The 51,678-nt window shown below is 58.6% G+C and carries 43 protein-coding genes, 1 pseudogene and 1 riboswitch; of the genes and pseudogenes, 20 read left to right on the forward strand and 24 right to left on the reverse strand.

What is annotated here, in order from left to right:
- From CW267_RS18610 to citS, 3 genes and pseudogenes are all read right to left on the reverse strand, one after another.
- Positions 1 to 253: pseudogene (locus tag CW267_RS18610) on the reverse strand (oxaloacetate decarboxylase); the annotation flags it as partial.
- 15 nt (positions 254 to 268) lie between these two features.
- Entirely contained in the window at positions 269 to 514 is a 246-nt protein-coding gene (locus tag CW267_RS18615; protein ID WP_032736653.1) for an oxaloacetate decarboxylase subunit gamma, read from the reverse strand.
- Positions 515 to 669: 155 nt separating this feature from the next.
- Positions 670 to 2,010, reverse strand: coding sequence for a citrate/sodium symporter CitS (citS, locus tag CW267_RS18620; RefSeq protein ID WP_012968962.1), 1,341 nt, complete (start codon positions 2,008 to 2,010; stop codon positions 670 to 672).
- Between the two features lie 256 nt (positions 2,011 to 2,266).
- On the opposite strand from citS, the gene citC reads away from it, so the two are divergent.
- From citC to CW267_RS18670, 9 genes are all read left to right on the forward strand, one after another.
- Positions 2,267 to 3,295, forward strand: a complete 1,029-nt coding sequence (gene citC, locus CW267_RS18625) for a [citrate (pro-3S)-lyase] ligase (RefSeq protein WP_012542889.1) — start codon at positions 2,267 to 2,269, stop codon at positions 3,293 to 3,295.
- Between the two features lie 30 nt (positions 3,296 to 3,325).
- Entirely contained in the window at positions 3,326 to 3,619 is a 294-nt protein-coding gene (gene citD / locus CW267_RS18630) for a citrate lyase acyl carrier protein (protein ID WP_023297055.1), read from the forward strand.
- Positions 3,616 to 4,485 (forward strand): citrate (pro-3S)-lyase subunit beta, encoded by an 870-nt coding sequence (citE, locus tag CW267_RS18635; RefSeq protein WP_012968960.1) that lies wholly within the window; start codon positions 3,616 to 3,618, stop codon positions 4,483 to 4,485. The genes citD and citE overlap by 4 nt, the downstream gene beginning before the upstream one ends.
- A gap of 10 nt (positions 4,486 to 4,495) precedes the next feature.
- Complete coding sequence (gene citF / locus CW267_RS18640) at positions 4,496 to 6,022, forward strand: citrate lyase subunit alpha (RefSeq protein ID WP_023339578.1); 1,527 nt, start codon at positions 4,496 to 4,498, stop codon at positions 6,020 to 6,022.
- Positions 6,023 to 6,040: 18 nt separating this feature from the next.
- Positions 6,041 to 6,949 (forward strand): triphosphoribosyl-dephospho-CoA synthase CitG, encoded by a 909-nt coding sequence (citG, locus tag CW267_RS18645; protein ID WP_012968958.1) that lies wholly within the window; start codon positions 6,041 to 6,043, stop codon positions 6,947 to 6,949.
- Positions 6,950 to 7,177: 228 nt separating this feature from the next.
- The gene (gene dapB / locus CW267_RS18650) at positions 7,178 to 7,999 is read left to right on the forward strand and encodes a 4-hydroxy-tetrahydrodipicolinate reductase (protein ID WP_008807487.1); all 822 of its coding nucleotides are present in this window, start codon (positions 7,178 to 7,180) and stop codon (positions 7,997 to 7,999) included.
- A gap of 457 nt (positions 8,000 to 8,456) precedes the next feature.
- On the forward strand, positions 8,457 to 9,605 hold the full coding sequence (gene carA, locus CW267_RS18660; protein WP_012542883.1) for a glutamine-hydrolyzing carbamoyl-phosphate synthase small subunit: 1,149 nt from the start codon (positions 8,457 to 8,459) through the stop codon (positions 9,603 to 9,605).
- 17 nt (positions 9,606 to 9,622) lie between these two features.
- On the forward strand, positions 9,623 to 12,847 hold the full coding sequence (gene carB, locus CW267_RS18665; protein WP_008807485.1) for a carbamoyl-phosphate synthase large subunit: 3,225 nt from the start codon (positions 9,623 to 9,625) through the stop codon (positions 12,845 to 12,847).
- 168 nt (positions 12,848 to 13,015) lie between these two features.
- Positions 13,016 to 13,249: a YgdI/YgdR family lipoprotein gene (locus CW267_RS18670; RefSeq protein WP_002888059.1), complete on the forward strand. Its 234-nt coding sequence runs from the start codon at positions 13,016 to 13,018 to the stop codon at positions 13,247 to 13,249.
- A 47-nt stretch (positions 13,250 to 13,296) separates the two neighbouring features.
- Here the strand turns inward: CW267_RS18670 and CW267_RS18675 are convergent, their stop codons facing one another.
- From CW267_RS18675 to idnO, 3 genes are read right to left on the reverse strand one after another with little or no spacing between them, the layout of a single operon-like run.
- Entirely contained in the window at positions 13,297 to 13,764 is a 468-nt protein-coding gene (locus CW267_RS18675) for a YhcH/YjgK/YiaL family protein (protein ID WP_008807484.1), read from the reverse strand.
- A complete protein-coding gene (locus CW267_RS18680; RefSeq protein ID WP_016160279.1) occupies positions 13,761 to 14,291 on the reverse strand; it encodes a gluconokinase in 531 nt (176 codons plus the stop codon). The genes CW267_RS18675 and CW267_RS18680 overlap by 4 nt, the downstream gene beginning before the upstream one ends.
- A 15-nt stretch (positions 14,292 to 14,306) precedes the next feature.
- Entirely contained in the window at positions 14,307 to 15,071 is a 765-nt protein-coding gene (gene idnO / locus CW267_RS18685; protein WP_008807482.1) for a gluconate 5-dehydrogenase, read from the reverse strand.
- 236 nt (positions 15,072 to 15,307) lie between these two features.
- Here idnO and CW267_RS18690 point away from each other — a divergent pair, with 236 nt between their 5' ends.
- From CW267_RS18690 to folA, 6 genes are all read left to right on the forward strand, one after another.
- Positions 15,308 to 16,300: a LacI family DNA-binding transcriptional regulator gene (locus CW267_RS18690; RefSeq protein WP_012968956.1), complete on the forward strand. Its 993-nt coding sequence runs from the start codon at positions 15,308 to 15,310 to the stop codon at positions 16,298 to 16,300.
- Between the two features lie 210 nt (positions 16,301 to 16,510).
- Positions 16,511 to 17,461 carry a 2-hydroxyacid dehydrogenase gene (locus tag CW267_RS18695; protein ID WP_016160281.1) on the forward strand — a complete coding sequence of 317 codons (951 nt, stop codon included), beginning with the start codon at positions 16,511 to 16,513 and terminating at the stop codon, positions 17,459 to 17,461.
- 70 nt (positions 17,462 to 17,531) lie between these two features.
- Positions 17,532 to 18,836 carry an MFS transporter gene (locus tag CW267_RS18700; RefSeq protein WP_012968954.1) on the forward strand — a complete coding sequence of 435 codons (1,305 nt, stop codon included), beginning with the start codon at positions 17,532 to 17,534 and terminating at the stop codon, positions 18,834 to 18,836.
- A gap of 95 nt (positions 18,837 to 18,931) precedes the next feature.
- Positions 18,932 to 19,465, forward strand: coding sequence for a glutathione-regulated potassium-efflux system oxidoreductase KefF (kefF, locus tag CW267_RS18705; protein WP_008807478.1), 534 nt, complete (start codon positions 18,932 to 18,934; stop codon positions 19,463 to 19,465).
- Entirely contained in the window at positions 19,458 to 21,323 is a 1,866-nt protein-coding gene (kefC, locus tag CW267_RS18710) for a glutathione-regulated potassium-efflux system protein KefC (RefSeq protein ID WP_100781232.1), read from the forward strand. Before kefF ends, kefC begins: the two co-directional genes overlap by 8 nt.
- Before the next feature lie 174 nt (positions 21,324 to 21,497).
- Positions 21,498 to 21,977: a type 3 dihydrofolate reductase gene (gene folA, locus CW267_RS18720; RefSeq protein WP_008807476.1), complete on the forward strand. Its 480-nt coding sequence runs from the start codon at positions 21,498 to 21,500 to the stop codon at positions 21,975 to 21,977.
- Between the two features lie 292 nt (positions 21,978 to 22,269).
- Here folA and apaH read toward each other — a convergent pair whose 3' ends face one another.
- The 6 genes from apaH to lptD are packed head-to-tail and all read right to left on the reverse strand — an operon-like array spanning position 22,270 to position 29,005.
- Positions 22,270 to 23,118, reverse strand: a complete 849-nt coding sequence (gene apaH, locus CW267_RS18730) for a bis(5'-nucleosyl)-tetraphosphatase (symmetrical) ApaH (protein ID WP_008807475.1) — start codon at positions 23,116 to 23,118, stop codon at positions 22,270 to 22,272.
- A 4-nt stretch (positions 23,119 to 23,122) separates the two neighbouring features.
- Positions 23,123 to 23,500: a Co2+/Mg2+ efflux protein ApaG gene (apaG, locus tag CW267_RS18735; RefSeq protein ID WP_004204274.1), complete on the reverse strand. Its 378-nt coding sequence runs from the start codon at positions 23,498 to 23,500 to the stop codon at positions 23,123 to 23,125.
- 2 nt (positions 23,501 to 23,502) lie between these two features.
- Complete coding sequence (gene rsmA, locus CW267_RS18740) at positions 23,503 to 24,324, reverse strand: 16S rRNA (adenine(1518)-N(6)/adenine(1519)-N(6))-dimethyltransferase RsmA (RefSeq protein ID WP_008807474.1); 822 nt, start codon at positions 24,322 to 24,324, stop codon at positions 23,503 to 23,505.
- Positions 24,321 to 25,310 carry a 4-hydroxythreonine-4-phosphate dehydrogenase PdxA gene (pdxA, locus tag CW267_RS18745; protein WP_012968953.1) on the reverse strand — a complete coding sequence of 330 codons (990 nt, stop codon included), beginning with the start codon at positions 25,308 to 25,310 and terminating at the stop codon, positions 24,321 to 24,323. The genes rsmA and pdxA overlap by 4 nt, the downstream gene beginning before the upstream one ends.
- Before the next feature lie 5 nt (positions 25,311 to 25,315).
- Complete coding sequence (gene surA, locus CW267_RS18750; protein WP_008807472.1) at positions 25,316 to 26,602, reverse strand: peptidylprolyl isomerase SurA; 1,287 nt, start codon at positions 26,600 to 26,602, stop codon at positions 25,316 to 25,318.
- A gap of 54 nt (positions 26,603 to 26,656) precedes the next feature.
- Complete coding sequence (gene lptD, locus CW267_RS18755; RefSeq protein ID WP_008807471.1) at positions 26,657 to 29,005, reverse strand: LPS assembly protein LptD; 2,349 nt, start codon at positions 29,003 to 29,005, stop codon at positions 26,657 to 26,659.
- A 243-nt stretch (positions 29,006 to 29,248) separates the two neighbouring features.
- On the opposite strand from lptD, the gene djlA reads away from it, so the two are divergent.
- Complete coding sequence (djlA, locus tag CW267_RS18760) at positions 29,249 to 30,076, forward strand: co-chaperone DjlA (RefSeq protein ID WP_008807470.1); 828 nt, start codon at positions 29,249 to 29,251, stop codon at positions 30,074 to 30,076.
- 32 nt (positions 30,077 to 30,108) lie between these two features.
- On the opposite strand, the gene CW267_RS18765 is transcribed toward djlA, so the two are convergent.
- Both CW267_RS18765 and CW267_RS18770 read right to left on the reverse strand, forming a co-directional pair.
- Positions 30,109 to 30,807, reverse strand: coding sequence for a response regulator (locus tag CW267_RS18765; protein ID WP_008807469.1), 699 nt, complete (start codon positions 30,805 to 30,807; stop codon positions 30,109 to 30,111).
- Positions 30,797 to 32,422: a sensor histidine kinase gene (locus CW267_RS18770; protein ID WP_044612680.1), complete on the reverse strand. Its 1,626-nt coding sequence runs from the start codon at positions 32,420 to 32,422 to the stop codon at positions 30,797 to 30,799. The genes CW267_RS18765 and CW267_RS18770 overlap by 11 nt, the downstream gene beginning before the upstream one ends.
- Positions 32,423 to 32,745: 323 nt before the next feature.
- Between CW267_RS18770 and CW267_RS18775 the strand changes: the two genes are divergently transcribed.
- Together CW267_RS18775 and citX are read left to right on the forward strand one after the other, a co-directional pair.
- On the forward strand, positions 32,746 to 34,110 hold the full coding sequence (locus CW267_RS18775; protein ID WP_008807467.1) for a 2-hydroxycarboxylate transporter family protein: 1,365 nt from the start codon (positions 32,746 to 32,748) through the stop codon (positions 34,108 to 34,110).
- Between the two features lie 179 nt (positions 34,111 to 34,289).
- Positions 34,290 to 34,829: a citrate lyase holo-[acyl-carrier protein] synthase gene (gene citX / locus CW267_RS18785; protein ID WP_008807466.1), complete on the forward strand. Its 540-nt coding sequence runs from the start codon at positions 34,290 to 34,292 to the stop codon at positions 34,827 to 34,829.
- 42 nt (positions 34,830 to 34,871) lie between these two features.
- Here citX and rluA read toward each other — a convergent pair whose 3' ends face one another.
- The 6 genes from rluA to araB form a co-directional block, all read right to left on the reverse strand.
- The gene (gene rluA / locus CW267_RS18790) at positions 34,872 to 35,531 is read right to left on the reverse strand and encodes a bifunctional tRNA pseudouridine(32) synthase/23S rRNA pseudouridine(746) synthase RluA (protein ID WP_008807465.1); all 660 of its coding nucleotides are present in this window, start codon (positions 35,529 to 35,531) and stop codon (positions 34,872 to 34,874) included.
- 12 nt (positions 35,532 to 35,543) lie between these two features.
- Complete coding sequence (rapA, locus tag CW267_RS18795) at positions 35,544 to 38,450, reverse strand: RNA polymerase-associated protein RapA (protein WP_012542873.1); 2,907 nt, start codon at positions 38,448 to 38,450, stop codon at positions 35,544 to 35,546.
- 186 nt (positions 38,451 to 38,636) lie between these two features.
- Positions 38,637 to 40,994 (reverse strand): DNA polymerase II, encoded by a 2,358-nt coding sequence (gene polB, locus CW267_RS18805; protein WP_064171255.1) that lies wholly within the window; start codon positions 40,992 to 40,994, stop codon positions 38,637 to 38,639.
- 148 nt (positions 40,995 to 41,142) lie between these two features.
- The gene (araD, locus tag CW267_RS18810; protein WP_012968949.1) at positions 41,143 to 41,838 is read right to left on the reverse strand and encodes an L-ribulose-5-phosphate 4-epimerase; all 696 of its coding nucleotides are present in this window, start codon (positions 41,836 to 41,838) and stop codon (positions 41,143 to 41,145) included.
- A 137-nt stretch (positions 41,839 to 41,975) separates the two neighbouring features.
- Positions 41,976 to 43,478 carry an L-arabinose isomerase gene (araA, locus tag CW267_RS18815; RefSeq protein WP_008807461.1) on the reverse strand — a complete coding sequence of 501 codons (1,503 nt, stop codon included), beginning with the start codon at positions 43,476 to 43,478 and terminating at the stop codon, positions 41,976 to 41,978.
- A gap of 10 nt (positions 43,479 to 43,488) precedes the next feature.
- Positions 43,489 to 45,198, reverse strand: a complete 1,710-nt coding sequence (gene araB, locus CW267_RS18820) for a ribulokinase (RefSeq protein WP_012542869.1) — start codon at positions 45,196 to 45,198, stop codon at positions 43,489 to 43,491.
- A gap of 336 nt (positions 45,199 to 45,534) precedes the next feature.
- Between araB and araC the strand changes: the two genes are divergently transcribed.
- Positions 45,535 to 46,380: an arabinose operon transcriptional regulator AraC gene (gene araC / locus CW267_RS18825; RefSeq protein ID WP_004204301.1), complete on the forward strand. Its 846-nt coding sequence runs from the start codon at positions 45,535 to 45,537 to the stop codon at positions 46,378 to 46,380.
- A 128-nt stretch (positions 46,381 to 46,508) separates the two neighbouring features.
- Entirely contained in the window at positions 46,509 to 47,276 is a 768-nt protein-coding gene (locus CW267_RS18830) for a DedA family protein (protein WP_008807458.1), read from the forward strand.
- Here CW267_RS18830 and thiQ read toward each other — a convergent pair.
- The 4 genes from thiQ to sgrR form a co-directional block, all read right to left on the reverse strand.
- Entirely contained in the window at positions 47,263 to 47,964 is a 702-nt protein-coding gene (thiQ, locus tag CW267_RS18835; RefSeq protein ID WP_032756197.1) for a thiamine ABC transporter ATP-binding protein ThiQ, read from the reverse strand. The genes CW267_RS18830 and thiQ overlap by 14 nt on opposite strands.
- Positions 47,948 to 49,558, reverse strand: coding sequence for a thiamine/thiamine pyrophosphate ABC transporter permease ThiP (thiP, locus tag CW267_RS18840; protein WP_008807456.1), 1,611 nt, complete (start codon positions 49,556 to 49,558; stop codon positions 47,948 to 47,950). Before thiP ends, thiQ begins: the two co-directional genes overlap by 17 nt.
- Positions 49,534 to 50,517 carry a thiamine ABC transporter substrate binding subunit gene (gene thiB, locus CW267_RS18845; RefSeq protein ID WP_016160289.1) on the reverse strand — a complete coding sequence of 328 codons (984 nt, stop codon included), beginning with the start codon at positions 50,515 to 50,517 and terminating at the stop codon, positions 49,534 to 49,536. The genes thiP and thiB overlap by 25 nt, the downstream gene beginning before the upstream one ends.
- Before the next feature lie 32 nt (positions 50,518 to 50,549).
- A riboswitch (TPP riboswitch) is annotated at positions 50,550 to 50,769 on the reverse strand.
- A gap of 37 nt (positions 50,770 to 50,806) precedes the next feature.
- Positions 50,807 to 51,678: HTH-type transcriptional regulator SgrR (gene sgrR, locus CW267_RS18850; RefSeq protein ID WP_133124744.1), on the reverse strand; the 872-nt coding region annotated here is incomplete at its 5' end.

The raw sequence follows: 51,678 nt of genomic DNA on the forward strand, positions 1-51,678 counted from the left end.
TCTGGCCGCGGAGCAGCATCTGCAGCGGGGTCTTCGGCATCGCCTTTTTCAGCTCGCGCAGGCGGACCCACGGGTCCTCGCCGAGGAAGCGGATGCAGGCGTCAAAGGTGGCGCCGCCCCAGCACTCCAGCGAGCGGTAGCCGACGTCATCCAGCTGAGCGGCGACGGGGAGCATATCGTCGAGACGCAGACGGGTGGCGAACAGGGACTGGTGGGCGTCGCGCAGGACGACATCGGTAATGGCAACGGTCATAAATTCCTCCGTGAATTAAGGGTGAAGACGGCGATGGTGGTGAATGGCGGCGACAATCGCCGGCTTTAAGCGGGCGAAGTCGTCGGCGGGCGCGGCCGGGGCCGGTTTGGGGGCGGCAGGCGGCTCGGGAAACAGGCGGTTGACGGCGAGGGACATTCCCCGGATGGCAAAGATGAGCAGCAGCAGGAACACCAGCACAAAGCCCATGCCGAGAAACATCAGGGTGAAGCCTTCGCCTAACAGGACGGCATTGTCAGTCATTGGTACATCTCAAATAGAGGCACGATGGCGCGCTGCCTGACAAGGTTTCTGGCGTTTCCGGCTAAGGAGCAGGGTGGATTTCCCTCTGCCGCTCCCGGCATAGGACCCTGATACGTTCTTCACCTGTCAGTTCAACGTGCCATCGTGCAAATGGGTTAAACCATCATGCCGAACACGATGCTGGCGATGACCAACACAATACCCCCGCCCAAACGGGAGGAGATTTGCGCATAAGAGATAAGGTTCATACGGTTACAAGCAGAGAGAACTTCCAGGTCGCCGGAGCCGCCGCGGTTGGCCATACACAGGCCCGCCGTGATCGCCGATTCAATTGGGAAGAAGCCCATCAGCCAGCCGCCGATCGCCGCGCCGAGCACTGCGCCGATAACGATTACGGCGGCGATAACAACGTTATAGACAGTAATGGCATTGATGATTTCCTGCAGGTCGGTGTAGCAGACGCCGACGCCGACCATCAGTACCCACAGCAACTGTTTGGAGAAGAAATCAGACAGACGCTTGGCGCCGGCTTTGATTTCTGGTGAGCACAGGCCGGAGGCGTTTAGCGCCGCAACGATCAATACCATCCACGCGAAGTAGTGAATCGAAACGCCGCCAATGCTGGGCAGGATTTTCTTGGCGACGACGTAGGCCAGCAGGAAACAGGTAGTGGACAGCACCAGGCCAACGGCGGTTTCACGATGGGTGATTTGTCCCGCTTTTTCATCGTCTTCCACTTTGAATGAGGCTTTACGCACCAGTTCGCCTTCGCCGCTCAGCCAGGTGTGCTTTTTACCGATGATATCGAGTATCGCGGCAAAGACGATGGCGAAGATGTTGGCGATGGTCAGGATAGCGATGGCAGTAGAGTAATATTCTTCGCGAGAACGACCAGTGACGGAGTGGTAGATCTCCGACAGGGGGACTGCGCCCGCGCCGTTGCCGCCACCCATGATCGGCAGGACGTAGAGCATCATGATGCGATCCACCGGAATCCCGAACACCAGACCGATAGCGATGCCGAAAATCGACGCGCCGACAATGCCCATCAGGATGGTTGGAATATAGCCGAGCAGTGATTTCAGCAGCAGGCGGCGGTTTACCGACAGGATTGCACCGGTGATTAATACCGCGATAAATAAGTTAAGGAAGTTACTTTTATCCATCACGTTGCTGATAGCATCTATCTCTTTCTGCGTGAAAATACCGGCATAGACGAAATAAGCCGCCACCAGGAAAATCATCACCGGAGCGCCACCGATATATTTGTTGAATATTGGCAGGCGTTTGCCAATTTCACCGAATATGGCGCCGATAATAAACATGATGGCGAATCCGCCGACGATGTCGGTGGGTAAAGCGTTATAGAAATGTGAAAGTAATAGCGTAATTAACGCAAACGCATAAAGGGGTAGCGGCATGCCGAAGATTTTAAATCCCAGCAGGTCGTTAACGCCCTTCTTCTCCGCTGCCGGAGCCTGACTCATGTTAGTCATAAACGTTATCCTGTTTATTGATGGAGTAGTAAGACCGGCGCATAGTAATAAATAGACCCATGGGTAAGGTGTGATTATCTTCACTGAATACTCGTGTTTTTTATTAATTTAATTGTTTTTATGATTCTGAATTAATTAACAACATAAAAACCATAAAGCCAATTAAGCCACGAGAAAAACTGTGACTTGAATACAAGAATCCATAGCCGAACGCTGGCGAAATACAGTTCGTTTTGAAATGATGAAGCGCTAAAAAATGACACTGATATTAAAACGCGTTCAGCTATTAAAAGATAAACCGCGGCGAGAGGCGATCGATCGGTTTCTCCGCCAGCATCAACTGTCGTTAGAGGCCGACTGCGAAATGGCGATTATCGCCGAGTATCAGCAGCGGCTGGTCGGCTGCGGTGCTATCGCCGGCAATGTGCTGAAATGCATCGCCATCGATCCCTCGCTGCAGGGGGAGGGGCTGAGCCTTAAATTACTGACCGAGCTCCTGACGCTGGCCTATGAGCTGAGGCGCAGCGAGCTGTTTTTATTCACTAAACCCAGTAACGCTGCGCTATTTTCCGGGGCAGGCTTCTGGCCAATTGCCCAGGCGGGCGATCGCGCCGTATTAATGGAAAACAGCCGCGAACGGCTGACGCGCTATTGCCGACAGCTGGCGATGTACCGTCAGCCGGGGCGCAAAATCGGCGCCATTGTGATGAATGCCAATCCGTTTACCCTCGGCCACCGTTGGCTGGTGGAGCAGGCGGCACGCCAGTGCGACTGGTTACATCTGTTTGTCGTGAAGGAAGATGCCTCCTGCTTTTCCTATCACGATCGCTTTACGCTTATCGAAAAAGGTATCGCCGGCATCGACAAAGTGACGCTGCATCCCGGTTCGGCATACCTCATCTCGCGGGCGACGTTTCCCGGCTACTTCCTCAAAGAACAGGGCGTGGTCGATGACTGCCACAGCCAGATTGACCTGCAGATATTCCGTGAACGCCTGGCCCCGGCGCTGCAGATAACCCATCGCTTTGTCGGCACCGAGCCGCTGTGTTCGCTGACCCGTAGCTACAACCAGCGCATGAAGGCGTTGCTGGAAGCGCCCGGTGACGCTCCGCCTGTTGAAGTTGTGGAGCTGGCGCGCATCGAAAAAAACGGCGGGCCGATATCCGCTTCCCGCGTGCGCGAGCTGTACCGACAGCGCAACTGGCAAGCCGTCGCGGCGCTGGTGCCGCCGGGCACCCTCTCTTTTCTGATGCAACTGGCGGAGAGCGAACATCAAACCGCCTGATTTATACGCCCTAACTAAGGATTTTCCCCTATGGAAATGAAGATTGACGCCCTGGCCGGCACGCTGGAGTCCAGCGATGTGATGGTCAGGATTGGACCGGCGGCGCAGCCGGGCATTCAGATGGAAATCGACAGCATTGTGAAACAACAGTTTGGCGCTGCGATTGAGCAGGTGGTCAGAGAAACGCTGGCGCAGCTTGGCGTGAAGCAGGCCAACGTGGTGGTCGATGATAAAGGCGCCCTGGAGTGCGTACTGCGGGCCCGCGTACAGGCTGCGGCGCTGCGCGCGGCGCAACAGTCTCAATTGCAATGGAGCCAGTTATGAAACCACGTCGCAGTATGCTGTTCATCCCTGGCGCCAATGCCGCCATGTTAAGCACGTCATTCGTCTACGGCGCTGATGCGGTGATGTTCGACCTGGAAGATGCCGTTTCGCTGCGCGAGAAAGATACCGCTCGTCTGCTGGTGTATCAGGCGCTGCAGCATCCTCTGTATCAGGATATCGAAACCGTGGTGCGCATTAACCCACTGAATACGCCGTTTGGTCTTGCCGACCTTGAAGCGGTGGTACGCGCGGGTGTGGACATGGTACGTCTGCCGAAAACCGACAGCAAAGAAGATATCCATGAACTGGAAGCGCACGTTGAGCGGATTGAACGCGAATGCGGCCGGGAAGTGGGCAGCACCAAGTTAATGGCGGCGATCGAGTCGGCGCTGGGCGTGGTGAACGCGGTGGAGATCGCCCGCGCCAGCCCGCGTCTGGCAGCGATCGCGCTGGCGGCTTTCGATTACGTTATGGATATGGGCACTTCTCGCGGCGACGGCACTGAACTGTTCTACGCCCGCTGTGCGGTACTGCATGCCGCGCGCGTTGCCGGCATCGCCGCCTATGACGTGGTGTGGTCGGATATCAACAACGAAGAGGGGTTCCTCGCGGAAGCGAATCTGGCGAAAAACCTCGGCTTCAATGGCAAATCGCTGGTCAACCCACGACAAATTGAACTCCTGCATCAGGTCTATGCCCCGACGCGCAAAGAGGTCGACCATGCGCTGGAGGTGATTGCCGCCGCGGAAGAGGCAGAGTCGCGCGGTCTGGGCGTGGTGTCGCTCAACGGCAAGATGATCGATGGACCGATTATCGACCACGCTCGCAAAGTGGTGGCGCTCTCGGCTTCCGGGATTCGTGATTAAGGGGAACAAGATGAAAGAGACAGTAGCAATGCTTAATCAGCAGTACGTGATGCCGGAAGGACTGACCCCTTATGCGGGCGTGACGGCGAAAAGTCCGTGGCTGGCCAGTGAAACAGAAAAGCGCCAGCGTAAAATTTGCGACTCGCTGGAAACGGCAATCCGTCGCTCCGGCCTGCAAAACGGCATGACCATTTCGTTCCACCACGCGTTTCGCGGCGGTGACAAAGTGGTCAACATGGTCATGGCAACGCTGGCGGAAATGGGCTTTCGCGATCTGACCCTGGCATCCAGTTCGCTGATCGACGCCCACTGGCCGCTGATCGAGCATATTAAAAATGGCGTGATCCGCCAGATCTACACCTCCGGTCTGCGCGGCAAGCTGGGCGAGGAGATCTCCGCCGGCCTGATGGAAAACCCGGTGCAGATCCACTCCCACGGCGGTCGCGTACAGCTGATCCAAAGCGGCGAACTGTCGATTGATGTGGCGTTTCTCGGCGTCCCTTGCTGCGATGAGTTTGGCAATGCCAACGGCTTTAGCGGTAAGTCGCGCTGCGGTTCGCTGGGCTATGCGCGCGTTGATGCGGAACATGCCAAATGCGTAGTGCTGTTGACCGAAGCGTGGGTGGATTACCCAAACTATCCGGCCAGCATTGCCCAGGATCAGGTGGATCTGATCGTCCAGGTGGACGAAGTCGGCGATCCGCAAAAAATCACCGCTGGCGCGATCCGTCTGACCAGCAACCCGCGCGAACTGCTGATTGCCCGCCAGGCGGCGAAGGTGGTCGAGCATTCCGGTTACTTTAAAGACGGTTTCTCGCTGCAGACTGGCACCGGCGGCGCCTCGCTGGCGGTGAGCCGCTTCCTCGAAGACAAAATGCGCCGTAACGGCATTACCGCCAGCTTCGGCCTCGGCGGCATCACCGGCACGATGGTCGATCTGCACGAAAAGGGGCTGATCAAAACGCTGCTCGATACCCAGTCGTTCGATGGCGACGCCGCGCGTTCGCTGGCGCAGAACCCGAACCACGTCGAGATCTCCACCAATCAGTATGCCAGCCCAGGCTCTAAAGGCGCCTCCTGCGAGCGCTTAAACGTGGTAATGCTCAGCGCGCTGGAAATCGATACCGACTTTAACGTCAACGTGATGACCGGCTCTAACGGCGTGCTGCGCGGCGCATCCGGCGGACATAGCGATACCGCCGCCGGCGCGGATCTGACCATCATTACCGCGCCGTTAGTTCGCGGGCGAATTCCCTGCGTCGTGGAAAAAGTGCTGACCCGCGTGACGCCGGGAGCCAGCGTGGATGTGCTGGTCACTGACCACGGCATAGCGGTCAACCCGGCACGTCAGGACCTGATCGACAATTTGCGCAGCGCAGGCATTCCGCTGATGACCATTGAGGAGCTGCAGCAGCGTGCGGAACTGCTAACCGGCAAGCCGCAGCCGATCGAATTTACCGATCGGGTGGTGGCGGTCGTGCGCTATCGCGACGGTTCGGTCATCGATGTGATTCGTCAGGTGAAAAACAGCGACTAAACGCAGAGGGGAAAGGCCATGAGCGACGTGTTAATTAATCCGGCGCGTGTGCGGCGCGTGAAGCCACTGAGTGCCGAAGAGGTGGTCAGCGCGGTAGAGCGCGCGCTGTTGACCGAAGTTCGCCTGACCCCTAAGCCCGGGTTGGTGGATATTCGTAACGCTGGCGCGCACCGGGATATGGATCTGGCCTCGTTTGAGGCCAGCACCGCGGTGGTGGCGCCATGGATGGAGAAATTTTTCATCATGGGCCACGATACTGCGGCGGTCGCGCCGGAGCAGGTATTGATGATGCTGCGCCCGGTGGGGATGGCCTGTGAGAACGATATGCTGGAGGCCACCGGCGGGGTGAATACCCATCGCGGGGCGATCTTCGCTTTTGGCCTGCTCAGCGCGGCGGCGGGCAGGCTGGTGTCGAAAGGTGAGCCGATAGAGCAGCACCGGCTTTGCGACCAGGTGGCGCGCTTCTGTCGCGGCATGGTTATGCAGGAATTGTCTTCTGCTGGCGGGGAACGGCTAAGTAAAGGCGAGGCTCATTTTCTGCGTTATGGTCTCCCCGGGGCCCGCGGCGAGGCGGAGAGCGGTTTCCTGACGGTGCGTACCCAGGCCTTGCCAGTCTTTACCCGCATGATGGAAGAGACCGGCGACAGCAATCTGGCGCTGCTGCAAACCCTGCTGCATCTGATGGCGTGGAATGATGACACCAACCTGGTCTCGCGCGGCGGGCTTGCCGGGCTGAACTTTGTCCAGCAGGAGGCGCAGCGACTGCTGTGGCAGGGCGGCGTGCTGGCGGACGGCGGGCTGGAGGCGCTGCGCCAGTTTGACGATGAGCTGATTGCCCGCCATCTCAGCCCCGGCGGCAGCGCCGATCTGCTGGCGGTGACCTGGTTTTTATCCACGTTTCCCGCCGGCGCGCTTTTCCCGCTGTAACCCACTGCAACACCGCCTTCGCCCGCACTGTACGGGCGAAGGCGCCATCATTAGCCTTCCCGGTTGTCACTACGTAAACATGGAATTGCGGCACAATCGTATAGTTTTTACTGATATCGTCCGCCGTTTGTCATAAATTTCTAATTATCGGCGTTTTTGAGTAGCGGCCCGCTGACGGGCTGGTTACTCTGAAAACAATTTACGTAATGTTAACAAAAGAGAATAGCTATGCATGATGCACAAATCCGCGTGGCCATCGCCGGCGCGGGCGGCCGGATGGGACGCCAGTTAATTCAGGCTGCATTGCAGATGGAAGGCGTGGCGCTGGGCGCGGCGCTGGAGCGCGAAGGGTCAAGCCTGGTGGGCAGCGACGCCGGGGAGCTGGCGGGCGCCGGCAAAGCGGGCGTCGCGGTGCAGAGCAGCCTGACGGCGGTAAAAGATGATTTCGACGTGTTGATCGATTTTACCCGCCCGGAAGGCACGCTGAATCATCTGGCGTTTTGCCGCGAGCACGGCAAAGGGATGGTCATCGGCACCACCGGTTTTGACGACGCTGGCAAGCAGGCGATTCGCGACGCCGCGCAGGAGATTGCCATTGTCTTCGCCGCTAACTTTAGCGTCGGCGTCAACGTCCTGTTAAAGCTGCTGGAGAAGGCGGCAAAGGTGATGGGCGACTACACCGACATCGAAATTATCGAAGCGCACCACCGGCATAAAGTGGATGCGCCGTCAGGCACCGCGCTGGCGATGGGCGAAGCGATCGCCGGAGCATTGAACAAAGATCTGAAGGAATGCGCCGTCTACAGTCGTGAAGGTCATACCGGCGAACGCGTTCCGGGCACCATTGGCTTCGCCACCGTCCGTGCGGGCGATATCGTCGGCGAACATACGGCGATGTTTGCTGATATCGGTGAGCGTATTGAAATCACCCATAAAGCCTCCAGCCGGATGACCTTTGCTAATGGCGCGGTTCGCTCTGCATTATGGCTGAAAGACAAGAAAAATGGTCTGTTTGACATGCGTGATGTGCTGGATTTGAACAGTTTATAACGATTATTACCCATCGTGATGTGGTTATTGCAATCAATAAGTTATTGATGCAAGGGGCAATATATTGTTGCCCTTTTTTATTTTTATGGGTTTGGTGTGTGTTTTACGTTGTGATAGCTATAAATAATAATATTCATGCTGTTTTTGGTGAATGAAATGTAAATTTTGACCATTTGGTCCACTTTTTAGCGCTTCGTCGCCAGGTTTTACACTCTTTCCCGTCCGCAAGCGTTTTCTCAGCCAGGTTTGTTGATCTTTTTGGCGTAAAAATCACATGTTATGCGCCAGTGACGTAAAATGACATTAAAAATCTCCGCTTTAAGTTGACTTTTATCCGACATCTCTCCAGAATGCCGCCGTTTGCCAAAAATCTGCGGGCAACAGATTTGCATTGATTCAGATCGTGTTTATGAATTAATATGCAAATAAAGTGAGTGGATATTCTCTGGAGGGTGTTTTGATTAAGTCAGCGCTATTGGTTCTGGAAGACGGAACCCAGTTTCACGGTCGGGCCATCGGGGCAACCGGCACGGCGGTTGGGGAAGTCGTTTTCAATACTTCAATGACCGGTTATCAAGAAATCCTCACTGATCCTTCCTATTCCCGCCAAATCGTCACTCTTACTTATCCTCATATTGGTAATGTCGGCACCAACGCCGCCGATGAAGAATCTTCTCAGGTACATGCTCAGGGTCTGGTGATCCGCGATCTGCCGCTGATTGCCAGCAACTTCCGCAATACTGAAGATCTTTCTTCTTATCTGAAGCGCCATAACATCGTGGCGATTGCCGATATCGATACCCGCAAGCTGACGCGTCTGCTGCGTGAGAAAGGGGCGCAGAACGGCTGCATCATCGCGGGCGACAGCCCGGATGCTCAGCTGGCGCTGGAGAAAGCGAAAGCGTTCCCGGGTCTGAACGGCATGGATCTGGCGAAGGAAGTGACCACCGCAGAAACCTACAGCTGGACGCAGGGCAGCTGGACTCTGGCGGGCGACCTGCCGGAAGCGAAAGCGGAAAGCGAGCTGCCGTTCCATGTTGTGGCGTATGACTTCGGCGCGAAACGCAACATCCTGCGCATGCTGGTGGACCGCGGCTGCCGCCTGACGGTGGTGCCGGCGCAGACCTCTGCCGAAGACGTGCTGAAAATGAATCCGGACGGTATTTTCCTCTCTAACGGCCCAGGCGACCCGGCGCCGTGCGATTACGCTATCGACGCGATTGAAAAATTCCTTGAGACCGATATTCCGGTATTCGGTATCTGCCTTGGCCATCAGCTGCTGGCGCTGGCGAGCGGTGCGAAGACCATTAAGATGAAGTTCGGCCACCACGGCGGCAACCATCCGGTGAAAGATATTGATAACAATGTGGTGATGATCACCGCGCAGAACCACGGTTTTGCGGTTGACGAAGCCACCTTGCCGGCCAACCTGCGCGTGACCCACAAGTCGCTGTTCGACGGCACCCTGCAGGGCATTCATCGTACCGACAAACCGGCGTTTAGCTTCCAGGGGCACCCTGAAGCGAGCCCGGGGCCGCATGATGCCGCGCCGCTGTTCGACCACTTTATCGAGTTAATTGAGCTCTACCGTCAGTCCGCGAAATAATCAGGAGTAAAAGAGCAATGCCAAAACGTACAGACATAAAAAGTATCCTGATTCTGGGCGCGGGCCCGATTGTTATCGGTCAGGCGTGTGAGTTTGACTACTCCGGCGCGCAGGCCTGTAAAGCCCTGCGTGAAGAGGGCTACCGCGTTATTCTGGTGAACTCCAACCCAGCGACCATCATGACCGACCCGGAAATGGCTGATGCGACCTACATCGAGCCGATTCACTGGGAAGTGGTACGTAAAATTATCGAAAAAGAGCGCCCGGATGCCGTGCTGCCGACCATGGGCGGCCAGACCGCGCTGAACTGTGCGCTGGAGCTGGAACGTCAGGGCGTGCTGGCAGAGTTCGGCGTGACCATGATCGGCGCCACTGCGGACGCGATTGATAAAGCGGAAGACCGTCGTCGCTTCGACGTGGCGATGAAGAAAATCGGCCTCGACACCGCGCGCTCCGGCATCGCCCACACCATGGAAGAAGCGCTGGCGGTTGCCGCCGACGTTGGCTTCCCGTGCATTATCCGTCCGTCCTTTACGATGGGCGGCACCGGCGGCGGTATAGCCTATAACCGCGAAGAGTTCGAAGAAATCTGCGAACGCGGCCTGGATCTCTCTCCGACCAACGAACTGCTGATCGATGAATCGCTGATCGGCTGGAAAGAGTACGAGATGGAAGTGGTGCGCGATAAGAACGACAACTGCATCATCGTCTGCTCGATTGAAAACTTCGATGCCATGGGGATCCATACCGGCGACTCCATCACCGTTGCCCCGGCGCAGACCCTGACCGACAAAGAATACCAAATCATGCGTAACGCCTCGATGGCGGTCCTGCGTGAAATCGGTGTGGAAACCGGCGGCTCTAACGTGCAGTTCTCGGTGAACCCGAAAGACGGTCGCCTGATCGTTATCGAAATGAACCCGCGCGTCTCCCGCTCTTCGGCGCTGGCCTCGAAAGCCACCGGCTTCCCGATTGCTAAAGTGGCGGCCAAGCTGGCAGTGGGCTACACCCTTGACGAGCTGATGAACGACATCACCGGCGGCCGCACTCCGGCTTCCTTCGAGCCGTCCATCGACTACGTGGTCACCAAAATTCCACGCTTCAACTTCGAAAAATTCGCTGGCGCGAACGACCGTCTGACCACCCAGATGAAATCCGTCGGCGAAGTGATGGCCATTGGCCGCACCCAGCAGGAATCGCTGCAGAAAGCGCTGCGCGGCCTGGAAGTGGGCGCCACCGGCTTCGACCCGAAAGTGAGCCTCGACGACCCGGAAGCGCTGACTAAAATTCGCCGCGAGCTGAAAGACGCTGGCGCCGAGCGTATCTGGTACATCGCGGATGCCTTCCGCGCCGGCCTCTCGGTAGACGGCGTCTTCAACCTGACCAATATCGACCGCTGGTTCCTGGTGCAGATTGAAGAGCTGGTGCGTCTGGAAGAGAAAGTGGTGGAAGTGGGCATCAACGGCCTCGACGCCGACTTCCTGCGTACCCTGAAGCGTAAAGGCTTTGCCGATGCGCGTCTGGCGAAACTGGCGGGCGTGCGGGAAGCGGAAATTCGCAAGCTGCGCGACCAGTATGACCTGCATCCGGTCTACAAGCGCGTGGACACCTGCGCCGCCGAATTCGCCACCGATACCGCCTACATGTACTCCACTTATGAAGAAGAGTGTGAGTCCAACCCGTCCGTTGACCGCGATAAAATCATGGTCCTCGGCGGCGGCCCGAACCGTATCGGCCAGGGTATCGAATTTGACTACTGCTGCGTACACGCCTCTCTGGCGCTGCGCGAAGACGGTTACGAGACCATCATGGTCAACTGTAACCCGGAAACCGTGTCTACCGACTATGACACCTCCGACCGTCTGTACTTCGAGCCGGTGACCCTGGAAGACGTGCTGGAAATCGTGCGCATCGAGAAGCCGAAGGGCGTTATCGTGCAGTACGGCGGCCAGACGCCGCTGAAGCTGGCGCGCGCCCTGGAAGCCGCAGGCGTACCGGTTATCGGCACCAGCCCGGACGCTATCGACCGCGCGGAAGACCGTGAGCGCTTCCAGCATGCGGTTGACCGTCTGAAGCTGAAGCAGCCGGCGAACGCCACCGTCACTGCCATTGAGCAGGCGGTAGAGAGAGCGAAAGAGATTGGCTACCCGCTGGTGGTTCGGCCGTCTTACGTGCTCGGCGGCCGGGCGATGGAAATTGTTTACGACGAGCAGGATCTGCGCCGCTACTTCCAGACCGCGGTTAGCGTCTCCAACGATGCACCGGTACTGCTGGATCGCTTCCTCGATGACGCGATTGAAGTGGATGTCGACGCCATCTGCGATGGCGAGATGGTGCTGATTGGCGGCATCATGGAGCATATCGAGCAGGCGGGCGTACACTCCGGCGACTCAGCCTGTTCCCTGCCAGCGTATACGCTGAGCCAGGAAATTCAGGATGTGATGCGCGAGCAGGTGCAGAAGCTGGCTTTCGAGTTGCAGGTTCGCGGCCTGATGAACGTCCAGTTCGCGGTGAAAGATAACGAAGTTTATCTGATTGAAGTGAACCCGCGTGCGGCGCGTACCGTACCATTCGTCTCCAAAGCCACCGGCGTCCCGCTGGCGAAAGTCGCGGCGCGCGTAATGGCCGGTAAGACGCTGGCGCAGCAGGGCGTGACCAAAGAGATCATCCCGCCGTACTACTCGGTGAAAGAGGTGGTTCTGCCGTTCAACAAATTCCCGGGCGTTGACCCGCTGTTAGGGCCTGAAATGCGCTCTACCGGGGAAGTGATGGGCGTGGGTCGTACCTTCGCGGAAGCGTTCGCCAAAGCGCAGCTGGGCAGCAACTCAACCATGAAGAAACAGGGCCGCGCGCTGCTCTCCGTCCGCGAAGGCGATAAAGAGCGCGTGGTTGACCTGGCGGCGAAGCTGCTGAAGTTTGGCTTTGAGCTGGATGCGACCCACGGTACGGCGATTGTACTGGGCGAAGCCGGTATCAACCCGCGTCTGGTGAACAAGGTGCATGAAGGTCGTCCGCACATTCAGGACCGTATCAAGAATGGCGAATACACCTACATCATCAACACCACCGCAGGTCGCCAGGCGATTGAAGACTCCAAGCTGATTCGCCGCAGCGCGCTGCAGTACAAGGTGCATTACGACACCACCCTGAACGGCGGCTTTGCCACCGCGATGGCGCTGAACGCTGACGCCACCGAGAAGGTGATTTCGGTTCAGGAAATGCACGCGCAAATCACCAAATAAGCGCGCCGGCCTGGCCGGAGAGCAACAAACCAGGGCTGACGACATCGTCAGCCCTTTTTTTTGGCTGCAGTCATCTTCGGAGAGTTCTGCTTTTAACCACCTGTCGGGTCAGGCTAACTATAGTGAGTACCATAACGATACCTATTGATGAAAAGACAGGAGGATACAATGCGGAACAATATTCTGGTGGCATCCGCACTGGCAGCGACGGCAATCATGTTCGTGGCCGGCTGCTCATCGAATCAGTCGATCAAAACCACCGATGGCAAGACCATTGTCACCAGCGGCAAACCGCAGGTGGATGATGACACCGGCCTCGTCTCATACAAAAATGCCGAAACCGGCCGCGTGGAGCAGATTAACCGCGACCAGGTGAAGTCCATGGATGAGCTGGATAACTAATGGTTATCCCAGGCCCCGCGGGGAGTGTGCGGGGCCGAACGAGCGCGTTACAGTAGCGCGCGATCGATTTTAACCACGATTTTACGCAACGCTGCGCCTTGTTCGAGGCAGGCCATCGGGCGGTGTAATTCGCCAGGGAAGAGGATCGCCAGCTCTTCCGGGTAGAGATGAATCAGCGTTTCGCTGTCGATAGCCTGACAGAAACCGATATCCTGCGTCGTGTTGAAGTGACCATCTTCAACGACCGGCAGCCCTTTATTCCCGGCACCGATGATCTCTTCACCTTTCAGCACAATGTGAATGTCGAGATATTGACGATGATATTCCGGGCGTTGCTCGCTCAGCGGCCGGGTATGGCCTTCGACGACGGTAAAAAACACATTATCACTCTCGACGGTATATTTCCCCGGCGGCAGCGCGTGCGGTTGTTGCTGTAACACGGCCTGCAGCGCCTGGCGGATCACCGGCGGATAGAGCTCATTTTCGGCGGCGGCGGTTAAGGTATCGATAATCATGCCGGGATCCTCTGCGGTTGTTGCGAATGAAGTAACGTTAATGAGTGAGCGACAATACTGGCGATGTCGGGGGTAATATCGACGGCCAGAACATCGCTTTCACTGGCGTCTGGCGTCTCCAGGGCGGCAAACTGGCTACGCAGTAACGCTTCTGGCATAAAGTGGCCTTTACGCTGGCGCATTCGCTGCAAAATGCAGTCATAATCCCCGGTCAACCACAGGAAGCGTAGCTTCGCGTTCCCCTCACGCAGGCGGTCGCGATAGCGCTTTTTTAATGCGGAACAGACCAATACACCTGACTCGTTTTTCTGCTCAAGACTGAAAATGACGTCGGCGATACGCGTCAGCCACGGCTGACGATCCTCATCATTCAGCGGCTGGCTGGTGGCCATTTTGACGATATTGTTGCGTGGATGAAGGTCGTCGCCGTCGATAAATTTCGCTCCCAGCGCGTGGGCCAATGCCTGACCGACGGTGGATTTGCCGGTTCCGGAGACGCCCATCAAAATAATGCATTGTCCTGCCATCATGCGCTCCTTCTCTCAGACCGCGACCAGCATGCCGCCGTCAACGAACAGCAGATGGCCGTTGACGAAATTCGACGCGTTTGACGATAAAAAGACGGCAGCGCCGACCAGCTCCTGCGGATCGCCCCAGCGGGCGGCAGGGGTGCGTTTGCATAACCAGTCGGTAAACGCCTTATCCTCAACCAGCGTCCGGGTCATCGCCGTATTAAAGTAGCCCGGGGCAATGCCGTTGACCTGAATGTTGTGCCGCGCCAGCTCAACGCACATTCCGCGGGTTAGCATCTTCACCGCGCCTTTGGCGGCGGCGTAGGGGGTGATGGTGTCGCGCCCCAGCTCGCTCTGCATGGAGCAGATATTGATGATTTTTCCCTGCTGGCGGTCAACCATGCGCTTCGCGACGGCCTGAGAGACGAGAAATACCGCCGTCTGGTTAACTGAAATCACGTCATTCCATTCCTGCACCGGGAATTCGGTAAACGGGTGGCGGCGCTGGATCCCGGCGTTATTGAATAACACGTCAATCGGGCCAAGATGCGCTTCGATATTGGCAATGGCTTCTTCAACGGCCTCGGCATCGGTCACGTTAAATACCGCAGCATGGGCGGTGGCGCCTTCGTCGCGGAGCTTCATCACCGCATCGTCCGCTCGCGGGGCAGAAAGGTCATTAATAATGATTTCTGCGCCATATTGCGCCAGACCCTGAGCCATGACAAAACCGATCCCCTGTCCTGCGCCCGTAATTAAAATGCGTTTACCTTGTAAGCTGAAAAGATCGTTCATCTCGATATCCTGATTAGCGGCTGAAGAAAACCTGTGCCCTATCTCACGGATTTTTACCGGGGGAAACTGTGATGAAGATCACTCGGAACCGTGTTACAAAAAGGGGTTACTTTAAACGTGACGCTGCCGGTAAATCTCGCTGACTCAACAGGTTAACGGCTACGGACTGGCATTCTCTTTTGCCCCCCCGACAGGCATAATGGCCTGAAGCAGTCAGGTATTTGGCGGACACACAGATGAAAGCACAACGCATTACTCTCCATGATATTGCCGAGCTGGCTGGCGTAACCAAGATGACCGTTAGCCGCTATTTGCGCACCCCGGAAAAGGTGAAACCGGAGACGGCGGAGCGTATTGCCAGCGTGATAGCGGAGATCGGCTATCAGCCCGACCCGGATAATCCGGCGATGACCAGCGTCGCCGTGCCGCGGATTGGCGTACTCATTCCCTCCTTTCATAATCAAATTTTTGCCGATCTGCTGGCCGGCATCGAATCTGTCGCCGCCGGGCATGGTTACCAGACGCTGGTGGTGAATTACGACTACGATCGCCAGCGTGAAGAGGAGCAGATTGCCGCCGTGCTGGCATTTAATGTGAAAGGACTGCTGCTGACCGAGTCGGTGCACTCCCTGCGGGCGGACAAGTATCTGAATGCCGCGAAGATCCCGATCGCCGAAGTGATGGGGCTGGCGGAGAATCCAGGACGCATCAACGTCGGATTCGATAACTTCCAGGCCGGCTTCGATATGACCACCATGCTGCTGGCCAGCGGTAAACGACGGATCATCTACTTCGGCTCGATGTCCGACGTCCGCGACGAGCAGCGTTATCTGGGCTACTGTCGGGCGATGGAGAGTGCCGGGCTGGCGGTGGGGCGCATTGCGCCGAATAAAGTCTCGTCGGTTTCCATTGGCACCGGCATGATGACCCTGGCGCGGCAAATGTACGCCGATATGGACGGTATCCTGTGCACTAATGACGACCTGGCGGTGGGCGTGTTACAGGAGTGCCTGGCATCCGGTATCAGCGTGCCCCAGGAGCTGGCTATCGCGGGCTTTCATGGCCTGGAGATCGGCCAGATCGTCTCTCCCCGGCTGGCCAGCGTCCTGACGCCGCGCTTCGAGATGGGTAAGGTGGCGACAGAGATTTTAATAAAGAAAATCAAAGGACTGCCCACCATTGAAAAAGTGGACCTCCACTACCGCCTGTCGATGGGCGAAACGATTTAACGGCCACCAGCCAGCGCCTGTCGTGTGTTAGCGAAAGGTTAATGCGCGCGCGGTCCATCGCCTGTCTGGTCGCCGTTTTGTCTTCACGATCACGCGTCCGGTAACACGCATTTTTAACACGATTCGGCGTGATACAGATCGCAAAATCCCCCGATAAAAACCCGTTTGATAGTGGCTACCGTCGTAACCAAACGTCAAACAGGTGATCTGATGAAGAGTGTTATTCCCCGCGCCGTCCTTTTAGTGGCCCCCGTAATTGAAACCCTGCAGCGGCAGCTGGCGGAGCATTTCCCGCTGCTGCGTCTCTACGAGCAGGACGATCCGATCGCCTTTCTGCGTGAGCAAGGAGAGAACATTGCCGTCGTGGTCACTCGCGGCGACGTCGGCGTAGCAAACAGCGTCCTTGAGTTGCTGCCTCAGGCTGGGCTGATTGCCATCTTCGGCGTCGGTACCGATGCGGTGGATCTGGCGTATGCCCGCTCGCGGCAAATTGCCGTCACCATCACCTCCGGGGTGTTGACGAATGATGTCGCTGACCTGGCGATGGGGCTGCTGCTGGCCGGTTCCCGTCAGCTCTGTCAGGGCGATCGCTTTGTCCGCGAGGGACGCTGGCTGAGCGGTGGTATGCCGTTGGCGACTCAGGTCAGCGGGAAGCGTATCGGCCTGCTGGGTATGGGGAATATTGGCCAGGCGATCGCCCGCCGGGCGCGGGGTTTTGATATGCAGGTGCTGTATACCGACCGTAAAAAGATAGCGGGCCTCGATTATCAGTGGTGTGCCGACCTGCATACCCTGGCGCATGAGAGCGATTTTCTGGTGATTGCCGCATCCGGCGGCGAGGCGAACCGCGGCATCATCGACGCCTCGGTGTTTAACGTGATGCCGGCGCATGCCTGGCTTATCAATATTGCCCGCGGTTCGCTGGTGGATGAAAAGGCGTTGATCCACGCGTTACAAAACGGCGTTATCGCCGGGGCCGGGCTCGATGTTTTCGAACAGGAACCCCAGGTCCCGGCGGCGCTGATCGCCCTCAATAACGTGGTGCTGCAGCCGCATGTCGCCAGCGCCACGCAGGAAACACGACAGAAAATGAGCGAAGTGGTTTTTGCTAACGTCGCCGCCTGGTTTGCCGGCGCAGCGCTGCCAAACGCTATCGATTAATTAGCTTTTTATTTCTGTACCCGCGCGATCTCAATCAAAACAATAACCTCTGCATAGAGAGTGCAAATATATGAACGAGAAAATTCCCAGCACCCGTTGGCTGCGTATCATTGTGCCGGTGTTAATTGCCTGCATTATGTCATTTATGGACCGGGTTAATATTAGCTTTGCCCTGCCAGGCGGCATGGAGGCCGATTTAGGCATTACCAGCCAAATGGCCGGCGTGGCCAGTGGTATCTTTTTTATTGGTTATTTATTTTTGCAAATTCCCGGTGGGCGAATTGCGGTTAACGGCAGCGGTAAAAAATTTATTGCCTGGTCGCTGGTAGCCTGGGCTATCGTTTCCGTGGCGACAGGGTTTGTGACTCATCAATATCAACTGCTGGTGCTGCGATTTATTCTCGGGGTTTCGGAAGGGGGAATGCTGCCGGTAGTGCTGACCATGGTCAGCAATTGGTTTCCGGAAAAAGAGCTGGGTCGCGCGAACGCGTTTGTGATGATGTTTGCCCCGCTCGGCGGCATGCTCACCGCGCCGGTCTCCGGCGCCATTATTGCGGCGCTTGACTGGCGCTGGCTGTTTATCATCGAAGGGCTGTTGTCGCTGGTGGTGCTGGTCGTGTGGTGGTTTATGATCAGCGACCGTCCGCAAGAGGCCCACTGGTTGCCCGCCCGCGAGCGTGACTATCTGGTGACCACCCTGGCCGCCGAGCGTGCGGCGAAGCAGGCCGAAGCCCCAGTCAGCAAGGCCCCGGTGAAGGATGTGTTTGGTAATGCCGGACTGATGAAGCTGGTGATCCTCAATTTTTTCTACCAGACCGGGGATTATGGCTACACGTTGTGGCTGCCGACCATTCTGAAGGGGTTAACCGGCGGCAACATGGCCAGCGTTGGCTTCCTGGCGGTGCTGCCGTTTGTCGCCACGCTGGCCGGGATCTATGTGATTTCGTTGTTCAGCGACCACAGCGGTAAGCGTCGTCTGTGGGTTCGCTTCTCGCTCTACAGTTTTGCGGCAGCGCTGGTGGCGTCGGTAGTGCTCCGCGACCAGATGGTGGCGGCCTATATCGCACTGGTGATCTGCGGTTTCTTTCTCAAATCGGCTACCAGTCCGTTCTGGTCGATGCCGGGGCGTATCGCTTCGCCGGAGGTGGCGGGCAGCGCACGCGGGGTGATCAATGGTCTGGGCAATCTCGGCGGATTCTGTGGCCCCTATCTGGTGGGCGTGATGATGTATCTCTACGGCCAGAATGTGGCGGTCTGCGCCCTGGCCGGTTCGTTGATTATCGCCGGCACAATGACCTTTCTGCTACCGAAGCAATGCGATCTGGTCGACAGCGATTCTGATGTGGCGATCAAGAATCAACCCCGAAATGCGTAACCCACTGCGACATAAATCACAGTTATCATTGTAAGCGGTTGGCTTAACTGTCTACACTCTTGCTGATTACGACAAGAGCAAACGCAGGCCAATCAATGATTCTGATAATTTATGCGCATCCTTATCCGCAGCATTCTCATGCGAATAAGCGAATGCTTGAACAGGCAGGGACGCTTGAAGGCGTAGAGATACGCTCCCTCTATCAACTCTATCCCGACTTTAATATCGATGTCGCCGCCGAGCAGGCGGCGCTGGCCCGTGCCGATCTGGTTATCTGGCAGCACCCTATGCAATGGTATAGCGTACCGCCGCTGCTCAAGCTGTGGATGGACAAAGTGTTGGCGCACGGCTGGGCCTATGGTCACAACGGTATTGCCCTGCGCGGTAAATCGCTGATGTGGGCGGTGACCACCGGCGGCGGTGAAAGCCACTTCGACATCGGCTCATTCCCCGGTTTTCCGGTGCTGGCGCAGCCGTTGCAGGCAACCGCGCTTTACTGCGGAATGAAATGGCTGCCGCCGTTCGCCATGCACTGCACTTTTATCTGCGATGACGAAACGCTGCAGGCGCAGGCCCGCCATTATCGTCAACGCTTAATCGACTGGCAGGAGGCACACCAGAATGGATAGCCATACGCTGATACAAGCGCTGATTTACCTGGGCGCCGCGGCGCTGATTGTGCCCATCGCCGTCCGCCTGGGGCTGGGGTCGGTGCTGGGCTATCTGATCGCTGGCTGTATTATCGGCCCGTGGGGGCTGCGGCTGGTGACTGACGCCGAGGCGATTCTGCACTTTGCCGAGATCGGCGTGGTGCTGATGCTGTTCGTGATTGGTCTGGAGCTGGATCCGCAGCGGCTGTGGAAGCTACGCGCCTCGGTGTTCGGCGGCGGCGCGCTGCAGATGGTAGCCTGCGGGGTATTGATCGGTCTGTTCTGCATGCTGCTGGGCCTGCGCTGGCAGGTGGCCGAGCTGATAGGCATGACCCTGGCGCTCTCTTCCACAGCCATTGCGATGCAGGCGATGAATGAGCGCAATCTGACGGTGTCGCAGATGGGGCGGAGCGCCTTCGCGGTGCTGCTGTTCCAGGATATCGCGGCGATCCCATTGGTGGCGATGATCCCCCTGCTGGCGGCCAGCGGCGGCGCCACCTCGCTGGTGGCGTTTGCCCTCTCCGCGCTGAAGGTGGCCGCGGCGCTGGCGCTGGTGGTGGCCCTGGGGCGCTATCTGACCCGTCCGCTGCTGCGCTTTGTCGCCCGTTCCGGCCTGCGCGAAGTGTTCAGCGCCGTGGCGCTGTTCCTGGTCTTCGGCTTTGGATTGCTGCTGGAGGAAGTCGGGCTGTCGATGGCGATGGGGGCGTTTCTCGCCGGGGTGCTGCTGGCCAGCTCCGAGTATCGTCATGCGCTGGAGAGCGATATCGAGCCGTTTAAAGGGCTGCTGCTGGGGCTGTTCTTTATCGGCGTCGGCATGTCGATTGACTTCGGCACTCTCGTGACCCATCCGTTGCGTATCGTTATTTTGCTGGTCGGTTTCCTGGCGATAAAAATGCTGATGCTGTGGCTTATCGCCAGGCCGCTGGGCGTGCCGCGCGCCCAGCGCCGCTGGTTTGCGGTGCTGCTGGGGCAGGGAAGCGAGTTCGCGTTTGTGGTCTTTGGCGCCGCGCGGATGGCGGATGTGCTGGACGGCGAATGGGCTAAGGCGCTGACCCTGGCGGTGGCGCTGTCGATGGCGGCAACGCCGGTCTTGCTGGTCCTGCTGACCCGTCTGGAGAAATCGGCCAGCGGCCAGGCGCGGGATGCTGACGAGATTGATGAAGAGCAGCCGCGGGTGATTGTTGCCGGCTTTGGCCGCTTCGGGCAGATTGCCGGGCGACTGTTGCTCTCCAGCGGGGTGAAGATGGTTATCCTCGATCACGACCCGGATCATGTTGATACCTTGCGCAAATTTGATATGAAGGTTTTCTACGGCGATGCCACCCGGGTCGACCTGCTGGAATCGGCCGGCGCCGAAAAGGCGGAAGTACTGATCAATACCATAGACGATCCGCACGTCAGCCTTGAGCTGGTGGAAAGGGTAAAAGAGCATTTTCCGCATCTGCAGATCATCTCCCGCGCCCGCGATGTCGATCATTACATCAAGCTGCGCCAGGCTGGCGTCGAGGCGCCGGAGCGTGAAACCTTCGAGGCGGCGCTGAAGTCCGGCCGAATGACGCTGGAGGCGCTGGGACTCGGCGCCTATGAAGCCCGCGAGCGGGCCGATCTGTTCCGTCGCTTCAACCTGCAGATGGTCGAAGAGATGGTGGCGATGGCGGAAAACGACGCAGCGTCGCGGGTGGCGGTCTTCAAGCGGACCAGCGATATGCTCACCGGCATCATCAACGAAGATCGCCATCATCTGTCGCTGGTACAGCGTCACGGCTGGCAGGGGACGGAAGAGGGCAGGCACACCGGGGATATTGCCGATGAGCCGGAAAATAAGCCCTCAGCCTGACGCTCGTCAGTAACATTTTGTTTTCCGTTTAGAACCGGTTCTGGCGGCCCACGGTGTGAACGTGGGCTTGCCAGCAAATCAGAAAATTTTCTTATTCTTTACCTTCCGGCCAGTCGACGAAGTAGTACGCTTTCCGTATAGTGGCGACAATTTTTTGCACTCGGGAATGAATGAATGATCAGTCTGATTGCGGCGTTAGCGGTAGATCGCGTCATTGGTATGGAAAACGCCATGCCATGGAACCTGCCTGCCGATCTCGCCTGGTTCAAACGCAACACGTTAAATAAGCCGGTGGTGATGGGGCGTCTGACCTGGGAATCCATTGGGCGCCCGTTGCCGGGGCGTAAAAATATCGTGATCAGCAGCAAACCCGGCAGCGACGATCGCGTGCAGTGGGTCTCCTCAGTGGAGGAAGCGATTGCTGCCTGCGGCGATGTGGAAGAGATTATGGTGATTGGCGGCGGCCGCGTTTATGAGCAGTTCCTGCCGAAAGCGCATAAGCTCTATCTGACGCACATTGATGCGGAAGTGGAAGGCGATACCCATTTCCCGGATTACGACCCGGACGAGTGGGAGTCGGTGTTCAGCGAGTTTCATGACGCTGACGCGCAGAACTCCCACAGCTACTGCTTTGAGATCCTCGAACGCCGTTAAGCGGGAAGGATAGCAATGAAAAAACCCCGGTCGCGCCTGGCGTGACCGGGGTTTTCTTTTGCGTGAATTCCGCGACGAAGGCGCAATCAGTATCTCGTCATGTTCCCCGTCGCGGGCTTCGTCTTTCGGGAGCGCTGTCCGGGCGACAAATCGCAAGGAAATGTAGGTCGGGTAAGGCGTGAGCCGCCACCCGACACAAAAGTGGCTCCGCGCCCGCCGTTCTTGCCCGGGGCGACAAATCGCAAGGCAATGTAGCCCGGATAAGGCGCAACGGGCCGCCATCCGGGAAGACTCAGGACGCGACGGCTTCGCCTTCGTCGAGGCTTTTCTGGCGGTTCGACGGCTGGGTGAAGTACTGCTTATCTTCCCAGCGCAGGCAGGTGAGTTCCCCGCCCCAGCAGCAGCCCGTATCCAGGGCGTAAATCCCCTCCGGCGTACCGCGTCCCTCCAGTGAAGCCCAGTGGCCAAAGGCAATGCTGTAGGCATTGCTGACCGGGCCAGGAATGGCAAACCACGGCTTCAGCGGCGCTGGGGCGTCCTCGGGCGCCTCTTTCGAATACATATCCAGCTGGCCGTTGGGGAAGCAGTAGCGCATGCGGGTAAAAGCATTAGAGATAAAGCGCAGGCGCGCCAGACCGCTCAGCTCGTTGCTCCAGTGATTCGGCATATCGCCATACATGGCATCGAGGAAGAAAGGGTAGGAGTCGCTGGAGAGCACCGCTTCTACATCGCGCGCGCACTGCTGGGCGGTCTCCAGATCCCACTGCGGCGTGATGCCCGCGTGGGCCATCACCAGCTTTTTCTCTTCATCCACCTGCAGCAGCGGCTGGCGACGCAACCAGTTGAGCAGCTCGTCGGCATCCGGGGCTTCCAGCAGGGATTTCAGACGATCCTTCGGCTTGTTACGGCTGATACCGGCGAAGACGGCCAGCAGGTGGAGATCATGGTTGCCCAGCACCAGTCGCACACTGTCGCCCAGAGATTTGACATAGCGCAGGACCTCCAGCGACCCCGGGCCACGGGCCACCAGATCGCCGGTCAGCCATAGCGTATCGGTGCTCGGGTCGAATTCAACCTGCGCTAATAATGCGATCAGTTCATCGTAGCAACCGTGAACGTCGCCAATAAGGTATGTTGACATTGTTTTAATGAATGAGCGTTGGAACTGCGAGACGGAACACAGGGATCTCGATACGGAACGGCGCGCCGTCGATATCGATCATCTCATAATGACCCTGCATGGTTCCCAGCGGCGTTTCGATGACCGCGCCGCTGGTATATTGATATTCACCGCCAGCGGGAATATGCGGTTGCTCGCCGACCACCCCTTCACCCTGAACTTCAGTCTCACGACCGTGGCCGTTAGTGATGAGCCAGTAGCGGCCAAGCAGCTGAACCTGACTCCGCCCCAGATTGCGAATGGTGACGGTATAAGCGAAGACGTAACGCTCTTCTTCCGGAGAAGACTGCGATTCGATATAGACGCTTTGCACCTGAACGCAAACACGAGGCGAATTAATCATGGTTAGCTCTCCTTCGAAGGCAGATTGTTGGATAACCAGTTGGCCATCTTACAGTACTGCTCTACAGAAATATTTTCCGCACGCACTGCCGGGTCGACGCCCAGCTCGGTCAACACTTCAACGCTAAACAGATTGCCGAGACTATTGCGGATGGTCTTACGGCGCTGGTTGAAGGCTTCGGTGGTGATGCGGCTCAGTACCCGGACCTCTTTTACCGGATACGGCATGGTGCGGTGCGGCACCAGGCGAACCACCGCGGAGTCAACCTTAGGCGGCGGGGTAAACGCGCTCGGCGGCACTTCGAGTACCGGGATCACCTGGCAATAATATTGCGCCATCACGCTTAACCGACCATACGCCTTACTGTTCGGCCCGGCAACCAGACGATTGACCACTTCTTTCTGCAGCATAAAGTGCATATCGGCAATGGCATCAGTATAGCTGAACAGGTGGAACATTAGCGGCGTCGAGATATTGTACGGCAGGTTGCCGAAGACGCGCAGCGGCTGGCCCATTTTCTCCGCCAGTTCGCCGAAGTTCATGGTCATCGCATCCTGCTGATAGATGGTCAGCTTCGGTCCGAGGAACGGGTGCGTCTGCAGGCGAGCCGCCAGATCGCGGTCCAGTTCGATAACGGTCAGCTGGTCAAGACGTTCGCCGACCGGTTCGGTCAGCGCGGCGAGACCCGGGCCGATTTCAACCATCGCCTGGCCTTTCTGCGGATTAATCGCCGAGACGATGCTGTCGATCACAAACTGATCGTTGAGGAAGTTCTGCCCGAAGCGTTTACGGGCTAAATGGCCCTGATGGACTCGATTATTCATTGGGTATTAACAATCATTTTGATGGCGAGATTAAGCGCCGTGATAAAACTGCCGACGTCCGCTTTTCCCTGACCCGCTAATTCCAGTGCGGTGCCGTGGTCGACGGAGGTACGAATAAAAGGTAAACCGAGCGTAATGTTCACGCCGCGGCCAAAGCCCTGGTATTTTAGCACGGGCAGGCCCTGATCGTGGTACATCGCGAGTACCGCATCGGCATGGTCAAGGTATTTGGGCTGAAAGAGGGTGTCTGCCGGCAGCGGACCGCTGAGGTTCATCCCCTTCGCGCGCATCTCTTCCAGCACCGGAATAATGGTGTCTATCTCTTCCGTTCCCATATGGCCGCCTTCGCCAGCGTGCGGGTTAAGCCCGCAAACCAGCACATGCGGCTGGGCAATGCCAAATTTCGTGCGCAGATCGTGATCGAGAATGGTGATGATCTCGCGCAGCAGCTCGGGCGTTATTGCTTCGCTGATGGCTTTCAACGGCAGATGGGTCGTCACCAGCGCCACCCGCAGCTCCTCGGTCGCCAGCATCATCACCACTTTGCTGGCCTTCGCGCGCTCTTCGAAGAACTCGGTATGACCGGTGAAGGCGATGCCGGCGTCGTTGATGTTGCCTTTGTGCACCGGGCCGGTCACTAACGCCGCAAATTCGCCGCTAAGGCAGCCGTCGCAAGCGCGCGCCAGCGTTTCCACGACATAGGCGCCGTTTTGCACGCTCAGCACGCCGGGTTCCGCCGGAACGTTCAGCGGTACGTTAAGCAGCGTCAGCGTACCAGCGCGTTGCGGAACGGGCGGTTGCGCAGGATCGTATGGGAGGAGAGATAAAGGAAGACCGAGCCGCTGGGCTCGGTCAGTTAACAGGGCGCCGTCGGCGCAGATCACCAGCTCAACTGGCCAGTCGCGCTGGGCAAGCTGCACGACCAGGTCAGGGCCAATCCCGGCGGGTTCGCCGGGAGTGATGACAACTTTACGGATTTCAGGCATCGATATTAGTTGCTCAGAATTTTAACATACGCACTGGCGCGCTGTTCCTGCATCCAGGTTGCCGCTTCTTCAGAGAATTTGCGGTTCATCAGCATGCGGTATGCACGATCTTTCTGCGCGGCGTCGGTTCTGTCGACCTGACGGCTATCCAGCAGTTCGATCAGATGCCAGCCGAAGGAGGAGTGCACCGGTCCGCTGGTCTGCCCTTTGTTCAGACGCATCAGCGCATCGCGGAATGCCGGATCGAAGATGTCCGGCGTCGCCCAACCTAAATCACCGCCCTGGTTTGCTGAACCCGGATCTTCAGAGAACGCTTTCGCCGCTTTGGCGAAGGTGGTTTTCCCGCTCTTAATGTCAGCCGCGATCTGTTCCAGTTTGGCCTGGGCCTGGGCATCATTCATGATCGGCGACGGCTTAAGCAGAATATGACGGGCATGCACTTCGGTGACGGAGATGTTCTGAGTCCCGCCGCGCAGGTCGTTGACTTTCAGAATGTGGAAGCCGACGCCAGAGCGGATCGGGCCGACGATATCCCCTTTTTTGGCGGTGCTTAACGCCTGGGCGAAAATACCAGGCAGCTCCTGGATACGACCCCAGCCCATCTGGCCTCCCTTCAGCGCCTGTTGGTCAGCGGAGTAGGTGATGGCCAGTTTACCGAAGTTAGCGCCGTTGCGCGCTTGTTCAACGATGGCATTTGCTTGCTCCTGAGCTGCGGCAACTTCATCCGCGGTCGGGTTTTCCGCCAGCGGGATCAGGATGTGGCTCAGGTTAAGCTCGGTGCTGGCATCGTTCTGGTCGCCAATCTGTTTTGCCAGCGCTTCGACTTCCTGCGGCAGCACGGTGATACGGCGACGCACTTCATTGTTACGCACTTCCGAAATCAGCATCTCTTTGCGGATCTGGCTACGGTAGGTGTTGTAGTTGATGCCTTCATAGGCCAGACGGCTGCGCATCTGATCCATGGTCATGTTGTTTTGTTTGGCGATGTTGGCGATGGCCTGATCGAGCTGGTCGTCAGAGACCTTCACGCCCATCTTCTGCCCCAACTGCAATACGATCTGGTCCATGATCAGTCTTTCGAGGATTTGATGGCGCAGTGTCGCGTCATCCGGCAGCTGTTGGCCAGCCTGACCCGCATTGAGCTTAACTGATTGCATCAAACCATCGACGTCGCTTTCCAGCACGACGCCATTATTGACGACGGCCGCTACTTTATCGACCACCTGAGGGGCAGCGAAACTGGTATTCGCGATCATGGCGATACCGAGAAGCAGCGTTTTCCAGTTCTTCATACTTTTTCCATTTCAATTAACCGCAAATGCGGACGATGTTGTAAACCAGCCGCATCACAGGGAGCTCTGGTACGGTAAAATGTTCGAACGCAGCATCTGCTGGGTGCCGAGGCCGTAGTTAGAGCTCAGACCGCGCAATTCAATATTGATTCCGAAGGTGTTGTCGTATTTGCTCTCGCCGCCGTTGTTGTTGCTATCCCAGCCGTTGACTTTACGTTCGTAGCCAAGACGGATGGCGTAGCAGCAGGAGTTATACTGAACACCCAACATCTGGTTTGCTGCTTTCCGGGTATTGGTATCGAAGTAGTATGCCCCGACCACGGACCAGCGATCGACGATCGGCCAACTGGCGGTCATCCCCACCTGCGAAATACCCTGTTTATATTGTGCCGCCGTGGAATATGAAGGCAGTGTAGCCTGAATATATTCCGGGCTGGCGTAACGATAGTTAAGCTGGACTAAGCGGTTTTCATCGCGACGGTATTCAATGGTGCCGTTACCGGTGGCGACGTTATCCAGACGGGTATCGTACTGGATCCCTCCGCGTAAACCCCAGTCATCGGCGATGCGCCAGTAGGTATCGCCGGCCCATACCAGTGAACCCGTGGTGTCGTTGTTCTCCCAGTTGATGTTGTCATCACCGGTGCGTGACTCGGTGAAATAGTAGATTTGACCAACGGAAATATTAAAACGTTCCACGGCGGCGGCATCATACACGCGAGAGGTGATGCCGGTAGTGACCTGGTTGGCTGACGCGATGCGGTCCAGACCGCTATAGGTACGGTCGCGGAACAGGCCGGTGTAGTCCGACTGCAATAGCGTGGAGTCGTAGCTACCGATTTCACTCTGATCGCGGTACGGCACGTACAGATACTGCATGCGCGGTTCCAGCGTTTGGGTGAATCCCTCCTGCAGGTCGCGTTCAAAGACCATTTTACCGTCGATTTTAAACTGCGGCATTACGCGGCTGACAGACTCTTTGTAGTCAGTGCCGTTGGCGGCGTTGTACTTATCGAGGTTGCTCTGCTGGTAGTGGGTCGCCAGCAGCTTGGCTTCAGTATTCAGACTGCCCCAGGCGTTGGACAGCGGCAGGTTGATCGTCGGTTCGAGGTGAACGCGGGTCGCTTCCGGCATGTTGTTATTCGAGTTAACAAAATGGGCGACCTGACCGTACAGATGGGTATCGAACGGACCGACATCGTTCTGGTAGTAGTTGATGTCGAGCTGCGGCTCAGCCGAGTAGGAGTTGCTCGATTCCCGGTCAAAGACCTGGAACTGCTTGGTCGATACCGTCGCGTCAAAGTTCTGATTGACGTAACCGGCGCTGAATTTCTGCGTCGCATAGCCGTCGGTACTGGAACCATATTTCGAGCTGAAATCGTTGAAGTAGTCAGGATCGCTGACCTTGGTGTAGTCAGCGTTCAGACGCCATACCTGATCGATAACCCCGGAGTGGTTCCAGTAGAACAGCCAGCGGCGGCTGTTGCTGTCGCTCGAGTGATCGTCTTCGTAGACTTTATCCGATGGCAGGTAGTCGAATTCAGTTAAGCCGCTGCCGAGCTGGGTCAGGTAGCGGAATTCGTTTTCCCACATCACGCCGCCGCGTTTGTTCATATAGTGCGGGGTGATGGTGGCATCGAAATTCGGCGCAATGTTCCAGTAGTACGGCAGGGAGAATTCCACACCGTTTTTGGTACTGTATTTGGCGTTCGGGATCAGGAAACCGGAACGACGTTTGTCGCCCACCGGCAACTGCAGGTAAGGGCTGTAGAAAATCGGTACTGAGCCCAGCTTAAAGCGGGCGTTCCATATCTCGGCAACCTGCTCTTCACGGTCGTGGATGACTTCGCTGCCCACGACGCTCCAGGTGTCGGAGCCCGGCAGACAGGAGGTAAAGCTGCCGTTTTCCAGAATGGTATAGCGGTTTTCGCCGCGCTGTTTCATCAGGTCCGCCGTGCCGCGTCCCTGGCGTCCGACCATTTGATAATCGCCCTGCCAGACGTTGGTATCTTTGGTGTTCAGGTTTGACCAGGCTTTAGGCCCTTTAAGGATCACCTGGTTATCGTCGTAATGGACGTTGCCCAGCGCATCCACCGTTCGCACCGGTTGCGCCTGGCCCGCGGCCTGCTGCTGATGCAGCTGCACTTCGTCGGCACGCAGGCGGCTGTTCCCCTGGTTAATATCGACGTTGCCGGTGAAGACGGCATTATCCGGGTAGTTGCCCTTCGCATGATCGGCGTTAATCGTCACCGGCAGATCGCCAGGCCGCCCTTCCACGAGCGGACGATCAAAGCTTGGCACGCCAAGCATACATTGCGTTGCGAGATCGGCAGCGAGGCCTTGTTGGCTATACAAGGCGCTGGCAATCATCGTAGCCAGGAGGCTGGGAATACGTTTTTTCATACGTTGTATTTATTGTTCCATCATCTTGTGGCAGCGGCTTGCAAACGGTCAGAGCCTAACTTACTCAACATTATCACGCTAGTGTTAATCCTGCCCGTTTCGAGCCCGAGCGTTAGGCACCCTGTTGAATGACGAGTATGATAAAGCAAATTATAGGCTATGTCCCACAATTGACCGAGGCGCGAGTGCCGGGTAACGTGCGGTCATATTCGAGCTTAACGGCGATAAACAGTTGGGGAGTCTATGCAGTATTTGGGTAAAGTGATTGGCGTGGCAGTGGCTTTGCTGATGGGCGGTGGGTTTTGGGGTGTCGTGCTCGGCTTCCTGGTGGGCCATATGTTTGACCGGGCGCGCAGTCGCCGGTTGAATCTCTTCGCCAATCAACAGGAACGCCAGTCGCTCTTCTTTTCCACCACCTTTGAAGTGATGGGGCATCTGACCAAATCCAAGGGGCGCGTCACCGAAGCTGATATTCATGTCGCCAATGTGCTGATGGATCGCATGAACCTGCACGGCGCATCGCGTACGGCGGCGCAGCAGGCGTTTCGCGACGGCAAGGCCGACAACTATCCGCTGCGCGAGAAGATGCGTCAGCTGCGCAGCGTCTGCTTTGGGCGCTTCGATCTGATTCGGATGTTTCTGGAAATTCAGCTGCAGGCGGCGTTCGCTGACGGCGAATTGCACCCCAACGAACGTGAAGTGCTGTTCGTCATCGCTGACGAGCTTGGCATCTCGCGCGCCCAGTTCGATCAATTCCTGCGGATGATGCAGGGCGGCGCCCAGTTTGGCGGCGGTTCGCAGCAGCAATCGTATGGTCAGCACGGCGGCAATGCCGGCTGGCAGCAGGCGCAGCGCGGGCCAACCCTCGAAGATGCCTGCAATGTGCTGGGGGTGAAACCGACCGATGACGCGGCGACGGTGAAGCGCGCCTATCGTAAGCTGATGAACGAACATCATCCGGACAAGCTGGTGGCGAAAGGGCTGCCGCCGGAGATGATGGAGATGGCCAAACAGAAAGCTCAGGAGATCCAGAAGGCCTGGGAGCTGATCAAAGAGCAGCGCGGCTTCTGAGTTTTCCCGCCCCTCCCGTCCGGCGAGGGGTTTTAGTTTTTAGGCTGTGCGCGTCGGTACAGCCGCCGCGGATGGCCGATTTTTCCATACAGCATCTCCACTTCCAGAAAGCCGGTCTCGACACCGTGTTCCAGATAGCGCCGGGCGGTGGTTTTGCTGAGCCCGGCGGCGCTGACCACCTCATCGACGGAAAAACAGTGTGCTTCCCGGCCGCTAAACAATCCCTGCACCAGCGCCAGCGTCTTCTCTTCAATGCCCTTACTACCGCTATCCACGCGGAAGTTCTTCGCCTGCAGTTGGTAGAGAGAATCGACGTTCTGCTGATCGACGATTTTCCATTCCCGCTGCTGATCGTAAAACTGGATAAAGCGCTCAAGCGACTGGCTCAGCCGCTTCCATGAGACGGGCTTAAGGATATAGTCGAAGGCGCCGTTGCGGATGGCCAGGCTGCAGGTTTCCATATCGCTGGCGGCGGTGATAAAGATCACCGAGCAATGGGTGGTTGCCAGCACCGGGTCGGTCATCAGCGTGACGCCTTTGCCGTCCGGTAAATAATTATCCAGCAGCACCAGCTGCGGCGGACTGGCGTGGAGCAACTGCCGCGCCTGAGCGAGGGAGGCCGCCATGCCTGCCAGCCGCAGTCGCGGGTGTTTTTGCACAAGCTCGGCGTGCAGGCGCGCCAGCTCGCTCTCATCTTCAATGATCAGCACATCGACCAGGTCATGATGCATTGTGGGCCTCCGTTTGCGGACAGGCGGGGGCGTCGGCCGGGATAAACAGGGTGAAGATGGTTCCCCGCGGCGCGTTGTCGGCGACTTCGATGGTGCCGCCCGCCTGAGTGACATAATGTTCAATAAGATACAAACCAATGCCGTGATCGCCACGGGTTTTGGTGGTCACGCCGCGTTCAAAAATGCGGTCGCGAATATCGGGACGAATGCCGACGCCGCGGTCAGCCACTTCGATGATCAGTTCCCGGGCGTTGAGCTGAATCAGCACTTCCACCGGCTCGTGCGGCAGCTCGGCGCGCTGCGTGGCTTCGATGGCGTTATCCAGCAGGTTGCCGATGATGGAGATCAGTTCGGATTCCTTTAGCGACGGCAGCGGACGATCGATACGACAGGCCGGGTCGAAGCTCAGGACCACGCCTTTTTCGCGGGCGCGGGTCGCTTTGCCCAACAGCAGGCCGCACAGCGTCGGCGAGTGGAAGTGCGAGGAGATGAAGTCCAGCAGCTCCTGGGCATGCTCCGACTGGGCCTGAATATAGCGGATCGCTTCGTCATAGTGACCCATATGCAGCAGACCGGAGAGGGTGGTCATCCGGTTGAGCTGCTCGTGGCGCATGATGCGCAGGTTGTCGACATAGCGCTTCACCTGGCTGAGCTGGGCGGTGAGGGCATTGATTTCGTTGCGGTCGCGGAAGGTGATCACCCAGCCCTGCAGCGTATTCTCCAGCATAATGCGCACCCGGCTGGCGAGCACGGTCAGCTGGTTGAAGCGGCACAGCTCGTCATGAGTGTCACGCTCGAGCATGTCGCCGCTGGCGAAAAACGGCTGCGGCGAAATGACGCTGTCGATTGACTGGCCGCGCAGCTGACGGGCAGGCTGGCTGAGCCCCAGCAGGCTGCGGGCGGCATGGTTAATCACCTCAATGCGCCGCTGGTGATCGATGACGATCACCCCTTCAAAGATCGACTCCATCATTGCCTTTTGCTGACGTACCAGCAGGCCTATCTCCCGCGGCTCGAGCGAAAAAATCTGCTTCTTGATGCTGCGGGTAAAGTACCAGGAGAAGATAAACAGGGCGATGAGCAGCAGGATGGCGGCGATAAAAATATTGATCACTTTGGTCAGCGTGATGCTGTCGAGATAGCTGGTGAGGTAGCCAACGGAGACAATGCCGATCACCTGCCCCTCGTCATCGACGATGGGCGTTTTGCTGCGCAGTGAGACGCCGAGGCCGCCTTTGCGAATGGTGGTGATGGTGCGCCCCTCCAGCACCGCCTGATTGTCGCCGCCGACCAGCCGCGTGCCAACCCACTCCGGATGGACGGAGTGAAACAGATGCACGCCCTGCCGATCGCCGATGACGATAAAACTGGCGTCGCTATGGGCGGCGATTTGCTGCATAAACGCCCGGATCGCCTGCGGATCGTGCTGGCTGACCTGCTGACGCAAATTTGGCATCAGGGCTATCTCTTCAGCCTGAATTTTGGCCCGGCCACTCATCTCCTGATACAGCTGGCGGCTGGCGTCAAAATAATAATAAATGCCCAGCGCTATAAAGAGGACCGAGAAAAAGGCGACCAGCGAAATAAATAGCTTATATTGAAAAGAGAGCTTCATAGGTCCCGTACTGCGTATTCACCATATCGGCACTCTATCATTTTTCTGTCACGTGACGTAAATGTTAAGAAGAAGTTGTGATCGTCTGCGCAGGCGCTGGCTGTCGGCGGGGGACTCAGTGGAAATAACGCCTCAGAGAGAATAAAAACCATAAAAACCACAATAATAAATCAGAGATATATCACCCCTTAGCGGTTCCGTGAATAGAAACCATAAAAACCATAGTGACCATTAAAACTTCTTTTTTAATCTGGGGAGCTTCACATTAACGACGCCGCTGTCCCTTTACGCTGAAAATGAATAATAACGACAGGGCTGAATTTATGAGCACCACAGACAATGCATTCTCTGCAACCCTTGAACCGATCAATACGCCGAAAACCACGCTGAAGCAGCGCTGGTGGCACATCATGGATAACTGGAAGGTAGGGATCGTCCCGCTGCCGCTATTTTTGCTGGCCGGGGGGCTGATTGCCCTCGACTGCCTTGGCGGTAAACTGCCGAGCGATATCGTGGTGATGGTGGCCACCCTGGCTTTCTTTGGCTTCGCCTGCGGCGAGTTTGGTAAGCGCCTGCCGGTGCTGGGAAAACTCGGCGCGGCGGCGATCTGCGCCACTTTTATTCCTTCCGCGCTGGTCCACTACGGTCTGCTGCCGGATGTGGTCGTGGAATCCACCACCAAATTCTATAAATCCACCAATATCCTCTATCTCTACATCTGCTGCATCATCGTCGGCAGCATCATGAGTATGAACCGCACCACGCTGATTCAGGGCTTTCTGAAGATCTTCTTCCCGATGCTGTGTGGCGAAGTGGTTGGCATGCTGGTGGGCATCGGCGTCGGCACGCTGCTGGGCATGGAGCCGTTCCAGGTGTTCTTCTTTATCGTGCTGCCGATCATGGCCGGTGGCGTGGGGGAAGGGGCGATCCCGCTGTCAATGGGTTACGCCGCGCTGATGCATATGGAGCAGGGCGTGGCGCTGGGCCGGATATTGCCGATGGTGATGCTCGGCAGTCTGACGGCGATCGTTATCTCCGGCTGCCTCAACCAGCTCGGCAAGCGCTCCCCGCATCTCACCGGTGAAGGGCAACTGATGCCGAACCGCAGCAATGAAACCCGTAGCCTCGGCGAGAGCGAAGGCGTGAGCGGCAAAACCGACGTCGGGACCCTGGCCTCCGGCGCGCTGCTGGCGGTGCTGCTGTATATGATGGGGATGCTTGGCCACAAACTGATTGGCCTGCCGGCGCCGGTGGGCATGCTGTTCCTCGCGGTGCTGTTAAAGCTGGCTAACGTGGTTTCTCCACGCCTGCAGGAGGGATCGCAGATGGTGTATAAATTCTTCCGCACCGCGGTGACTTACCCGATCCTCTTTGCCGTCGGCGTGGCGATCACCCCGTGGCAGGAACTGGTAAACGCCTTCACGCTGACCAACCTGCTGGTGATTGTCAGTACCGTCTCGGCGCTGGTGGCGACCGGGTTCTTTGTGGGTAAAAAAATAGGGATGCACCCGATCGATGTGGCGATTGTCTCCTGCTGCCAGAGCGGGCAGGGCGGCACCGGCGATGTGGCGATCCTGACCGCCGGTAACCGCATGAGCCTGATGCCGTTCGCGCAGATCGCTACCCGCATCGGCGGGGCGATAAATGTCTCGCTGGGACTGCTGTTCCTCAGCCACTATCTGGCGTGATTAAACGCTGCGCTAAGCGATAAATCTGCCATTTTCCGCTACAGAACGCAGAAAATATCTGCGTTCTGTATCCTAAATGCTCCGCATTTAGCGTTACAATCAGCGCGCGATCGGCTATCGCATCCATCATCATGACAGCCCAGGCGCTGTCGCATTTATCATATGTAGGAGAGGAATTAATGTCAGTGGATACTCCCGCCCAGGCGGGCGTCAGCATCGATGCATTGCTGGCGGCGAAAGAGCAGCGTGCAGCCCGCCAGGCTGACTGGCTGGCCCATTATCAGCAGCCTGTTATTTCCCTGACCCTGGTGACCCCGGGGGCGGTGAAAGACAGCATTCGCTATCGCAACATGATGGGCGTTGCCCTCCAGGCCTGCGACCAGCTGCTGTGGAAGCACCGCTGGCAAGCGCTGGATCGTCAGGTGCTGTGGTTGCCGACCGGGCCCGAAGCGCTGTGGTGCGTGGCGCACCCGGCCAGCGAAATCAAAGCGATGTGCAGCACGCTGGAGCAGAGCCATCCGCTGGGACGCCTGTGGGATATCGATGTGATCTGTCCACAGAACGGGCAGGTGGGACGTCAGTCGCTGGGTGAGTCGCAGCGCCGCTGTCTGCTGTGTGATGAGCCGGCGCACGCCTGCGCGCGCAGCCGTCGCCACGACACCGATCTCGTCGTGGCGCGCGTTGAGCAGATGATTGATGCGTGGTTTGCCCGCGACTAACGGGTCAGTATTCCCCGGCGGCAAGGCGCTACCGGGGACATCCTAAAAGTCGACCGGCGCGCGAAAGGTCATCGCGTTGCCGTAGGCAGGGTGGGTGATGGTGAGCGTCTCGGCGTGCAGCAGCAGACGCGGGGCCATCGCCAGCGCCTCCGGCGTGGCGTAAAAGCGGTCGCCAAGGATCGGATGCCCCAGCGCCAGCATATGCACGCGCAGCTGATGCGAGCGCCCGGTAATCGGCTTCAGGCGCACGCGGGCGGTGTTGTCCTCCGCGTACTCCAGCACCTCATACTCGGTTTGCGCCGCTTTGCCGGTTTCGTAGCACACCTTCTGCTTTGGCCGGTTCGGCCAGTCGCAAATCAGCGGTAAATCCACCAGACCTTCCGCCGGCTGCGGATGGCCCCAGACGCGGGCAACGTACTGTTTTTTCGGCTCGCGCTCGCGGAACTGACGTTTCAGCTCACGCTCCGCGGCTTTATTCAGCGCCACCACAATCACGCCGCTGGTGGCCATATCCAGGCGATGCACCGATTCGGCCTGCGGGAAGTCGCGCTGAATGCGCGTCATCACGCTGTCTTTATGCTCCTCAAGACGACCGGGTACGGACAACAAGCCGCTCGGCTTGTTGACCACCATGATGTGCTCATCCTGATACAGGATCACCAGCCAGGGATCCTGCGGCGGATTGTAGTTTTCCATCGCCATGTTCGCGTTCCGTTACTGGTGGGTGACGACGATCAGACGCAGCGCGTCCAGACGCCATCCGGCCTGCGCCAGCGCATCCATCACCTGCTGACGGTTGCTTTCGATCGCCGCCAGTTCGTCGTCACGGATGTTCGGGTTCACCGCCTTCAGCGCTTCCAGACGCGACAGCTCCGCCGTCAGCTTTTCATCGGCTTCGTTACGCGCTGCGTCGATCAGCCCCAGCGCCGCTTTGGCGATCTGCGCTTCGCCCTGTTGCAGAATGGCGTGAACGTCCTGCTGCACCGCGTTGACCAGTTTGCTGCCGGTGTGGCGGTTAACCGCGCTCAGCTGGCGGTTGAAGCTTTCAAATTCCACCTGGCCGGCGAGGTTGTTGCCGTTTTTATCCAGCAGCAGGCGAACCGGGGTCGCCGGCAGGAAGCGGTTAAGCTGCAGCTGCTTCGGCGCCTGCGCTTCGACGACGTAGATCAGCTCCAGCAGCAGGGTGCCGACCGGCAGCGCCTTATTCTTCAGCAGGGAAATGGTGCTGCTGCCGGTATCGCCGGAGAGGATCAGATCCAGACCGTTGCGGATCAGCGGATGTTCCCAGGTGATGAACTGCGCATCTTCACGCGACAGCGCCACGTCACGCTCGAAGGTGATGGTGCAGCCGTCTTCCGGCAGGCCCGGGAAATCCGGGACCAGCATATGGTCGGACGGGGTGAGGACGATCAGGTTTTCACCGCGGTCGTCCTGGTTGATGCCGACGATATCGAACAGGTTCATCGAGAAGGCGATCAGACTGGTGTCGTCATCCTGCTCTTCGATGCTCTCCGCCAGCGCCTGCGCTTTCTCACCGCCGTTGGAGTGGATCTCCAGCAGACGGTCGCGGCCCTGCTCCAGCTGCGCCTTCAGGGCGTCATGCTGTTGGCGGCAGGATTTGATCAGATCGTCAAAGCCATCGGTGGATTCTGGCGCCGCAAGATAGTTGATCAGTTCATCATGGACGCTGTCGTAGACGGTGCGGCCGGTCGGGCAGGTATGTTCGAAGGCATCGAGCCCTTCGTGATACCAGCGCACCAGCACCGACTGCGCGGTCTTTTCCAGGTATGGAACGTGGATCTGGATATCGTGTGCCTGACCGATACGGTCGAGACGGCCGATACGCTGCTCCAGCAGATCCGGGTTAAATGGCAGGTCGAACATCACCAGGTTGCTGGCGAACTGGAAGTTACGTCCTTCGGAGCCGATTTCGGAGCACAGCAACACCTGCGCGCCGGTGTCTTCTTCGGCAAACCACGCCGCGGCGCGGTCGCGTTCGATAATCGACATCCCTTCATGGAACACCGCGGCGCGGATGCCTTCGCGCTCGCGCAGCACCTGCTCCAGCTGTAGCGCGGTGGCTGCTTTGGCGCAAATCACCAGGACCTTCTGCGAGCGATGGCTGGTCAGGTAGCCCATCAGCCACTCGACGCGCGGGTCGAAGTTCCACCAGGTGCCGGTATCGCCTTCAAATTCCTGATAGATCTGCTCCGGATAGAGCATGTCGCGCGCGCGCTCTTCCGCGGTTTTGCGCGCGCCCATGATGCCAGAGACCTTGATGGCCGTCTGGTACTGGGTCGGCAGCGGCAGACGAATGGTGTGCAGCTCGCGTTTCGGGAAGCCTTTCACGCCGTTACGGGTGTTCCGGAACAGCACGCGGCTGGTGCCGTGGCGGTCCATCAGCATCGAGACCAGCTCCTGGCGCGCGGCCTGAGCGTCTTCGCGATCGCTGTTGGCAGCCTGCAGCAGCGGCTCGATATCCTGCTCGCCGATCAGATCGCCAAGGGTATTGAGTTCGCTATCGCTCAGCGTGTTGCCCGCCAGCAGCAGGGCGACGGCATCGGCGACCGGGCGGTAGTTTTGTTGTTCTTCAACAAACTGGGCAAAATCGTGGAAGCGGTTTGGATCCAGCAGACGCAGGCGCGCAAAGTGGCTCTCCATCCCCAACTGTTCCGGCGTCGCGGTCAGCAGCAGGATGCCCGGCACGCGCTCGGCCAGCTGTTCAATGGCCTGATATTCGCGGCTCGGCGCCTCTTCGCTCCACACCAGGTGGTGCGCTTCGTCGACCACCATCAGGTCCCATTCGGCGTCGCACAGATGCTCCAGGCGCTGTTTGCTGCGGCGCACGAAGTCTAAAGAGCAGATCACCAGCTGTTCGGTTTCGAACGGGTTGTAGGCATCGTGCTGCGCTTCGGCGTAACGTTCGTCGTCGAACAGCGAGAAACGCAGGTTGAAACGGCGTAGCATTTCCACCAGCCACTGGTGCTGGAGGGTTTCCGGGACCACAATCAGCACGCGCTCGGCGGCGCCGGAGAGCAGCTGCTGGTGCAGGATCATCCCGGCTTCAATGGTTTTGCCTAAGCCCACTTCATCGGCCAGCAGGACGCGCGGCGCGTGACGACGGCCCACGTCATGGGCGATGTTCAGCTGATGCGGGATCAGGCTGGTGCGCTGGCCGCGCAGGCCGCTCCACGGCATGCGGTACTGCTCGCTCTGGAACTTACGCGCACGGTAGCGCAGGGCAAAGCGGTCCATACGGTCAATTTGACCGGCAAACAGGCGGTCCTGCGGCTTGCTGAACACCAGTTTGCTGTCGAGCAGCACTTCACGCAGAGTCACGTTCGCTTCCTGGGTGTCCAGGCGAGTACCGGTGTAGGACAGCAGCCCGTTCTCTTCATTCACTTTGTCAACGTGGAGCTGCCAGCCTTCATGGCTGGTAATGGTGTCGCCCGGGTTAAACATCACGCGGGTGATCGGGGAATCGTTGCGAGAGTACAGACGGTTTTCGCCGATGGCGGGGAAAAGGAGAGTGACCATGCGCGCATCCAGCGCTACCACCGTCCCTAATCCTAGTTCGCTCTCTGTGTCGCTAATCCAGCGTTGACCAAGTGTAAAAGGCATATGTGTTCGGCTCTTTGTTCTTTAATTGCAGGCAATAGTTGATCATCTCCATGAATAATCGGAGATGCGTCAAAATTGGGGCCAGGAATGGAAAGGGCGCTATATTACTGGATGGAGGAACGTTCGTCACCTCCTCCGCACCCTTCATTTTTCGGCTTTTGTGCCTGCGGAATGAGTGAGAAAAAATTAAAATAGCCCCAGCTGTCCTGTCACTATTGTAGCAAAGTCATCGTTGACGAAGGGCAGGATCCCTTCCGCCACCGGCTGCAACTGCTTTGTTAAATAGTGATCGTAATCGAGCGGCGACTGCTGGTAATCCACCGGCTCCGGGCCGCTGGTGGTCCAGACGTATTTGATGGTGCCGCGCTGCTGATACTGCTGCGCCCGCCCAAGCTTCACGTTGTGTTCATCCGCCAGCCTCGCGGCGCGCACGTGCGGCGGCACGTTACGTTGATACTCGGCCAGCGGTCGGCGCAGGCGCTTGCGATAAACCAGCTGCTTGTCGAGTTCGCCATTCATCAGCCTGGCGATAGTCTCCCGCACATAATCCTGATACGGCTGGTTGCGGAAGATGCGCAGGTATAACTCCTGTTGAAACTGCTGGGCTAGCGGCGTCCAGTCGGTGCGTACCGTCTCCAGCCCCTTGAACACCATGCGCTGGGCATCGCCCTCCTGAATCATCCCGGCATAGCGCTTCTTGCTGCCGGTATCGGCGCCGCGGATCGTCGGCATTAAAAAGCGGCAGAAGTGGGTTTCATACTCCAGCTCCAGGGCGCTGGTCAGCTGGCTTTTACCAAGCTCCTGCGCCCACCAGGCATTGACGTCGCTGACCAGCTCGCGGCCGATCTCCGCTGCCTGTGCTTCGCTATGCGGGCGTTTCAGCCAGACGAAGGTGGAATCGGTATCGCCGTAGATAACGTCGTAGCCTTTGGCTTCAATTAGCGCTTTGGTCTGGCGCATGATCGCGTGACCGCGCATGGTAATCGACGAGGCGAGACGCGGGTCGAAGAAGCGGCAGGCGCTGGTGCCCAGCACGCCGTAGAAGGCGTTCATGATAATCTTCAGCGCCTGGGAGAGCGGCTTATTATGCTGGCGTTTGGCTTCATCGCGGCCGTGCCAGATCTGGCTAACAATGCCGGGCAGGCAGTGTTTGTCGCGCGAAAAGCGGGCGCCAAGGAAGCCCTCGATGCTGTGCTGATCATCGGGCTGCGCCAGGCCTTCCACCAGGCCGACCGGATCGATTAGAAAGGTACGAATAATCGACGGATACAGGCTTTTATAGTCCAGCACCAGCACCGAGTCATACAGACCGGGGCGGGAGTCCATCACGTAGCCGCCGGGGCTGGCCTGCGGGGGGACGTCGCCGAGGTTCGGCGCCACGTAGCCCAGGCGGTGCATGCGTGGGAAATAGAGATGGCTGAAGGCGGCCACCGATCCGCCGTGGCGATCGGCGGGCAGACCGTTAACCGTCGCCCGTTCGAGCAGAAACGGCATGATCTCCGTTTTGTGGAAGATCCGCGTGACCAGCTCGCAATCCTGCAGGTTATAGATCGCCAGCGCCGGTTTGTCTTCATGGAAGCGGCGATCGATCTCGTCCATCCGATCCCACGGGTTGTCAATGGCTTTACCTTCACCCAGCAGTTCGCGGGCCACGGCCTCCAGTGAAAAGGAGGAGAAGTTCCAGAACGCGGATTTTAGCGCGTCGATGCCGTCGATAATTAGCCGCCCGTTGGCCTGGGCGAAAAAGACGCCGTTCTTAAAACCGTGCTCACGCCACTCCAGCTCGCTGTTGCCGCGGCCGAGACGCAGCGGGATACGATAGCGCTCGGCGTGCTTTTGCAGGACCCGCAGATCGAACTGCACCACGTTCCAGCCGATCAGCACGTCAGGGTCGTGTTCGGCAAACCAGGCGTTGAGCTTTTCCAGCAGCAGGGGACGACTGGCGATGAAGACCAGCTCGAAGTCGACGTCTGGCGGCGTTTCCGGTTCGGGGCCCAGCATGTAGACCACCCGCTGGCCGCAGCCTTCCAGACCGATGCAGTACAGCTCGCCGTGGCGGCTGGTTTCGATATCCAGCGACACCCATTTCAGCGGCGGGCGATAGTCAGGGTTCGGTTTCATGCGCGCGTTGACCAGCTGTGAGCCGCGCGTTTCGCCTTCCACCCACACCGGGGCGGTAATAAAGCGCTCCATCAGGTAGCGCTCCGGCGGACGGATATCACCCTCGTAGACGGTGACGCCACTGTCGCGGAGCATCTTCTCCAGACGCATCAATTGACGATGGGCGCGACAGTAAATGCCGACAACCGGCTGCCGGTGGAAATCTCTCAGGGTCAGTGGAGCGAAGCGGAAGCCTTTCTCCCCCTGCAGCAGCTGTTCAGCCTGCGCCTGCTGCGCTTCGGGGATAAAGGCAACGGACTCCTGCGGCGGCAGCGTGACCTGCAGCGGGCCGTCGTCGGTGGCCAGCCAGAAGGAGAGCTCGCTGCCCTGCGGGGTGTCCCGCCAGTGACGGGTGAGTAAAAAACCTGCTCGTGGCTGGGTCACGGGTATTCTCGCCGATAAAAAACCAGGCCTGATTATAGCCTGGTTTCATGATGGATGCTGGGGTTTTATACAGGTATTCGGCGCTAAGGTGGCCCCGGATTGCGGCTTGCGCCTTATCCGGGCTACCAGACGGTGGCGAGCAGGGTGATTATTGGCCGTAGTAGGCTTTGGCCCCGTGCTTACGCAGATAATGCTTATCTAGCAGCGTCTGCTGCATATCCGGCAGCTGCGGCGCCAGCTGGCGACAGAAGATGCCCATATAGGCGATCTCTTCCAGCACGATGGCGTTATGCACCGCGTCTTCGGCATTCTTACCCCAGGCAAACGGGCCGTGGGAGTGCACCAGCACGCCGGGCATCTGCGCCGGGTCGATTCCCTGCTGACGGAAAGTTTCGACAATCACGTTGCCGGTTTCCCACTCATATTCGCCGTTGATCTCCGCATCGGTCATCAACCGGGTGCAGGGAACCGGGCCATAGAAATAGTCAGCGTGGGTGGTGCCGGTCGCTGGAATGGATTGCCCGGCCTGCGCCCAGATGGTGGCGTGGCGCGAATGGGTATGCACAATACCGCCCAGCGTCGGGAAGGCCTGATACAGCAGGCGATGAGTAGGGGTATCCGACGAGGGCTTCTTGTTGCCTTCCACCACCTCGCCAGTCTCCAGACTGACGACCACCATATCGTCGGCGGTCATCACGCGGTAATCCACGCCGGAGGGTTTGATAACCAGAACGCCCTGGTCGCGGTCGACGGCGCTGACGTTGCCCCAGGTTAAGGTCACCAGATTATGCTGCGGCAGCGCTAAGTTGGCTTCCAGAACCTGGCGTTTAAGATCTTCTAACATAGTGTGCTCCGAATAGCAGGCGAGTCGGGTATCCCTCACCCCGACCCTCTCCCGGCGGGAGAGGGAAAAAGGCGGCATGGCGCCCTGACGGTATCCTCTCCCCAACGGGGAGAGGGAAAGGGTGAGGGGACGGCCTCTTAGCGTTTTGAACCGTAATACACTTCATTCCAGCGCAGCGCGTCCTTGAAGGACGGCAGACGGGTATCGTTGTCGATGACCGTCAGCTCGATATTGTGCAGCTCGGCGAACTGGCGCATATCGTCGAGGTTCAGCGCATGGCTGAAGACGGTATGGTGCGCGCCACCGGCGATGATCCAGGCTTCCGAAGCGGTACGCAGATCCGGCTGCGCTTTCCACAGGGCGTTGGCCACCGGCAGCTTCGGCAGATCGTGCGGCGTCGGGACGGTTTCAATGGTGTTGACCAGCAGACGGAAGCGATCTCCCAGATCGATCAGGCTGGCGACAATCGCCGGGCCGGTCTGGGTATTGAAGATCAAACGCGCCGGATCCGCTTTGCCGCCGATACCCAGCGGCTGGACGTCGAGGATCGGTTTCTCAGCGGTAGCGATCGTCGGGCACACTTCCAGCATATGCGAACCGAGCACCAGGTCGTTGCCGTTGTCGAAGTGGTAGGTGTAATCCTCCATAAAGGAGGTGCCGCCCTGCAGACCGGTTGACATCACCTTCATGATGCGGAGCAGAGCGGCGGTTTTCCAGTCGCCTTCACCGGCAAAGCCGTAGCCCTGCTGCATCAGGCGCTGCACGGCGAGACCCGGAAGCTGTTTCAGGCCGTGGAGATCTTCAAAGGTGGTGGTAAAGGCGTGGAACCCGCCCTGCTCGAGAAAGCGTTTCATCCCCAGCTCAATGCGCGCGGCGTCCAGCACGTTCTGGCGCTTCTCGCCGTGAACCTGCGCTGCCGGGGTCAGACGGTAGCTGCTTTCATATTCATCGACCAGCGCGCTGATATCGCCGTCGCTGATGCTGTTGACCACCTGCACCAGATCGCCGACCGCCCAGGTGTTCACTGAGAAGCCAAACTTGATCTGCGCCGCGACTTTATCGCCGTCGGTCACCGCCACTTCGCGCATGTTATCGCCGAAACGGCACACTTTCAGATGGCGAGTATCCTGTTTGGAGACCGCCTGGCGCATCCAGCCGCCGATGCGCTGGTGGGCTTCTTTATCCTGCCAGTGGCCGGTGACCACGCTGTGTTGCTGGCGCATACGGGCGCCGATGAAACCGAACTCTCGGCCGCCGTGCGCGGTCTGATTCAGGTTCATAAAGTCCATATCGATGCTGTCCCACGGCAGCGCGGCATTGTATTGCGTATGGAACTGCAGCAGCGGCTTGTTGAGGATGGTCAGGCCGTTGATCCACATTTTTGCCGGCGAGAAGGTATGCAACCAGACCACTAACCCGGCGCATTTGTCATCGTAGTTGGCGTCGCGGCAGATATGGGTGATCTCGTCCGGGGTGGTGCCCAGCGGCTTAAGGACCAGTTTGCACGGCAGTTTGGCTTCCGCATTCAGGCTGTTCACCACATGTTCGGCATGCTTCGTCACCTGGCGCAGGGCTTCCGGGCCGTACAGATGTTGACTGCCAATAACGAACCATACTTCATAGTTATCAAAAATCGTCATTTTCGTATCCTTAATGGGTGAGCGCTGCCTGAGATTGCGGGGCTTTTTCCGCCTTTGCAGCCGAAGGGAGATAGTGTTGTTCAGCGCTGATCGACCACTGCTGGTAGCGCTGATAGAGTTGTTCGAAACGTTGCGCCTGCGCCGGGCGTGGCTGCAGGGTGGTTTCCACCTGGCTTGCCATCCGCTGCTGGGCGGCGGGAATATCGTCATAGACGCCGGCGGCGACGGCGGCGAAGATAGCCGCCCCCAGCGCACAGCACTGATCGGAGGCGACAATCTGCAGCGGGCGGTTCAGCACATCGCAGCAGGCCTGCATGATGACCTGGTTTTTCCGTGCGATACCGCCGAGGGCCATCACGTTGTTAACCGGGATCCCCTGCTCGGTGAAGCACTCCATAATGGCGCGGGCGCCAAAGGCGGTGGCGGCGATGAGGCCACCGAACAGCGCCGGCGCGTCGGTCGCCAGGTTAAGATCGGTGATCACCCCTTTCAGACGCTGGTTGGCATTCGGCGTGCGGCGGCCGTTGAACCAGTCGAGCACCACCGGCAGGTGATCGAGGGACGGATTATTGGCCCAGGCTTCGGTGAGCGCCGGCAGTAACTGTTTTTGGCTGGCTTTGATTTGCTCGCGCAACGCCGGCTGCTGCTGAGCCAGTTGTTCCAGCGGCCAGCCGAGAATGCGGCCAAACCAGGCGTAAATATCGCCGAAGGCGGACTGGCCTGCCTCCATGCCGATAAAGTGCGGAACCACGCTGCCGTCAACCTGCCCGCAGATGCCTTTTACCGTGCGCTCGCCGACGCTCTCTTTATCGGCAATCAGGATGTCGCAGGTGGAGGTGCCGATGACTTTCACCAGCGCGTTAGGTTGCGCCCCGGCGCCAACGGCGCCCATATGGCAGTCGAAGGCGCCGCCGGAGATGGCCACGGTCTGCGACAGACCCAGACGCTGGGCCCACTCTGCGCTCAGCGTGCCGACCGGCACATCGGCCGTCCAGGTATCGGTGAACAGCGGCCAGGCCAGATGCTGGTTAATGATGGGATCAAGCTCATCGAAGAAGCTGGCCGGCGGCAGACCGCCCCAGCTTTCGTGCCACAGCGATTTATGTCCGGCGCTGCAGCGGCCGCGGCGCAGATCCTGCGGACGGGTGGTGCCGGAGAGCAGGGCGGGTACCCAGTCGCAAAGCTCTACCCACGAGGCGGCAGCCTGGGCGACGGCGCTATCTTCGCGGGTGACGTGAAGGATTTTGGCCCAGAACCATTCGCTGGAGTAGATACCGCCGATATAGCGCGAGTAATCCTCTTTGCCCGGCTGGTGACACAGGCGGGTGATCGCCTCGGCTTCCTCGACCGCGGTGTGATCCTTCCACAGGACAAACATGGCGTTAGGGTTGTCAGCGAATTCTTCGCGCAGCGCCAGCACGTTGCCCTCGGCATCAACGGGAGCCGGGGTTGAGCCGGTGCTGTCGACGCCAATGCCCACGACGTCGGCGCGCTGTTCGGCGCTCAGCGAAGCGAGCACGCTTTTCAGCGCTGCTTCCATGGACTCGATGTAATCTCGCGGGTGGTGGCGGAACCGGTTGTTAGCCCCATCGCAATACTGCCCTTCCCGCCAGCGCGGATACCACTCTACGCTTGCCGCCAGCTCTGCGCCGGACGCACATTCCACCGCCAGGGCGCGGACTGAGTCACTACCAAAGTCGAGGCCAATCGCAATTGCCATCTTGTTACTCCATGCAGAAATCATTCATGCAGCAACAGTAGATATCCCCGGCAAAATCCGTCAGGCCGGATTCGCTAATCTTATGGATTATTTTGCTGTCACCTCGCAAAGTGTGACGCCGTGCAAATATTCGATGTGGACTTTCCTGCCGTATTTATAGACACTTTTGTTACCCGGTATATCACGGTGGAATGCACGCTGCTGGCGCTTTTTCGCTTACCGTGCGGCTTTTTAGCGAAATTCCCACCGCCGTCGCAGTCGCGACAGGGCCGAGAGCGATAAAATGATGAATATGGACAATTGGTGTCACTAATACCTTCGGGGAGAACCACGCGTATGGCCGAAACGCAAAACGATCCGCTGCTGCCGGGCTACTCTTTTAACGCTCATCTGGTCACCGGCCTCACGCCGATTGAGGCGCAGGGATACCTGGATTTCTTTATCGACCGCCCGCTGGGCATGAAAGGCTATATTCTCAACCTGACGATCCGCGGCGAGGGTGTTATCAACAACCACGGCGAGCAGTTCGTCTGCCGGCCGGGTGATATGTTGCTGTTCCCGCCAGGGGAAATCCATCACTACGGCCGCCATCCCGACGCCAGCGAGTGGTATCACCAGTGGGTCTACTTCCGGCCACGCGCCTACTGGCACGAGTGGCTCAACTGGCCGACGATCTTCGCCCAGACCGGCTTTTTCCGTCCGGATGAACAGTGGCAGGCGCGCTTTGGCGAACTGTTCGGCCAGATCGTCGATGCCGGGCAGGGGGCGGGGCGCTATTCCGAACTGCTGGCGATAAATCTGCTGGAACAGCTGCTGCTGCGGCGCATGGAGGCGATCAACGAATCGCTGCATCCGCCGCTGGATAACCGGGTGCGCGACGCCTGCCAGTACATCAGCGACCATCTGGCGGACAGCCATTTTGATATTGCCAGCGTCGCCCAGCACGTCTGCCTGTCGCCCTCGCGTCTGTCGCACCTGTTCCGCCAGCAGTTGGGGATCAGCGTGCTCGGCTGGCGGGAAGATCAGCGCATCAGCCAGGCCAAACTGCTGCTGAGCACGACACGGATGCCGATCGCCACCGTCGGGCGCAACGTTGGCTTTGAAGATCAGCTCTATTTTTCGCGCGTATTTAAAAAATGCACCGGCGCCAGCCCGAGCGAATTCCGTGCAGGATGTGAATAAAAAGTAAAGAAAGTGAAATGATGACCCGCTTAAATATCACAGCCAGTAAACTATTAAGACAATTGGTGGCTTGACGAGGGCGCGATGGCTCCGGAGAATCCGGGCTTCGTTTTTTAACCGGGTACATTATGCAAGCATTGCTGGAACACTTTATCACCCAATCCACGGTCTACTCGTTGTTAGCCGTGATGCTGGTGGCCTTTCTCGAGTCGCTGGCGCTGGTGGGGCTTATCTTACCCGGAACGGTGATGATGGCCGGCCTTGGGGCGCTTATCGGCAGCGGTGAGGTTAACTTCTGGCAGGCGTGGCTGGCGGGGATTGTCGGCTGTCTGCTGGGCGACTGGATCTCATTCTGGCTCGGCTGGCGCTTTAAAAAGCCGCTGCACCGCTGGTCGTTTATGAAGAAAAACCGTGCCCTGCTGGAGAAGACCGAGCATGCGTTGCATCAGCACAGCATGATCACCATTCTGATCGGCCGCTTTGTTGGGCCGACGCGACCGCTGGTGCCGATGGTCGCCGGGATGCTCGATCTGCCGGTGGCGAAGTTTGTGCTACCGAATATTATCGGCTGCCTGCTCTGGCCGCCGCTCTATTTCCTGCCCGGCATTCTCGCCGGGGCGGCGATTGATATTCCGGCCGATGAAAACAGCGCCAGCTTTAAATGGCTGCTGTTGGGGGCGGCGCTGCTGGCCTGGCTGGCAGGGTGGCTGTGCTGGCGGCTGTGGCGGAGCGCGAAAACCTCAGGCGATCGCCTGACCCGCTGGCTGCCGCGCGGCCGACTACTGTGGCTGTCACCGCTGATGGTGGTGGTCGCCGCGACGGCGCTGACTCTGGTCTGCCGCCATCCGCTGATGCCGGTCTATCTGGCGATCCTGCACAAGGTTATTGCGCGCTGATGCCCATCAGATGCGAGGCGCTGCTGTTGCCGCTTAACAGCTCGGCGGTGGCGCCATCCCAGACAATCCGCCCTTCGGCGACCACTATCGAGCGCGGCGCGATGCGTGCGGCATCTTCCACGCTGTGGGAGACCATCAGCAGAGTGAGCTGCTGCTGCTCGCAGACATCGGCGACCAGGGACAGCATCTCCTGACGCAGCGCCGGGTCAAGCGCTGAGAAGGGTTCATCCAGTAACAGCACCGGCTGCTGGCGCACCAGACAGCGGGCCAGCGCCGCGCGCTGCCGCTGACCGCCGGAAAGCTCGCCCGGCAGGCGTTCCAGCAGCGCATCAATTCCCATCTGTCCGGCCATCGCCGCCACCTGCGCCTGCTGCTCGCGGTTCAGTTTCAGGCCCGGGTGGATCCCGAGGCTGATATTCTGCCGAACCGTGAGATGGTTAAACAGGTTATTCTCCTGGAACAGCATCGAGACCGGACGCTGCGCCGGCGGCGTCGCGTTATGCACCTCGCCATTGATCCGCAGGCTGCCGCTGGCGGGCGGTAGAAAACCGGCGATCAGATTCAGCAGGGTGCTCTTTCCGGCGCCGCTGGGGCCGAGCACCGCGATGCGCTCGCCGCGCGCGACGTCGAGGGTAAAACGCATCGGCAGATGCTGGTACAGCCAGGTCACATCATTGAGTTTTAGCATCACGCCCCGGAAGTTTTTCAATCAGCGTAAATAATAAGAAACAGAGCAGCAGCAGGAGCAGGGCGGTGACGGCGCCGTCCTGGCTGCGGTAGGCGCCTATCTGCTGGTACAAATAGAAAGGCAGGGTGCGGAACGCCTCGTTGCCGAACAGGGCCACCACGCCGAAGTCACCAATCGACAGCACGCAGGCGAAGGCTAACGCCTGGGCCAGCGGGCGCCGGAGGGCGCGAAGCTCAACCACCCGCAGCCGCGTGAAGCCTTCAATCCCCAACGACTGGCACAGCATACTGTAGCGAGCGGTCACGTCGCGCATCGGGTTTTCCAGCACTTTAAGCGCGTAGGGGATCGCCATCAGGGCATTGGTGAAGATGACGATGCCGTCGGCGGACTCCGGCAGTCCGACGCTGTTACTGAGCAGCAGAAAAAAGCCAGTGGCCAGCACAATCCCCGGCATGGCAAGGATTAACATGCCGCTCAGCTCCATCGCCTGCCCGGCCAGCGGCCGCTGGCGGGCGCGCAGCTCCCGGCTGCTCCACAGCAGCATCATCGTCAGGGTTACGCTCAACAGCCCGGCGGCGATGGCGATGCGCAGAGAGGTACTCAATGCCTGCCAGAGCGCCGGCTGCGCCAGCACGTTCAGCATGTTGCGGTTGATCCCGTCGACGATGACCGCCAGCAGCGGTGGGAGCAGCAGCAGCAGGGCGGCGCCGATCAAGAGTCCGTCGCTCAGGCGGCTGTGCAGACGATCGTCAGGGTCGCGCCAGCCGCGGACATGGCTGACGCCGATAGCCACTGCTTTACTCAGACGCTGGCTGAGCAGTACCAGCGCGAGGCAGCAAAGCATCTGGATCAGCGCCAGCATTGCCGCGCGCGCCGGATCGTAGTCAAAGCTCAGCGCCTGGTAGATAGCCAGCTCAATCGTGGTGGCCTTCGGGCCGCCGCCCAGCGACAGCACGGTGGCGAAGCTGGCGAAGCAGAGCATAAAAATCAGCGCAGCGACGGCGGGAATGTGCCGGCGCATCCACGGCCATTCGACGAGGCGGAAGAAGGCATAGCCGCGCATGCCAAGCTGGGCGGCAATTTGCCGCTGTTCACCAGGGATACTCTCCAGCGCCTGCAGCAGCAGGCGGGTGGCCATCGGCATATTGAAAAAGACGTGCGCCAGCAGGATGCCCTGCAGACCGTAGGGCGAGAAATCCCACTGCCAGCCGAGCGCGTGAAACAGCGAGGCCAGCCAGCCCTGGCGGCCATAGACGCTGAGGATGCCAAACACCGCCACCAGCACCGGCAGGATCAGGGTCATCGCGCACAGGCGCAGCAGCAGTGTGCGGCCCGGGAAGCGACGCCGGTAAAGGGCGCGGGCGAGAAAGATCGCCGGCCCCACCGAGAACAGCGCTGACAGCGACGCCTGCCAGAAGGAGAAGCGCACCACGTGCCACAGGTAGCTATCGCTGAAGACTGATTGCCAGCCCGCGCCGGGGGCGCTAAACCACAGCGCCAGAAACGCCGCCAGCGCGACGGCGCAGAGCAGGGTAGCGGCAAAAAGGCCCGGCAATAGCCCGCGAAGGTTTAGCGGCTGACGGCGCGTTGCCATGCGCTAATCCAGGTCTGACGCTCGCTGGCGACCTGCTGCGGGGTAAACGCCAGGGTGGTCTGCGGCTTCACCAGGGTATCAAACCCGGCCGGCAGCGCGACCTGAGTCACCGGATACATCCAGTTCCCGGTGGGGATGGCGTTCTGGAAGCCAGGCGAGACCATAAATTTGAGGAACTTCTCCGCCAGTTCCGGCTGCTTGCTGGCGGCGGTACGCGCGGCAACTTCGACCTGCAGATAATGGCCTTCGGCGAAGCTCGCCGCCGCATAGTTGTCTTTCTTCTCTTCAATAATGTGGTAAGCCGGCGAGGTGGTGTAGCTTAAGACCAGGTCGCTTTCCCCTTTCAGGAACAGACCGTAGGCTTCACTCCAGCCCTTGGTGACGGTGACCGTTTTCGCCGCCAGTTTCTGCCAGGCCTCGGGCGCTTTATCGCCATAGACCTTTTGCATCCACAGCAGCAGGCCCAGCCCCGGGGTGCTGGTGCGGGGATCTTCGTAGATGACGCGCCATTTCTGCGGGCTCTCAACCAGCTCTTTCAGGCTTTTCGGCGGGTTAGCCAGTTTATTTTTGTCATAGACGAAGGCGAAATAGCCGTAATCGTAGGGGACAAAGGTGTCATTATCCCAGCCGCCCGGCACGCTGACCGCGCTGGCAGGAACGTGGCTTTTGGCGAACAGTTTACTCTGCGCCGCGGCTTCCAGCAGGTTGTTATCCAGGCCAAGCACGATGTCGGCCTTGCTATTCTTGCCTTCCATGCGCAGGCGATTCAGTAGCGAAACGCCATCTTCCAGGGCGACGAACTTCAGTTCGCAGCCGCAGTCCGCTTCAAAGGCTTTTTTGACCGCCGGGCCGGGGCCCCAGTCGGCAGAGAAGGAGTCATAGGTATAGACGGTGAGGACAGGCTTAGCCAGAGCGGGCATGGCGACCAGCGCCAGCAGCGGGAGTAATTTTTTCAACACTTTGCACCTCACAAAAAAGGGGTGGCAAAGGATTTTGAGTGAGCCTCAAATCCCTTCGCCGGCGTTATCCGGATCAGGTTCGACGGGTATTTTCTCAGCCCATACGCTTCATCCTTCAAGCCGCATCTGCGTTAGCTTCGCGCGTTCACCCCAGTCACATAGTTATCTATGCTCCAGGGGATTCACCCGCTTGCTGCCTTGATGCAACTTGAATGATATTGCGTATGTTTATTAGCACCCCGTTGAGAACGGCCTTAGTGTAATGATTTTGTCAGATGACGGAAAGCGCTTACGGCTCCGGCGGCGCAAACCACGCGGATTTAAAGTCGAACCAGCCGAGGGTGTTCATCCGTACGCCGCGCATACTGCGCTGCCCCTGAATCATCAGCCAGTGGTGGATCAGCGGCACGATATGTTGCCCGGCCAGCAGCCGCTGGCTCCAGGTGGCCGGATTAAACTCTCCCGCGCGCCAGCGGCAGGCGTCTGCCTGCCAGTCAATGGGGATGCAGCGCTGAATGAGCGGGACTTCGTACAGATAGGCGAAGAGTGAGAATTCGATCGGTAAGGTGAAGTTAACGCTGTTGAGCCAGATATCGCTGACCACCTCGCCGCGATGCCAGGCATCGTACTCCAGCTCCTGGATCTCCAGCTTTACCTGATGCGCTGCCAGCAGGTCGCGCATGATCCCGCCGATCACCCGGTGTTCGACGTGATCGCGGTAATAGGTGAGGGTGACGGTCTCCAGCCCCGCCGGCTTCTCGCAGGCGTGGTTGCTGGCGTGATGCCAGCGCGGCAGCAGGCCGTAGGCGGGAAACCAGTTGCCCTGGTAGTGTTCGCCCGCATGGTAGAGCAGGTTGGCGGGCTGAAACAGATAGCTTAACCAGCGACGCACCGCGTCGTTGGCCCCCAGCGGGCTTCGCGAGTCGAACAGCAGGTAATAGCAGCCCTCTTCCAGGCGACTCTCCACCGCTTTTTCGCTTTCGGTATTGCCCTGCAGCGTCAGGCCGCCATTGGGCTCTTCACTAATTTCCGGCAGCACCCAGACGTTCACCTCATCGATCAGCGCCCGGTAGCCAAAATAGTCTTCAAAGGCATGGATCTTGAGCTGGTTCTGATTGTTACGCACCACGGCATAAGGGCCGGTGCCGACCGGCATGGAGG

The sequence above is a fragment of the Klebsiella sp. X1-16S-Nf21 genome (assembly GCF_002837615.1).
Classification (GTDB): domain Bacteria; phylum Pseudomonadota; class Gammaproteobacteria; order Enterobacterales; family Enterobacteriaceae; genus Klebsiella; species Klebsiella variicola.

Coding starts and splice junctions, on each gene's coding strand:
- citG (WP_012968958.1), top strand. CDS start 6,041: ATGAGCGACGTGTTAATTAATCCGGCGCGTGTGCGGCGCGTGAAGCCA.
- CW267_RS18830 (WP_008807458.1), top strand. CDS start 46,509: ATGCAAGCATTGCTGGAACACTTTATCACCCAATCCACGGTCTACTCG.
- thiQ (WP_032756197.1), bottom strand. CDS start 47,964: ATGCTAAAACTCAATGATGTGACCTGGCTGTACCAGCATCTGCCGATG.
- carB (WP_008807485.1), top strand. CDS start 9,623: ATGCCAAAACGTACAGACATAAAAAGTATCCTGATTCTGGGCGCGGGC.
- citX (WP_008807466.1), top strand. CDS start 34,290: ATGTCAGTGGATACTCCCGCCCAGGCGGGCGTCAGCATCGATGCATTG.
- CW267_RS18670 (WP_002888059.1), top strand. CDS start 13,016: ATGCGGAACAATATTCTGGTGGCATCCGCACTGGCAGCGACGGCAATC.
- CW267_RS18690 (WP_012968956.1), top strand. CDS start 15,308: ATGAAAGCACAACGCATTACTCTCCATGATATTGCCGAGCTGGCTGGC.
- djlA (WP_008807470.1), top strand. CDS start 29,249: ATGCAGTATTTGGGTAAAGTGATTGGCGTGGCAGTGGCTTTGCTGATG.
- araA (WP_008807461.1), bottom strand. CDS start 43,478: ATGACGATTTTTGATAACTATGAAGTATGGTTCGTTATTGGCAGTCAA.
- citD (WP_023297055.1), top strand. CDS start 3,326: ATGGAAATGAAGATTGACGCCCTGGCCGGCACGCTGGAGTCCAGCGAT.
- araB (WP_012542869.1), bottom strand. CDS start 45,198: ATGGCAATTGCGATTGGCCTCGACTTTGGTAGTGACTCAGTCCGCGCC.
- CW267_RS18775 (WP_008807467.1), top strand. CDS start 32,746: ATGAGCACCACAGACAATGCATTCTCTGCAACCCTTGAACCGATCAAT.
- citC (WP_012542889.1), top strand. CDS start 2,267: ATGACACTGATATTAAAACGCGTTCAGCTATTAAAAGATAAACCGCGG.
- folA (WP_008807476.1), top strand. CDS start 21,498: ATGATCAGTCTGATTGCGGCGTTAGCGGTAGATCGCGTCATTGGTATG.
- araD (WP_012968949.1), bottom strand. CDS start 41,838: ATGTTAGAAGATCTTAAACGCCAGGTTCTGGAAGCCAACTTAGCGCTG.
- CW267_RS18700 (WP_012968954.1), top strand. CDS start 17,532: ATGAACGAGAAAATTCCCAGCACCCGTTGGCTGCGTATCATTGTGCCG.
- araC (WP_004204301.1), top strand. CDS start 45,535: ATGGCCGAAACGCAAAACGATCCGCTGCTGCCGGGCTACTCTTTTAAC.
- surA (WP_008807472.1), bottom strand. CDS start 26,602: ATGAAGAACTGGAAAACGCTGCTTCTCGGTATCGCCATGATCGCGAAT.
- rapA (WP_012542873.1), bottom strand. CDS start 38,450: ATGCCTTTTACACTTGGTCAACGCTGGATTAGCGACACAGAGAGCGAA.
- CW267_RS18695 (WP_016160281.1), top strand. CDS start 16,511: ATGAAGAGTGTTATTCCCCGCGCCGTCCTTTTAGTGGCCCCCGTAATT.
- CW267_RS18615 (WP_032736653.1), bottom strand. CDS start 514: ATGACTGACAATGCCGTCCTGTTAGGCGAAGGCTTCACCCTGATGTTT.
- apaG (WP_004204274.1), bottom strand. CDS start 23,500: ATGATTAATTCGCCTCGTGTTTGCGTTCAGGTGCAAAGCGTCTATATC.
- kefC (WP_100781232.1), top strand. CDS start 19,458: ATGGATAGCCATACGCTGATACAAGCGCTGATTTACCTGGGCGCCGCG.
- citE (WP_012968960.1), top strand. CDS start 3,616: ATGAAACCACGTCGCAGTATGCTGTTCATCCCTGGCGCCAATGCCGCC.
- CW267_RS18680 (WP_016160279.1), bottom strand. CDS start 14,291: ATGGCAGGACAATGCATTATTTTGATGGGCGTCTCCGGAACCGGCAAA.
- pdxA (WP_012968953.1), bottom strand. CDS start 25,310: ATGCCTGAAATCCGTAAAGTTGTCATCACTCCCGGCGAACCCGCCGGG.
- citS (WP_012968962.1), bottom strand. CDS start 2,010: ATGACTAACATGAGTCAGGCTCCGGCAGCGGAGAAGAAGGGCGTTAAC.
- apaH (WP_008807475.1), bottom strand. CDS start 23,118: ATGTCAACATACCTTATTGGCGACGTTCACGGTTGCTACGATGAACTG.
- lptD (WP_008807471.1), bottom strand. CDS start 29,005: ATGAAAAAACGTATTCCCAGCCTCCTGGCTACGATGATTGCCAGCGCC.
- dapB (WP_008807487.1), top strand. CDS start 7,178: ATGCATGATGCACAAATCCGCGTGGCCATCGCCGGCGCGGGCGGCCGG.
- rluA (WP_008807465.1), bottom strand. CDS start 35,531: ATGGCGATGGAAAACTACAATCCGCCGCAGGATCCCTGGCTGGTGATC.
- kefF (WP_008807478.1), top strand. CDS start 18,932: ATGATTCTGATAATTTATGCGCATCCTTATCCGCAGCATTCTCATGCG.
- CW267_RS18675 (WP_008807484.1), bottom strand. CDS start 13,764: ATGATTATCGATACCTTAACCGCCGCCGCCGAAAATGAGCTCTATCCG.
- rsmA (WP_008807474.1), bottom strand. CDS start 24,324: ATGAATAATCGAGTCCATCAGGGCCATTTAGCCCGTAAACGCTTCGGG.
- CW267_RS18770 (WP_044612680.1), bottom strand. CDS start 32,422: ATGAAGCTCTCTTTTCAATATAAGCTATTTATTTCGCTGGTCGCCTTT.
- thiP (WP_008807456.1), bottom strand. CDS start 49,558: ATGGCAACGCGCCGTCAGCCGCTAAACCTTCGCGGGCTATTGCCGGGC.
- CW267_RS18765 (WP_008807469.1), bottom strand. CDS start 30,807: ATGCATCATGACCTGGTCGATGTGCTGATCATTGAAGATGAGAGCGAG.
- idnO (WP_008807482.1), bottom strand. CDS start 15,071: ATGAACGATCTTTTCAGCTTACAAGGTAAACGCATTTTAATTACGGGC.
- citF (WP_023339578.1), top strand. CDS start 4,496: ATGAAAGAGACAGTAGCAATGCTTAATCAGCAGTACGTGATGCCGGAA.